Annotated in this window: 46 protein-coding genes and 3 pseudogenes (1 of these 49 running past the window's edge); 22 read left to right on the top strand and 27 right to left on the bottom strand. The window is 60.0% G+C overall.

The annotated features are described in order from the left end of the window. On the bottom strand, positions 1-344 hold the start of the coding sequence (locus AC0L14_RS29615) for a thermonuclease family protein (RefSeq protein WP_473751610.1). The gene continues 409 nt to the left of window position 1, outside the view; 344 of the gene's 753 nt are visible here — the first part of the coding sequence; it begins with the start codon at positions 342-344; its stop codon lies off the left edge, out of view. Between the two features lie 1,525 nt (positions 345-1,869). Here AC0L14_RS29615 and AC0L14_RS29610 point away from each other — a divergent pair. Together AC0L14_RS29610 and AC0L14_RS29605 are read left to right on the top strand one after the other, a co-directional pair. Beyond that, positions 1,870-4,362, top strand: coding sequence for a DEAD/DEAH box helicase (locus AC0L14_RS29610; protein ID WP_473751609.1), 2,493 nt, complete (start codon positions 1,870-1,872; stop codon positions 4,360-4,362). A gap of 313 nt (positions 4,363-4,675) precedes the next feature. Further along, positions 4,676-4,797, top strand: a pseudogene (locus tag AC0L14_RS29605) (GMP synthase (glutamine-hydrolyzing)); the annotation flags it as partial. Positions 4,798-4,822: 25 nt separating this feature from the next. On the opposite strand, the gene AC0L14_RS29600 reads toward AC0L14_RS29605, so the two are convergent. After that, positions 4,823-5,698 carry a LysR family transcriptional regulator gene (locus tag AC0L14_RS29600; RefSeq protein ID WP_473751608.1) on the bottom strand — a complete coding sequence of 292 codons (876 nt, stop codon included), beginning with the start codon at positions 5,696-5,698 and terminating at the stop codon, positions 4,823-4,825. A 50-nt stretch (positions 5,699-5,748) separates the two neighbouring features. Between AC0L14_RS29600 and AC0L14_RS29595 the strand changes: the two genes are divergently transcribed. Together AC0L14_RS29595 and AC0L14_RS29590 are read left to right on the top strand one after the other, a co-directional pair. Then, complete coding sequence (locus tag AC0L14_RS29595; protein WP_473751607.1) at positions 5,749-6,822, top strand: alkene reductase; 1,074 nt, start codon at positions 5,749-5,751, stop codon at positions 6,820-6,822. Between the two features lie 230 nt (positions 6,823-7,052). Further along, a complete protein-coding gene (locus tag AC0L14_RS29590; protein ID WP_473529626.1) occupies positions 7,053-8,021 on the top strand; it encodes an SDR family oxidoreductase in 969 nt (322 codons plus the stop codon). 196 nt (positions 8,022-8,217) lie between these two features. On the opposite strand, the gene AC0L14_RS29585 is transcribed toward AC0L14_RS29590, so the two are convergent. From AC0L14_RS29585 to AC0L14_RS29565, 5 genes are all read right to left on the bottom strand, one after another. Further along, a complete protein-coding gene (locus tag AC0L14_RS29585) occupies positions 8,218-9,033 on the bottom strand; it encodes an oxidoreductase (protein WP_473751617.1) in 816 nt (271 codons plus the stop codon). Between the two features lie 217 nt (positions 9,034-9,250). Next, a complete protein-coding gene (locus AC0L14_RS29580) occupies positions 9,251-10,972 on the bottom strand; it encodes a hypothetical protein (protein ID WP_473751606.1) in 1,722 nt (573 codons plus the stop codon). A gap of 536 nt (positions 10,973-11,508) precedes the next feature. Continuing rightward, positions 11,509-11,898 carry a response regulator transcription factor gene (locus AC0L14_RS29575; protein ID WP_473751605.1) on the bottom strand — a complete coding sequence of 130 codons (390 nt, stop codon included), beginning with the start codon at positions 11,896-11,898 and terminating at the stop codon, positions 11,509-11,511. 78 nt (positions 11,899-11,976) lie between these two features. Then, positions 11,977-12,612: a response regulator transcription factor gene (locus AC0L14_RS29570; RefSeq protein ID WP_473529622.1), complete on the bottom strand. Its 636-nt coding sequence runs from the start codon at positions 12,610-12,612 to the stop codon at positions 11,977-11,979. Then, positions 12,609-14,720, bottom strand: coding sequence for an ATP-binding protein (locus tag AC0L14_RS29565; RefSeq protein ID WP_473529621.1), 2,112 nt, complete (start codon positions 14,718-14,720; stop codon positions 12,609-12,611). Before AC0L14_RS29565 ends, AC0L14_RS29570 begins: the two co-directional genes overlap by 4 nt. A 466-nt stretch (positions 14,721-15,186) precedes the next feature. Between AC0L14_RS29565 and AC0L14_RS29560 the strand changes: the two genes are divergently transcribed. The 5 genes and pseudogenes from AC0L14_RS29560 to AC0L14_RS29540 form a co-directional block, all read left to right on the top strand. Then, positions 15,187-15,498 carry a hypothetical protein gene (locus AC0L14_RS29560; protein WP_473751604.1) on the top strand — a complete coding sequence of 104 codons (312 nt, stop codon included), beginning with the start codon at positions 15,187-15,189 and terminating at the stop codon, positions 15,496-15,498. 244 nt (positions 15,499-15,742) lie between these two features. Next, positions 15,743-16,630 carry a porin family protein gene (locus tag AC0L14_RS29555; RefSeq protein WP_473751603.1) on the top strand — a complete coding sequence of 296 codons (888 nt, stop codon included), beginning with the start codon at positions 15,743-15,745 and terminating at the stop codon, positions 16,628-16,630. A gap of 172 nt (positions 16,631-16,802) precedes the next feature. Continuing rightward, complete coding sequence (locus AC0L14_RS29550) at positions 16,803-18,092, top strand: alpha/beta hydrolase (RefSeq protein WP_473751616.1); 1,290 nt, start codon at positions 16,803-16,805, stop codon at positions 18,090-18,092. Between the two features lie 106 nt (positions 18,093-18,198). Beyond that, entirely contained in the window at positions 18,199-19,200 is a 1,002-nt protein-coding gene (locus AC0L14_RS29545) for an Lnb N-terminal periplasmic domain-containing protein (RefSeq protein ID WP_473751602.1), read from the top strand. A gap of 8 nt (positions 19,201-19,208) precedes the next feature. After that, positions 19,209-19,304, top strand: a pseudogene (locus tag AC0L14_RS29540) (transposase); the annotation flags it as partial. A gap of 1 nt (position 19,305) precedes the next feature. On the opposite strand, the gene AC0L14_RS29535 reads toward AC0L14_RS29540, so the two are convergent. From AC0L14_RS29535 to AC0L14_RS29485, 11 genes and pseudogenes are all read right to left on the bottom strand, one after another. Next, the gene (locus AC0L14_RS29535) at positions 19,306-20,019 is read right to left on the bottom strand and encodes an LssY C-terminal domain-containing protein (protein ID WP_473751601.1); all 714 of its coding nucleotides are present in this window, start codon (positions 20,017-20,019) and stop codon (positions 19,306-19,308) included. A gap of 109 nt (positions 20,020-20,128) precedes the next feature. Beyond that, a complete protein-coding gene (locus tag AC0L14_RS29530; RefSeq protein ID WP_473489615.1) occupies positions 20,129-20,632 on the bottom strand; it encodes a two pore domain potassium channel family protein in 504 nt (167 codons plus the stop codon). A gap of 334 nt (positions 20,633-20,966) precedes the next feature. After that, complete coding sequence (locus tag AC0L14_RS29525) at positions 20,967-21,722, bottom strand: hypothetical protein (protein ID WP_473751600.1); 756 nt, start codon at positions 21,720-21,722, stop codon at positions 20,967-20,969. A gap of 114 nt (positions 21,723-21,836) precedes the next feature. After that, on the bottom strand, positions 21,837-22,409 hold the full coding sequence (locus tag AC0L14_RS29520; RefSeq protein ID WP_473529615.1) for an OmpA family protein: 573 nt from the start codon (positions 22,407-22,409) through the stop codon (positions 21,837-21,839). Positions 22,410-22,436: 27 nt separating this feature from the next. Continuing rightward, positions 22,437-22,865 carry a hypothetical protein gene (locus AC0L14_RS29515; RefSeq protein ID WP_473751598.1) on the bottom strand — a complete coding sequence of 143 codons (429 nt, stop codon included), beginning with the start codon at positions 22,863-22,865 and terminating at the stop codon, positions 22,437-22,439. Between the two features lie 135 nt (positions 22,866-23,000). After that, on the bottom strand, positions 23,001-23,384 hold the full coding sequence (locus AC0L14_RS29510; RefSeq protein WP_473751597.1) for a hypothetical protein: 384 nt from the start codon (positions 23,382-23,384) through the stop codon (positions 23,001-23,003). A gap of 56 nt (positions 23,385-23,440) precedes the next feature. Next, on the bottom strand, positions 23,441-25,066 hold the full coding sequence (locus AC0L14_RS29505; protein ID WP_473751595.1) for a DUF1254 domain-containing protein: 1,626 nt from the start codon (positions 25,064-25,066) through the stop codon (positions 23,441-23,443). 64 nt (positions 25,067-25,130) lie between these two features. Continuing rightward, on the bottom strand, positions 25,131-26,102 hold the full coding sequence (locus AC0L14_RS29500; protein WP_473529613.1) for an alpha/beta fold hydrolase: 972 nt from the start codon (positions 26,100-26,102) through the stop codon (positions 25,131-25,133). Between the two features lie 177 nt (positions 26,103-26,279). Beyond that, a complete protein-coding gene (locus tag AC0L14_RS29495) occupies positions 26,280-28,673 on the bottom strand; it encodes an arylsulfatase (protein WP_473529612.1) in 2,394 nt (797 codons plus the stop codon). Between the two features lie 115 nt (positions 28,674-28,788). Then, positions 28,789-29,316 carry a hypothetical protein gene (locus AC0L14_RS29490; protein WP_473751593.1) on the bottom strand — a complete coding sequence of 176 codons (528 nt, stop codon included), beginning with the start codon at positions 29,314-29,316 and terminating at the stop codon, positions 28,789-28,791. A gap of 135 nt (positions 29,317-29,451) precedes the next feature. Next, positions 29,452-30,257: pseudogene (locus AC0L14_RS29485) on the bottom strand (transporter). A gap of 1,332 nt (positions 30,258-31,589) precedes the next feature. On the opposite strand from AC0L14_RS29485, the gene AC0L14_RS29480 reads away from it, so the two are divergent. Continuing rightward, on the top strand, positions 31,590-31,865 hold the full coding sequence (locus AC0L14_RS29480; protein WP_473489620.1) for a hypothetical protein: 276 nt from the start codon (positions 31,590-31,592) through the stop codon (positions 31,863-31,865). Between the two features lie 692 nt (positions 31,866-32,557). Here the strand turns inward: AC0L14_RS29480 and AC0L14_RS29475 are convergent. Then, positions 32,558-33,085, bottom strand: coding sequence for a hypothetical protein (locus tag AC0L14_RS29475; RefSeq protein WP_473489621.1), 528 nt, complete (start codon positions 33,083-33,085; stop codon positions 32,558-32,560). 268 nt (positions 33,086-33,353) lie between these two features. Beyond that, a complete protein-coding gene (locus tag AC0L14_RS29470) occupies positions 33,354-33,632 on the bottom strand; it encodes a hypothetical protein (RefSeq protein ID WP_473751592.1) in 279 nt (92 codons plus the stop codon). Positions 33,633-33,680: 48 nt separating this feature from the next. On the opposite strand from AC0L14_RS29470, the gene AC0L14_RS29465 reads away from it, so the two are divergent. The 6 genes from AC0L14_RS29465 to AC0L14_RS29440 all read left to right on the top strand — a co-directional run bounded on the left by AC0L14_RS29465 (position 33,681) and on the right by AC0L14_RS29440 (position 40,974). Next, on the top strand, positions 33,681-33,953 hold the full coding sequence (locus tag AC0L14_RS29465) for a tetratricopeptide repeat protein (protein WP_473751615.1): 273 nt from the start codon (positions 33,681-33,683) through the stop codon (positions 33,951-33,953). A 186-nt stretch (positions 33,954-34,139) separates the two neighbouring features. Continuing rightward, on the top strand, positions 34,140-36,299 hold the full coding sequence (locus AC0L14_RS29460) for a mechanosensitive ion channel family protein (protein WP_473751591.1): 2,160 nt from the start codon (positions 34,140-34,142) through the stop codon (positions 36,297-36,299). Between the two features lie 493 nt (positions 36,300-36,792). Continuing rightward, complete coding sequence (locus AC0L14_RS29455) at positions 36,793-38,391, top strand: arylsulfatase (protein ID WP_473529607.1); 1,599 nt, start codon at positions 36,793-36,795, stop codon at positions 38,389-38,391. A gap of 93 nt (positions 38,392-38,484) precedes the next feature. Next, positions 38,485-39,474 carry a formylglycine-generating enzyme family protein gene (locus tag AC0L14_RS29450; RefSeq protein WP_473751590.1) on the top strand — a complete coding sequence of 330 codons (990 nt, stop codon included), beginning with the start codon at positions 38,485-38,487 and terminating at the stop codon, positions 39,472-39,474. A gap of 337 nt (positions 39,475-39,811) precedes the next feature. Then, complete coding sequence (locus AC0L14_RS29445; RefSeq protein ID WP_473489624.1) at positions 39,812-40,714, top strand: Vgb family protein; 903 nt, start codon at positions 39,812-39,814, stop codon at positions 40,712-40,714. A gap of 38 nt (positions 40,715-40,752) precedes the next feature. Continuing rightward, the gene (locus tag AC0L14_RS29440) at positions 40,753-40,974 is read left to right on the top strand and encodes a DUF5996 family protein (RefSeq protein ID WP_258116552.1); all 222 of its coding nucleotides are present in this window, start codon (positions 40,753-40,755) and stop codon (positions 40,972-40,974) included. A 1,224-nt stretch (positions 40,975-42,198) separates the two neighbouring features. Here the strand turns inward: AC0L14_RS29440 and AC0L14_RS29435 are convergent. The 7 genes from AC0L14_RS29435 to AC0L14_RS29405 form a co-directional block, all read right to left on the bottom strand. Next, positions 42,199-44,478, bottom strand: coding sequence for a multiheme c-type cytochrome (locus tag AC0L14_RS29435; protein ID WP_473529606.1), 2,280 nt, complete (start codon positions 44,476-44,478; stop codon positions 42,199-42,201). 96 nt (positions 44,479-44,574) lie between these two features. Continuing rightward, on the bottom strand, positions 44,575-45,141 hold the full coding sequence (locus AC0L14_RS29430; protein ID WP_473529605.1) for a hypothetical protein: 567 nt from the start codon (positions 45,139-45,141) through the stop codon (positions 44,575-44,577). 74 nt (positions 45,142-45,215) lie between these two features. Beyond that, entirely contained in the window at positions 45,216-45,461 is a 246-nt protein-coding gene (locus tag AC0L14_RS29425; RefSeq protein ID WP_473529604.1) for a hypothetical protein, read from the bottom strand. 26 nt (positions 45,462-45,487) lie between these two features. Continuing rightward, a complete protein-coding gene (locus tag AC0L14_RS29420) occupies positions 45,488-46,246 on the bottom strand; it encodes a hypothetical protein (protein ID WP_473751589.1) in 759 nt (252 codons plus the stop codon). Between the two features lie 51 nt (positions 46,247-46,297). Then, complete coding sequence (locus AC0L14_RS29415) at positions 46,298-47,308, bottom strand: HAD family hydrolase (RefSeq protein ID WP_473529602.1); 1,011 nt, start codon at positions 47,306-47,308, stop codon at positions 46,298-46,300. 111 nt (positions 47,309-47,419) lie between these two features. Beyond that, entirely contained in the window at positions 47,420-48,979 is a 1,560-nt protein-coding gene (locus tag AC0L14_RS29410; RefSeq protein ID WP_473529633.1) for an arylsulfatase, read from the bottom strand. 299 nt (positions 48,980-49,278) lie between these two features. Beyond that, positions 49,279-50,988, bottom strand: coding sequence for an arylsulfatase (locus AC0L14_RS29405; RefSeq protein ID WP_473529601.1), 1,710 nt, complete (start codon positions 50,986-50,988; stop codon positions 49,279-49,281). Positions 50,989-51,218: 230 nt separating this feature from the next. Between AC0L14_RS29405 and AC0L14_RS29400 the strand changes: the two genes are divergently transcribed. The 6 genes from AC0L14_RS29400 (at position 51,219) to AC0L14_RS29375 (ending at position 57,458) form a co-directional block, all read left to right on the top strand. After that, positions 51,219-53,102 (top strand): sensor histidine kinase, encoded by a 1,884-nt coding sequence (locus AC0L14_RS29400; protein ID WP_473529600.1) that lies wholly within the window; start codon positions 51,219-51,221, stop codon positions 53,100-53,102. A 6-nt stretch (positions 53,103-53,108) separates the two neighbouring features. Continuing rightward, positions 53,109-53,774 carry a response regulator transcription factor gene (locus tag AC0L14_RS29395; protein ID WP_473529599.1) on the top strand — a complete coding sequence of 222 codons (666 nt, stop codon included), beginning with the start codon at positions 53,109-53,111 and terminating at the stop codon, positions 53,772-53,774. A gap of 64 nt (positions 53,775-53,838) precedes the next feature. Further along, positions 53,839-54,222 carry a response regulator transcription factor gene (locus tag AC0L14_RS29390; protein WP_473751588.1) on the top strand — a complete coding sequence of 128 codons (384 nt, stop codon included), beginning with the start codon at positions 53,839-53,841 and terminating at the stop codon, positions 54,220-54,222. Between the two features lie 26 nt (positions 54,223-54,248). Then, positions 54,249-55,058: a transporter gene (locus tag AC0L14_RS29385; RefSeq protein ID WP_473529597.1), complete on the top strand. Its 810-nt coding sequence runs from the start codon at positions 54,249-54,251 to the stop codon at positions 55,056-55,058. A gap of 52 nt (positions 55,059-55,110) precedes the next feature. Beyond that, positions 55,111-56,451 (top strand): DUF3300 domain-containing protein, encoded by a 1,341-nt coding sequence (locus AC0L14_RS29380; RefSeq protein WP_473529596.1) that lies wholly within the window; start codon positions 55,111-55,113, stop codon positions 56,449-56,451. A gap of 29 nt (positions 56,452-56,480) precedes the next feature. Then, complete coding sequence (locus tag AC0L14_RS29375; RefSeq protein WP_473529632.1) at positions 56,481-57,458, top strand: DUF2950 domain-containing protein; 978 nt, start codon at positions 56,481-56,483, stop codon at positions 57,456-57,458. Positions 57,459-57,671 lie beyond the last annotated feature (213 nt).

The raw sequence follows: 57,671 nt of genomic DNA, 5'->3' as shown, positions 1-57,671 counted from the left end.
AGACGCCCGTACCGATCCCGGTCAACAAAGCTGCAATGCAGCGGTCGCGATGCTGCCAGGAACTTGTCTAAGGCTTGCGCAGCGCGGCGCCCGCATGGATAGTCAAAGCCCTTGGCGTCGTCGCAGTGCTGACGGCTCTCGGGCGCGTCGATGCCATTGAAACGAATCCTTTGGCCTGCAATCTCTACTGTGTCGCCATCTATCACGGAGGCGCGGCCTTCCATGGGGCCAGGCAATGGTTCTGTCCAGTTTGTTGTCGTGCTCTGGAGGCCGGCGGTGCTCTGGATCGCGAATTGGGTGACTGCGGCGGCAAGCGTGCCGACGCCGAGGAAGATCAGTCCCAAGAGCGGTCGCGGCAGCCGCCGTGACGGCATTCTTCTGCCGGCGCGCCTTCGCCACCGGTTAGCCTGATTGGCGCCTTGATAACGGTGGTCTTTTCCCACGCCCTCTCTCCCCTAGGAGAGAATGCGTCCATTGCGGAGCAGAGTCCAGATAATCGCATACCCGGGTCGATCGTCGATTCGGCGATGGCAAATCTACCTAGTGGAAGTCAATCTTTTTTGACGACTGCGAGGTGTGTCTTTGGAGACTGATGAGCGCAGGCGTGTCGATCTTCGACGCTATGCGCCTAGCGAGTTCCCGCAATTCGAAAAAGCCGTCAATGCTCATTAGGCTCAACGGTTGGCCTGACGAAGTGTCCCACCGCAAAGGTGCTTTGTCTTGCCTGTACGAAGATCCGTTCATCTCGCAAATGGCATCGTAAATCGCCTGTGCGATCGACATTTCGGCACGGATACGCTCTGCATCTTTTTGGCTATTCACGAGAAGTTTCCCCCAAACCCGCGCTCCCCCTTAGCCGGTTTCATTAGACCTCGCTAGATCAAGCGGATGTGACACGTCGGATAAAATCGATTGATATCGGGGGAGGGAGCACGCCGGGCTTTTTGGTCTTGGTCGTATTGTACGGCATGAAAAATCGGTTCACGCCAATGGCTGTTGGCGTCAGAAGTGTGGGATCGGCGTGACGTTGTTACTCAGAATGAGTCGTCCCGAATAGTTGAGGCTAGAATCGAAATTCGCGTGTTCCTATAGCGCGTGGTTGATCGGGAGGCATCGGCCACGAGCAGCAGATGAGGCATTGCGAGGCTTTGGTCGACCGACGGGATCGGCAGAGGGATGCGGCAAGACACCCATTTCCTGCCAGCCATTCCCCCGATACAGCCGCTCGTCTATCGACCTAGGGCTGTCGAGCATGAGCAAAGCCCGTCCTTGCCTTATGGTCTGAGAACTCCACTTTGACATCGCCGAATGGTAGCTCGTAAATAATACAGTCAAAAGTGTGCATACCGCGGCGGCGACCACATTGTTTCAGTCTTTTCAACAGCGTAAGAATCTGACGGTATTCTTGGCGGTACTCATTGGCTTGTTGATAAAATTTAATCAATCAAACGAATAGGTTATGGGCTTAATTGATGATTGAGTGGGAGTGAGGGGAGAGTGGCGCGCAGTAGGCTAGGCCACGACCGGGCAACCGAACCAGCAGAGTCTATCCAACGACTGGCCGCGACGGTCTTTTTGCGACGATGCTGATCGTTGAAGGCGCGTCTAAAGAAGGTCGAAAATCGATCGATCGATGCCGATAGTGGTTGAAACCGAGCAAGTCGCGGATCGCCGAAATTCGTCTTTGAATTCAAGAGCGCGAAATTTCTGACGCATCGCTGAGACGGTTCTTGGCTGCGCGCAGAAAAATTTGCGCTGAAAAGTCAGCATGTTACGAAAGCTGTGAATAATTGACTGGGAGTAGGGGGGAGTCGCCCGCATTCACGATTAACATCTGGTGAGAAATTTTTCTGAACGGATTATGCTTCGATGAAATCCAAGCGCCAACGCCTGAATTCCGCGATCAAGCCGAACAGGGAGCCTAAGCTCTCGCGCACCCACGCGCCTGCCGACCTTTCGCCGGTCGACTGGCAACGCGGCTTGCGCCGCCAGTTCGGACGCGAGCAGGACTTCGGACTTGAGAATCTGACCAGCGAGCCGTTTTTCTCCGAATTTCGGGTCAGCAATCCTGTTTCGAAGTCCAGCTACCGCGTGGCGATCCGAGGTTTGGGGCCGGGTGGCAATTTCTGTTCATGCCCCGATTATGCCACCAGCGAATTGGGAACCTGCAAGCACCTCGAATTCACACTTGCCCAGTTGAAGAAAAAGCGCGGCGCCAGGACAGCGTTTGCGCGCGGTTACCAGCCGGCATTTTCTGAGTTGTATCTACGCAATGAAGGCAAGCGCTGCGTGTATTTTCGCGCCGGAACGGACTGCCCGCCGGCGGTGGCCGAGGCCGCCGACGGGTTGTTCGATGCCGAACACAACGGGATGCTGCCGGACGAGCGGTTTGGCGAGTTGGAGCGCTTCATGACCGTGGTGTCGAAGTGCGGCCATGAGTTGCGGGCCTATGACGATGCGCTCGATTTTATCGCGGGAAGGCGCGATGCGGACCGGCGCACAGCAAAGCTCGAACAATTGTTCCAGCGCGGTGCCGCCGATCCCAAGCTGCTGGGACTTCTGAAGGTGCCGCTCTATCCCTATCAGGCCGAAGGTGCGCTGTTTGCGGTGCGAACCGGCCGGGCATTGATCGCCGACGATATGGGATTGGGCAAGACCATACAGGCAATTGCCGCAGCTGAAATACTGGCGCGACACTTTGGCGTCTCGAAAGTGCTGGTGGTCTGCCCGACCTCGCTCAAATACCAGTGGCAAAGCGAGATTATGCGTTTCTCGGGGCGGGAAGGTGAAAATGCGGCACGCGTGATCAACGGCGGTCGGGCGCAGCGGCAGATGGACTACGCCTTTGACGATTTCTGCAAGATCACAAATTATGAGAAACTCAAGCCCGATCTCGACCTGATCGCCGCATGGGGACCCGAACTGGTCATCGTCGATGAAGCGCAACGGGTCAAGAACTGGAACACAATTGCCGCGCGCGCATTGAAGCGCATCGATAGCTCCTATGCGATCGTGCTTACCGGGACGCCGTTGGAAAACAAGCTGGAGGAACTGGTGTCCATCGTCCAGTTTGTCGATCAGCACCGGCTGGGGCCGACCTGGAAGCTGCTGCACGAACATCAGGTCAAGGACGATACCGGGCGTGTTACCGGCTACACCGGGCTTGAGAAGGTCAGCCAAACGCTGGCGCCGGTCATGATCCGCCGGCGCAAATCCGAGGTGCTGCGGCAACTGCCCAGCCGGACCGACCAGAATCTGCTGATGCCGATGACCGAGATGCAAATGCTCTATCATCAGGAAAACGCTGACGTGGTGGCGAAAATCGTCCAGCGCTGGCGCAAGACCAGGTTTCTGTCGGACAAGGATCAGCGCCGGCTGACCTGTGCGCTACAGAACATGCGCATGTCGTGCAACAGCACCTATCTGCTGGACCAGGAAACCGATCATGGCGTCAAGGCCGACGAACTGGCGGCGCTGTTCGAGGATTTGTTCGCCGAGCCCGACGCCAAGGCGGTGGTGTTTTCGCAATGGACGCGGACCCACGAGATCGTCATCCGCCGCCTCGAAGCGCGTAAGCTGGGCTACGTCAGCTTCCACGGCGGCGTGCCGTCCGAGAAGCGGCCGGCATTGGTCGAGCGGTTTCGCGACGACCCCGCCTGCCGCGTGTTCCTGTCCACCGATGCCGGCAGCACGGGGCTCAATCTGCAGCATGCTTCGACCCTGGTGAACATGGACTTGCCGTGGAACCCGGCGATCCTCGAACAGCGCATCGCGCGCATTCATCGCATGGGTCAGAAACGGCCGGTGCGGGTCATCAATTTCGTGGCCAAGGGCACCATCGAGGAAGGCATGCTTTCGGTGCTGGCGTTCAAACGCTCTTTGTCGGCGGGAATTCTCGATGGTGCCAGCGGCGAGATTTCGCTCGGCGGTTCGCGTCTCAACCGCTTCATGAAGGACGTGGAAAATGTCACCGGGAGCATGGGTGAGGGCGAGGCCGTAACACCGGCCGAGGAAGTGAGGAACATCGCCGCTGCAGATGCGGCCGGTTCCGCGGAAGATGTAAATGCGGATGTAGACGCCGGAGCGGGCGAGACGGCGATTGCGCGAACTGATGCGGCCGGAGCACCGCCGAGCGTTACGGGTGCCGATCCCTGGCGCGCCTTGCTGCAGGTCGGCGCCCAGTTTGTCGCCGCGCTGGCGTCCGCCAACGATCCCAGCGCACCGGCGCATCCATGGATTGAGCGCGATCTCGCCACCGGCGCGCAAAGCCTCAAAATGCCGCTGCCGCCACCGGAAGCCGCGAGACAACTTGCCGATACGCTTTCTGCACTCGCGGACAGCTTGCGGGGGAAGATTGCATGACGAGCCGTGGCTGAGCGCATGATCGCTTCAATCGCGCAGTACTCTTCACCGCGTAGTCGAGTGCCGCTTCCTCGCAGGCTCATCTCAGCCGGAGATCGCGCACAAAGCCTCTGGGCCATTTTCGCCGCCGGGCACCCGGTCGTATGTCCAAATGGTGAGCATGCTGTTCCCGCGAATTAGTCACTGTCGGTCGCTCATTTGCCATTGCAACTGGAGCAAGATGAGATTCTCCGCCGCCGACCACGGGCTGATGCGCAGGGAAGAGGCATCAGGCGTGGTGGAGATGTTTCGCCAGCACTACAGTCTGCCGCTCATGACGGCGGATTTCTACCGCTACGGCATGGCGTTCCTGAGCGCCGCCGCCACCATCATCAACGAGGTGCGCGGCATCAACCGCTGACGTGCAAGCCGCCGGGCACAATCGAGTGGGAGTAGCGGGCAAACGGCGGCAATAGCATGTTCAAGCCTCCATCAACCTGGAAGACAGGAATTCGATGAAGCGCTGGGTCTTGGCTGGAATAAGGCGAGTTTCGGTGACGGCGTAAATGCTAACCGACGACCCCTGCCATTCGGGCAGGACGCGTCGGAGCCGGCCAGAGGCCAAGTCTTCGGCGACGATCTTCTCGGCAAGCAGGGCGATGCCCTGGTGGTTGACCGCCAGGGCGCGGATCATCCCGACGCTGTTGAGCGTGAAGCGGCCGCGAACGCCGACATCGACCTTGTTCATCTCCTGGTGCAAAGTCCAGGTCGGGCTCCGCGGCATGCAGATGCATTCATGCTCCGCCAGGTCCGCCGGTGTGGCGGGCTCGCCCGACGCTTCGATATAGCCAGGAGACGCATAGAGGTAGCGCGAATGCCGCCCGATCAGGCGAGCGATCAGACTGGAATCTTCCAGTCTGCCGATGCGGATCGCCACATCGAACGGCTCGGCCACCAAATCGACGCGGCGTGGGGTCAGGTCGAATTCGAACGTGATGCCGGGATAGTGCCGCGCGAAATCGCCGATGATCGGCGTGAGGTAAAAAGTAGCGAGGTCGACCGGGAGCGAAACCCGCAGGACGCCGCTGGGCTGCTCAAGCATCGCGCCGAGCTGTTCGTGCGCGAGCCGTGCCTCGTCGACGATTCGCTTGCTCCGTTCAAAATAAAGCTGGCCGGCCTCGGTGAGCTCGATCTTGCGCGTTGTGCGATGCAGCAGTCTCAAGCCGATCGCCTTCTCCAGCTCGCTGATACGTCGCGACAGAGTGGAGTTCGGCATGCCGAGAGCCTCCGCCGCCTTCCGAAAGCTCCTGGCTCTGGCCACCTCCACGAACAGCGCCATGTCGTTCAAATTGTTCAATTCTGCCAGGTTTATCCCGAGATCGGAATGGTGGACAAGGACTCCAACGAATGGAGAACCCGATGAATCCACTGTTCACCCCGGCCCGCATTGGCCGCTATACGCTTCCCAACCGGCTGGTCATGGCGCCCATGACCCGCAGCCGCGCAGCCTTCGACGGTACGCCGGGAGAGCTGGCTGCCGAATATTATGCCCAGCGCGCCGACATCGGCCTGATCGTCACCGAAGGCACTCAGCCCTCGGATGACGGCCAGGGCTATCTCACCACCCCGGGCATCTACACGCCCGCCCATGTCGCCGGCTGGCGGAAGATCATTTCCGCCGTGCACGCCAAAGGCGGCCACATCTTCATCCAGCTCATGCACGCCGGGCGCATGTCGCATCCCGACAACACGCCACATCACCGCCAGGGCGTCGCGCCGTCCGCAATCGCGCCGGGGACGGGCATGTTCACCGCGACCGGGCTGCAGGACATTCCCACGCCGCGCGCGCTGACGACCGAAGAAGTGCGCCGGACCGTCGCCGATTTCCGCCATGCGGCCCGCTCAGCGATCGAGGCCGGCGCCGACGGCATCGAGATTCACGGCGCAAACGCCTACCTCGTCCAGCAGTTCTTCGCGCCGAGCGCCAACGCCCGCACGGACGAATATGGCGGCTCCCTCGAGAACCGCGCCCGCCTCGCCATCGAGGTCGCAACGGCGATCGCCGAGGAGATCGGCGCGGACCGCACCGCGATCCGCCTGTCCCCGGGGACGACCATGTGGGGGATCGACGAAGGCGCCGAAGGGTCGGACCTCTACCGCCATCTTGTCGCCGAGCTCGACAAGCTCGGGCTCGCCTATGTGCATATCATGCACCAGGGCAACGAGCCGTTGCTGGCCGATATTCGCAAGCTCTGGCACCAATCGCTGATCCTCAGCCGGCCGGGTCGTCCGTGCGACCAGATCGGAGCCGACGTAGCTTCGGGGCTGGCCGATCTCGAAGCCTATGGCCAGATGGTCCTTGCCAATCCGGACTTCGTCGTGCGGCTGAAGGCCAATGCGGCGATGAACGAGGCAGACCAAAACACCTTCTTCGGCGGCAACGCGCGAGGCTACATCGATTACCCCGCCCTGAGCGCCTAGGGTACGCGGCCATACCCGTTGTCGAGCTCCAGTGTCCGTCGCCGCTCAGCATTGGCTCGTCGATGCCATGTCTCTCGTTGAGGCAGCGCCGCCCATCATCGAGACCTGGGCGCAAGATTGACTATCAGATCAGGCGGCGGAAGCCGGTGCCAAAATCGAAGCCCTGAACGGATGATCGATCAGGGCTGGGGGAGCTACGGACCGATATCAGTTAATGAGAGGAAATTAGGTTGGATCAATCACCGCGTCCTTCGACTGCCTCGGATAAGAAGGCACTTGCCGAGACCGCAAATTCAAGCGCGACGGGGAAGAAAAAGGTCCTGCTCGTTGGCGCCACAGGGTTCCTCGGAGCCAAGATTCTCCGCAACCTGGCGCATGCTGCGAATGCGACCGTCGTTGCGATGTCGCGTAAGGGCGCGCCCTCAAATGAGAGCGCCGACGTCGAATGGGTGCGCGGCGACATGATGGATCCAGCGTCATTGGATCGTGCGTTGCAGGGCGTGGACGTCGTCGTCAGCTCGGCTAACAGTTACATGCAGGGAAGCCTCGACACGGACTTTGAGGGCAACAAGAATCTTATTGAGACCGCAGCAAGAGCCAATGTTGGCCGATTTGTCTTTCTCAGCATCGTCAGCTGCGAGGCTGCGTCAGCAGTGCCGCATTTCCACGCCAAGAAAGTGGCCGAGGATCTGATCAAGGCCTCCGGTGTGCCATATGTATTTGTCCGCGCGCCCACATTTCTCGATCAAAGCTCAGACATCATTGCGAAGGGTGTGAAAGCTGGCCGGTTCCTGGCGATGGGCGATAAGACTACAAAATGGTCCTATGTTTTGACAGATGATCTGGCCTCATATCTTGCAAAAGCCGCGACGTTTCCTGGTAGTGAAATCAACAACCAAACGATCGATGTCGGCTGGCGCGATGGGCCCAAGAGCCAGCAAGAGGTCGCCGATCTCGTCTCCGAGGTTATAAAGAAACGCCTTAAGGTCCGGGTTGTGCCGTGGCTGGTTTTCCACTTGCTCGCACGCCCGGTAAAGCTGTTTTCCGAGCTTGGGTATGATCTGATTCAGATGTTCCTGTTCTTCAAAAAGGGCGTCTATGTTTCGCATATTTCGAAGCAAGAACACTTCTTTGGACCCGCCCCTACATCCCGAGATGCGATCACGCGATGGGCGAAAAGTCATCAGCTAATTTCCTGATGCATATGGACTGGCTCCCAATAGCAGCGAGACAGAATAATGATGTTGGAAACGGGTTCGTCCGCGCGCTCACGCGCGACAACCATGCTCTCGGATGAGGTGCTGGAACAGACACGTTCCTGGATTGATGCCGGGATCAACCAAGTGTCGGTCACATAATTGCTATGCTTGCCGACTGGCCGGATCGAGGCTGTGATCAGGCCGGCAGGCGGAACTGCTGGCGCAAGGCCTTGTCGAACATCCTCGCAGGCATGAAACGCCGCAGCAGGCTGATCTGCCGCGCGACCTTGCCGACGGTGTAGCGTTGCCGCTGGTGCGCGGCCGTGGCCGCCAGAAGCACTGCGTCCGCCACCTTCTCGGGAGTATCGGCCGTTAGCATAGCGTTCTTGATAAAGGCATGCACCCAAGCGCGCCCTGCGTCGTACTCCTTCATCATGGAATCCGGTTCCAGCGAGTTTTGGTCGAAGGTGCTTTGGACGTTGCCCGGCTCGATCAGCGAGACGCGGACGTTGAAGGCGCGGATTTCGTGGTCGAGCGACTCCGAATAGCCTTCGAGTGCGTGCTTGCTCGCCACGTAATGCGCCGAGTACGGTGCCGGCACGAATCCCAGCGCCGAACTGATGTTGACAATGCGGCCTTCTCCACGACGCCGCATCGAAGGCAACACGGCGTTGGTCATCCGCATGACACCGAACAGGTTGACATCGAACAGGCTCTGAACCTGAGCGACCGAGGACTCTTCGGCACCCCCAAACAGGCCCAAGCCGGCATTGTTGACGAGAACGTCGATACGCCCGGTGCTTGAGAGTACCGTCGAAACGAGCGAAGCCACAGAGGCTTCATCAGTTACGTCACAAGCCAGCATCGTGACCTGGCTCGGTCTCTTGCCACTCGCCTTGCGGCTAGTGCCGAAGACTGTGAAGCCGGCCCGTACTAAGGCCTCGGCACTCGCGTGACCAATGCCGAAGGAGGCTCCCGTTACGAGAGCGGTTTTTTTGGAATTTAAGTTCACCGCTGCCTCCAAAACTCTGGAGCTTCCACCAGCGGCCCACTATTGCATTACACTCAATTATAGAAATTATGATCGTAATGCAATAGCACGGGGCCAGCTTTCAGTGCCGATCGATACGGTTGCGCCGCGAAATGTTCATGATGCCCTCCACTGGCGCTACGGGTGGGCTTGCGTTGCGGCATCAGGCGGCGCGTTGCCGTGTCTTACGGGCAGAGTTTTACGTCTGCCCGCCTAAGTCCTTGAATGCGAGCCCGGCCTTTTTGAGCGAACCGAGGAAGAAATCGACGTCCTCTGGTCTAATGATCCGCATTGCGACCTCCTGCCGGAGGTTCTTGATCAAGCCTGGCGCGTTTTCTTCAAGCCAGACACGCTCGCGCCGGGCGTCCGCTTCATATCCGCCCTCGCCGAAAATCGCGGCCGCGATGGTGTGATAGTTCGCATTGCCGGGAACCGTCGCTTTCCTGATCCACATGGCCGCCTGCGGATAATCGCCGCGAAAATAGGCGCAAAGGGCAAGCGCGGTCTCGTAATAGGCTAAGGGACCCGGATTGCGTGTGCGAGCTTCCTCGACCAGCGGACAGCCGTCGTCCCAGCCTCCTGAAAGCGCCAGCCGATATCCGTATTCGCCCATCAGTTCGGTATCGTTGGGGTTGATGGTCAAGGCACGTTTGCCCACTAGCAGCGCCGCCTCGATCTCTTTGCTGAAATAGAGCGCGAACATTTCCGCCTGCAGGCCGCGGATGTTGAGCGGGTCCAGTTCCACGGCCCGCCTGGCCGCGGCAAGAGCGCGAGCGATCGAGGCCGACGTCGCGGCTTCGTTGGAAGGATAGAGGAATCGAATCTCGTCGATATAGGCCTGCGACAGCAGACCCCAGGCCGTGGCGTAGCCCGGGAAGCGCTCAACGGCCTTCTCCAGGCACGCACGCACCGCTGGAAGTGCCCTTTGATCGAGCTTTGCCCGGTATGCGTAGAAGGAAAGCGTGCAGGAATAGGCAGCCCAATCGTCGGGAGGATTCGAAACGTTGAGCGAGGCGTCCGCCTGATAGATCACGCCGTATGTCTGGGCCAGGCTTGTCGCCACTTTCTGTCCGATATTGGCCTCGGTCTCGAGAAGCGCGGCGACTTTCATCTCTCCATCATAACTGTCCGCCCACAGCACGGACCCGTCGGCGCGGTTGATAAACCTGACCCGAAGCCGGAAGGCATCCGCCGACAGGTGGACGCTTCCCGCAAGAACAAAGCGCGACGGCGCGACCGAATTTTCGGAAGACTGGACGACGATGACGTCCTTGAACTTAGAGAGTTGCCCGACAATTTCCTGTGTCAATCCGCCCGCAATCGCCCTGGAGGCTTCTGTTCCAGAAAGGTCGTCAAACGTCTCGACCAGCACTCGCGGAATCTCAGGCGAAGTCGGGCGGACGCCGCTCCTCGCCAATCCCAATGCCAGAACAGCCAATGCCGCGACGGTAGCCGCAAGAACCACCGTCAGCCATGATGCCTTTATCCATCGAGCAGGGGTCGGGACTTTCTCTGCCCACACAACCGGCAAGGCCGGCTCAATGGTCTCGGGGGTCGCTCGCACCGAGAACGTTGGAACGTAACCACCTTTCGGGATCGTGATGAGAATTGGATCGTCGTGTCCGGCAGTCAGATAGTATCGCTCGAGCCCGCGCCGGAGGTGGCCAGCCTCGATACGGACAATCGGATCCGTCTGCGGGTCGAAGGACATATCGCGGCCGAACACTTCGACTGCGATCGAATAGGCCTTGATACGATCACCGCGACCCGCCAGCGTCTCCTCCACCACATGGCTGAGGAAGCGGCGCTCGCGACCGGTTGCATCGAAGTCCGCGCTGTTGAGGATCCGGGCAAGCTGGGCACGACAAGCCTCTGGGGCGAGCCTATGCCCATTCCCTGCAGCTATTTCCGCCCGGATCATCTTGGTCCCCTCACATGACCTTGCCGGAGCCGCTGTGGTCGGCGACGGCCCACAAGATGGGAATCGGCTTCCGGCTCGATGACGGTTTGTCCCCAGGCGGCCGAGTCCGCAAGCGCCAGCCCGACGCAAAACCCAATGCCCAGCCGCAGCGGCCGAGTTCCCGTGCCGCAAGTCGCTCTTATTACGGCCACGCGAGCCTCCCTGTAAAAAGAACGCTTCCCGATCGAGGTATGACTAAAGTCTAGCGAGTTGAGCAGATACCGCTATTGGCCTTTGGGGAACCGCAGCCCTAGCGGGTGCATCTGTCCGAGGGCAAGGCACTGGAACGCCCGCTGCGATCAGCGCCAGGCCGAGGTAGCGCGGTGCCGCCTTGCCGGATCGACTCCCGCCCTGCGGATCCATTGGATGTCCCTTGGTTCGCCTCACGATCGGGAAGGCCATCCAGGAAGACTGGCCGCGCTAATTGACCTTTGGGAAGGAGGCAGAAACCTATTGCAGCCCAAAATGAGATCGCCCGAAAGGCCGGGAAACTAGTTTTAGTTTAAGTTGCCTGAGGACGACGCGAGCGCCGCCTGGATCGCACCGATCAGCAAGGCGGCAGGGAAGGGTTTTTGGAGATAGGCGCCGCAGCCCAAGCGAACGGCTTCCACCTCGATGGCACCGTCATCGACGGCGGTAATGAAAATGACAGGCAGCCAAGGATCGGAGCTCTGCAAGCGCCGCCTGAGCTCCAGTCCGGAAATCCCACCGAGCTGGATATCGAGCACGACGCACAAGATCGAGCTTGCCGGGTCGCGACCGAGAAAGGTTTCAGCCGATCCATAACCCTCAGTCGGAAATCCATGGGCGTTGAGCAGGCGCTCGACACTCCTCCGCATGCTGGGATCGTCCTCTACGACGGCTATCCTGCCTGGCAGGCTTTCCAAGGCGCGCCCCTTTCCCGTCTTGGCATCTGGGTAACCACATCCGGACGGTAGGCATAACCGGGCGCGTATGATACTGGCCTAAGGGGCAGAACCGCCTCTTTTTGGGGCGTTCAGGAGTCCCAGTCGCTCGGCGATCGACACCATCTCGGCCAGCGAATTCACTTTAAGCTTCTCCATGATCGCGTGCCTGTGGGCCTTCACCGTCCTTTCGGACGTGCCAAGTTCGAAAGCCACCTGCTTGTTGCGCTTACCGCGCACGACCATGTCGAAGACCTGAAACTCGCGCGGCGTCAGGCCGGCTGCGAGTGCATGAAGCTTGTCGATTCTATGATGCTCGGCGCAGCGTTTCTCGTTCTGCAGCAGCGCACGATTGATGGCCTCCAGCAGGTCCTTGGCCGAGACGGGCTTCTCCAGAAAATCCTCGGCACCCGCCTTGATGGCGCGAACAGTCGTGGCGATATCGCCGTGCCCGGTGAGGAAGACGGTCGGCAAAAGCGGCGCCTCTTGTGAAAGGCGGTCCTGCAGATCCGCGCCGCTCAGGCCGGGCATCTGCAGGTCGAGCAGTATGCAGCCTGGTTCCGCTGTCGGCAGGCGCGAAAGGATCTCTTCACCCGAACCGTAGGAAGCTACTCGAAACCCGGATGCCTCGACCAGCCGGCCGAGAGCCGTTCGAAACGACGCGTCGTCGTCGACAATGTGGATGACCGGTGTCATTGGATGCTCTGCGCCAGCGGCAGGTCGAAGCGAAAGACGGTGCCGCCCTCCGGGCGGTTGGCTGCCCAGATCCTGCCGCCATACGTCTCGATGATCGTCCGCGTGATGGACAGGCCTAGTCCGGTGCCTGCCGGCTTGGTGGTGTAGAAGGGATCGAAGACTGCGGCAAGCCGCTCATTGGGGATGCCGACGCCCGTATCCGAAATCGAGAGCTCGACCGTGGAGTTGTTGGTAATAGCGGTCTGGAATTCGAGTCTCCGCTCTGGCGAAGCCTTCTCATCCATCGCATCCATCGCATTCATCGCGAGATTGATGATGACCTGCTGGATGTGAACCCTGTCGGCGCGCACGGGCAGGTGCCTGGCCCCCCGAACCGAACGGACGGATACTTTCTGGCGTTCGGCTTCGGCGTGCAGGATGTTGATTGAACTGTCGAGAACCTCGTTGAGGTCGAAATCCTGCCAATCGATCTCGCCCCGCTTCTTGAGCATTTTGCGCAGGCGCTGAATGATGTCTCCCGCGCGCTGGTCATCGTCCTTTATGTCGGCGATGATCTGTTGGATGAGCTTGAGGTCGGGCTGATCGCTCTGAAGCAGTATCTCGGCCGCTTCCGCGTTGCTGCGTATCGCGCCGAGCGGCTGGTTGAGTTCATGCGCGATCGACGCGGACAGGGCGCCCGCCGTTGCGGACTGGTTGAGATGGACGACCTCGAGCAGGCGATGACTCGACTGGATTTCAGCTGCATGCCGGCGGCGACGCTCGTAGAACAGTCCGAGGATCGCCAGGCTCTGCGCCAGCAAGGCCAAGCCGACGAGGGTGATCTGCCATCGATACGTCTCCCAAAGCGTCGGCGTATAGTGAAGGATATTGGCGTCGTCCCGGAGGCTGGCCTTGTCCAAACCCCAGCGTTCTAGTTGACGCCAGTCGAGGACCGGAAAGTTGGTCGCATAGACAATCTGCGGAGCGGATTCGTCACCGGAAATACGTTCAATGACCTTGGCCGCAATGTCTTCGCCGATGGACCGATACGTCCCCATGTTGCCGCCCACTATTCCCAGGCCGACATACGAACTCAGCAGACCGTAGCTCGGCGCACCGGAAACCGCCGCGATTTTCGCGGCGGCATCGCGGGGGCGATACTTCGTGCCGCTGGCATCCTCGAAAATCGTAAGGATGAGCAGGATGGTCTGTGCCGTCAACTCTGTTTCGGCCATCATCGATTCGAGCGTGAGGCCGGAGAGATACTCAACGGGCAGATCGTGATATCTGTCGCCTAGGATCTGCCGGGCATTGTCCTGCCAGGATCGACCGAATTCAGCCGATCCAGACACCACCACGATCCGTCGAGCGTCGGGCTGCAGGCCGATTGCGAGATCGGTCGTCTTCGCGATGTCGTAAGCGCTGACCACCCCTTTCATGTCCGGCCGGGGAGAAAGTCGCTTCAGCGACCTCTCGCTCAGGTCTCCAAAGATGATGGCGGCGGTCGGGGCAATGGGGCTACGATGATCCAATATGAAGCGCAAAGCTTCAGGGCCGACCGCGACAACCACGTGAAGAGGAATGCTTTCGAATTTTGCGTGCAAACCATCAGCCAAACGTCGCAGATGGTCCGGTGTAGAAAAACGGCCGCTATCCAGGAATTCCGTATAGATCTCCAGCTTCGTCGTCGCCAGCTTTCCGAGGCCCTTTGCCAGTCCGTCGGCGATCTCGATGGCAGATGTCATCGTGCTGCTATCCTGGTGCAGGATCAAAATACGGTGGACGGCCGGGTCGGCGCTCGCAGTCGCAATGGTCAGGCTCGCTTGAAACGCAAGAATGGCGGCCGCTGACAGGACGTTTCGGGTCGATCGTCCGTTGTAACTTCTGATAAGGGCCGTTTTGGAGACCGCCGACGCAAGTCGACCTAAGCAGCGGATTGCTCGTACGGTCAGCCTGAGGATCCCCGGCGGGTTGCAGGTTTGTGAGGCAAAGAACGCGATCACGAGAGGAAGCAAGGAGCGGGCGTGCGACGGCAAGGCCAAGCAGGATAGAGCCAGCATCGTGCGCACCATGCGGAAACGCTCCTCTGCCAGCCCACCCCAGCCAATATTAGCAGCCGTCTGCGTCATGCGGACAGTAACCCAGGCAACCCCGTACTGGTGAAGATCAGGGCAAGGTGGGCACGAACTCTGGGGTGAGCTGATGCCCGCCCCCCGCGGCTGTGTCCGCCTGGATCACCTTGGTTCCCTCACCTGACGTTCTGGGGTGACTACTCCCAGTTATATTTCATTTTTCGCCGGTTACCCTCGCTGCGTAATTTACATCCGCGAGCCTGTTCTTGCAATACTCCCAGTATTCTGAACGGATAACGGTGGGATGACGGCGACGGTTCGCGGAATGCGCCGGCGGATGACAACGGATCAACAGGTAGGCGGCCTGACCGGCAAGCGCAATTTGATTTGCGATTTTATAAGCTTGGTTCCGACCGAGCTCGCGCTATGGATGTTCAGAAATTACCCTGTCACCCACGTAACTTACATTCCGCAGCCGCCTCCATGCGATAGGCTAGGGTGGTCTCGGGATACGAGTTGCGCCATGAGGATGGACGACGAACCGGCTGATAGACGAAGAGCGGTCTCGGCGGCAGTGCGTCGATTCCCGCAATTTGAATTGGCGATCCATCGGCTGATGGACCGAAGTGAAGGCTTTCACGATATGTGCGAGGAACTTGCAGAAGCGGAGCTCGCACTGTCGAGGATCGACAAGGTCCCGCCGGCATTGCGCGAGTCCAGACGAGCCGAATGGCAGGAACTGGTGGATCGGTTGGTTGGGGAAGTCGGAGCCGTGCTGCACACGGATGCGGCCCGGAAACCGCATGTCATTCCTTGGCCGCCACGCCAGAACTAAGCGGAGGCCGGCTTGGAATTTCTGTCTGGCAAGCGTAACCCAAAGCCTGTTCTTCTCGCGTTCCCAACCCACGGCGCCCCGACAGCGGACCGACGGCTTCGGATTCCGCACGGGAATGTCCCTGTTGTTCCCGGAGTAGGCCCAGAACTGTCCGTCCGTGACAGCCACGAACCAAATGTACCGTTGTCGATATGAAAGACGATTGGAATCCGATATCCATTAGCTGAGCAGCGCGAATGCATATATGTTGTCACTGCGATCTGCGCGAGACGATCGAATCGGACATGAAGTAAAAGACGGAATTAGAGGGGACTTCGATATGGGAATCATCCGAGCTCTGGTGTTGGCTTCGGCGGGAACAGCGGCAGCGCTGTTTGCGGTGCCGGCGATCGCTGCGGACGCTGCGACGCAACTTCCTGAAGCCGCACCCGTGCCTGCTGAAGCCGCACCGGCCTGGACCTTCACCGCAGAGCCCTATTTCTGGATGGCAGGCATAAAGGGCAGGGTCGGCGTCAGGGGCTTGTCGCCGGTAGATATCGACGTCGATTTCGGCCAGATTTTCGACCACATCGATTGGTCTCCCCCGCCGGTCATGCTTGCCGGTGAGGCGCGCAATGGCCGCTACGCTCTTTTCACCGACTTCATCTATCTGGGACTCGAGGCCGATGGCACGTCGCCCGGCCCGTTGGCTCTTTTTTCAGCCGAAGCGAACTTGAACACGGTGGTGTGGACCTTCGGCGGCTCCTATCGGGTCGTCGACAATGGCACCGCGACCTTGGACGTTCTGGCCGGCGGACGGCTCTGGTACCTAGATGCGGATTTGACCGTTACTGGCCCTCTCGCCACGAGGGAGGCCAGCGGCAGCAAGACCTGGGTCGACCCCGTGATTGGTGTGGCCGGCGATGTTGCTCTCGGTAACGGTTTCGGACTCCATGGCGAGGCGGATGTCGGTGGCTTCGGCCTTGGCGCCGACATCGATTGGCAAGTGCAGGGCACGCTTCAATACCGGTACAGTGATTCGGTCACGCTGGAAGCGGGCTATCGCTACCTTGCCGTAGACTACGAGGACGACGGATTTGTGTTTGACATAGCAATGCAGGGACCAATCATCGGCGCCAGATTTCGGTTCTGATCGGATCTGCGCCGGCGATTTTTAAATAGATCACGGTCGCGTGTCTGAGGTTCGCGCTAGCAGTGCAGTGCTGATCGTTTTCACTCCCGGTTGCGGGGGCGGCTTTCGCGACCCGAGGTCGCTTTGGGACGACTTCGAACGGGAGAAGAGTTTGGGAAACTGTTTCGTGGGTCTGTCCACAGTCAGACGTATCAGCAACGTTTTGTTGGCGTCGGCGTTGGTTGGCCTGCTGTGGGGGTGCGCGTCCCGTCCGACGAATGTGCTGCTGCCCGTGGCCGATACCTCTCCTTCCTCAAGCAAGGTGGAGATGCTGGTCACAACGACACGCAGTCGTTCCTCCAATCCGGCACAAATGTATACGGGCGAGCGCGGACTGGCCCCCTCGTTCGCGGAGATTACGGTGTCGATCCCTCCGGCATCGGTCCGCAAGGTTGGAGAGGTCGCATGGCCCAAGAAGCTGCCATCAAACCCGGCGACTGATTTCGCAGTCGTGCAGGCCCAGGAATTGACGCTCCAGACAGCGAAGGGGTGGCTTAGCGCCTCCGTCAGGAAGAGCCCGGATCACAGCGTCCTCGTCTTCATTCACGGATTCAACAATCGCTTTGAAGACTCGGTCTATCGTTTTGCGCAGATCGCAAAGGACACCGGCACGCAGAGCGTTCCGATCCTGGTCACATGGCCCTCCCGAGGCAGTGCGCTGGCCTATGGCTACGATCGTGAAAGCACCAACTACACGCGAAATGCGCTTGAGCTGCTGTTCCAATATCTTGCACGCGATTCTGAAATAAAGGAAGTTTCGATCCTCGCCCATTCGATGGGCAACTGGCTTGCGTTGGAAGGCTTGCGCCAGATGGCCATCCGCAATGGCGGCCTTCCGGCGAAGTTCAAAAACGTCATGCTGGCCGCGCCTGACGTCGATGTCGACGTGTTTCGCACTCAGATTGCCGACATGGGCAAACAGCACCCGCAGTTCACCCTCTTTGTCTCGCAGGACGATCGCGCGCTGAAAGTTTCGCGACGGGTCTGGGGCGATATCCCCCGGCTCGGATCGATTGATCCGGAACAAGCTCCATACAAGGAAGAACTCGCCACCAACAACATAACCGTCATCGATCTGACCAAAGTCAAATCCGGAGATCCTTTGCATCACGGCAAGTTCGCGGAGTCACCGCAGATCGTGCAACTGATCGGGGCGCGTATGGCCGGCGGCCAGACGTTGACCGACAACAGGATAGGCCTCGGCGACACGATCATCCACGCAACGACCGGTGCGGCGGCAGCGGCCGGCAGCGCGGCAGGGCTGGTGATTGCGGCACCTGTTGCGGCGGTCGATCAAAACAGCAGGGAAAATCTTGGCAATCACATCAGCGCCTTGACGGGTTCCCAGACCAGCCAGAAATCGAACCCTAGCAGTAAGGATTGCGCTGCCTCCTCTCCGACTAGGAAAGACTGCAAGAAATAATCATTCGTCGAAGCCAAAGCGGCAGCACTGAAGCCGATGACGGGGAGAGTCAACCGCATCCGCAGGAACGTTGCCGCGGTCCTGTCTGGGCTGAAAGGGGGAATGATTGCACCGCATCACTCGGATCTCGCTTGCCATCATCCTTTCGCTAGCCGTCGCAATCCTGACTGCCTGGGCCGGACTTGCCATGTGGTATCGTCTGCCTGCGGCTGAGCTTGGACGGGCTGTGGCCGGCGTCCTTTTCATCTTGTTCGGCCTCGCCACTATCATCGCGCTGTTCAGCCGGTTTCGCATCAGGGCGCTTGTCCTGTTTGCAGTTGCGTTTGCTGTGGTTCTGGTTTGGTGGAGCACCATCAGGCCTTTCGATCACGCGGACTGGGCGCCCGACGTCGCCCGTCAGGTGACCGGCACCCGCGACGGGAACCTGTTGACGCTGACTGATGTGCGCGACTTCGAATGGCGTAGCGCTACTGATTTCACCGAACGCTGGACAACGCGGACCTACGACCTCTCCAACCTTCAGACGGTCGACCTCTTCATGTCTTATTGGTCCGGGACCAAAATCGCCCATGTCATCATAAGCTTCGGCTTTGCAGGAGGTGACTATCTTGCCTGGTCGATTGAGGTGCGACGCCAGGGAGGCGGCAAGTTTTCTCCCATGGCAGACCTGTTCAAGAGCAATCCGCTGGTCATTATTGCGGCTGACGAGCGAGACGTCGTCGGCGTCAGGTCAAACATTCGGGGAGAGGATGTCCAAATCTATCGGCTAAAAGTGTCACCGGAAGCGGCCCGGGCGCTCTTGCTGGAATACGTCTTGGACGCAAATGCACTTTCCACGACTCCAGAATTCTATAATTCCATCACGACGAACTGCACGACCACGATCGTCAAGATGATGCGAGCGGTCGGTGACGTGGTCCCCCTTGACTGGCGCCTCATCGTTAACGGCTACCTTCCCGAATATGCGTATGCACAGGGTGCACTCGACACCCGCTTGCCATTGTCAGACTTAAGAGCGTTAGCCCACATAGACGAGCGCGCACGAAAGTCAGGCCTGTCGCCGGATTTTTCGAGATTGATCCGTGTTGGCGTACCGTCTCCGCCCTAAGTGCGCAAGCTCACAAGGTGGCCGGCGTTCGCGAGATCATCGAGGCGGCCGGCGCATGCCTACGCTATCTTCCGCCCTACTCGCCGGACCTCAATCCGATCGAGTCTAAATAGGCGAACGTCCTTTCAGCATACCAACGAGAGCCTTCCCGTCAGTATAATACGGATCCCCGCCGCCGTTGCGGCCGTCTTTGGTGGCGCCAATTCCTGAAATCTCGTAACTGGAGGAAAGCTGTCCGGCTGCCGTCAGGTCGCTGATGACCAGATCGCGTTCCGCGTCGACATCGGGGCCTATGTGGTGGGTGATTTGGCCGGTGTCATGGCTAAATCCGACGCCGCGATCGAAACTGGCCGAACCCAGCCAAAGCGGACGGCCGTCGCTGCCCAACTTCTTGGTCAGCCAGAAACGGACATGATTGCGCTGGTCCGCGCTGTCTCCGACCGGTTTTTCGAAAGCCAGGTCTTGCTTCCTTCCCTCAAAAAGCAAGGCGCTGACAGGAGCATCCAGATCGGGTCGGTGGAGCACGACGCTGAGACCGATATCGATGGAAGAACGGAGCGTGATGGGGTCGGCAGGGCCCCAGTCAGCTGCCACGAATGCACGAATGACCTCTTCCTTTGTTCCGACGAGCCCGACGTTGATCGGATCGCCCGGGATATCCTGCTCGGTATGCGTGAGCATGCTGCCGAAGTCCGATACCCGTGAGGCATCTCGAAACACCCAGATTTCCGGCACGACGAAATAGGCGATGAGCAAATAGACGATCGCTACACCAAGTACAACGGTGGTGGCAGTCCGTATATTGGTTCGACGCCACATGGGCATTCTATCCTCTATTTTGCTCCGGGCTGCGGTGGTGCGGCAGCACCTCGCCAATTCCTACGCTGCCGGTCACGGAGAGGGCGGCGCTGCGCCCACTGACCTGTAGTCATGGTTCTGGCTCAGTCCCTTCAGGAGGCCCGCGATCCCTCAAATCCTTGGCCCGCACTTTGTCGAGTTTGCCAAAATCGGTCATGATGCTTACCAGGGCGCTCCCCGTCCAACCGAATGTGAACAACCCCGACATCGCTATGATCGGTCCGACCAAACGCCATCGATCAGGCAAACTAATGCTGCCCTCGCCGAGCGTCGTATAGCTCTCCAGGACGTAGTAGTAGCTGTCACGCATTGACGGAATTGATCCGGCCAAAAATATAGGGATGGCCCAGAGGAGCGTTTCGGCGAAATGCAATGCTGCCAGAGACCCTATCGTGATGGCGAGCAACAGGTTGAGGCGCCAATATGCCGTGGTTTCATTCACCTGAACCCAAGACTCGCTGAAGCGCTGATGGATTGTCCGAATTCCCGCGCCGTGGACGAAAATAATGACAATCATTATCAACGTGCCGAAAACAATTTCCAAAACCGGCCTGGGAGATGCCCCTTCGTCCATCGAGTTGTCTTTCTAGCCTAATGAATGCGAGTTCGATTGTTTGAAGGAAGCACTCTCGTGGGGATTTGGCCGTAGTTGCCAGTGCGGCCAGCACAATCGGGAGTGCGAGCGGGCTGCATCAGGCTCCACCTCCTGTCTGCGGTTCGGTTGCATGTCGTCGGCCTGACTTAGAAGGCGCCATCACCCGGACCTTTACGTGTGTCGAACCAGAAACTTGCATTCTCCGTAATTCGATGAATCCGGCAACCCGCGAGACGAACCAGACGGATGCCATGTCGGGGGTGTCGCGCGACCGGTTCGGCTGCATCGGATTGCGAGACGGCCGCGCTCGCCCTCAATAGCACGGCGGGTAAGGGTAATAACCACAGTAGGGCGGATATGCGTATGGGGCGGCGGCACCGACGGCAGCGCCAAGAGCGGCTCCGGCAACTGCGGCCCCCGCCACAGCGCCAGCACCATACCAAGCTCCACGATAGACAGGAGCATGCCAGTATGCGCCACCGTGATAACCGTATCCGCCACCATGCCAGACCGCGCCGCCGTAGCCGCCCACATGGGCGAATCCGCCACCGCCCGGTCCGCGAAACGCGAAGGCGTCAATGAAAAGTGCCGCAGGCCCGCTCGCATTGTTGAGACTGCCTTCCAGAACGGCAACGTCGAACGTCAGCGTGTTCCCCTCAAGTTTCGGAGCCTTGAGCGTAACCACGGCATCATCCACCTCCGAGCCGTCTCCCCCAAGAACTGAGACCGTTGCGTTCGGCGGGTCGACGGCGAAGCTGTCCTTGCCCTCATCCCACTGCATAATGAACTGCTCGGTCGCAACATGACCGGCGGCCCGCACCGGCCGATCGGCAAAGACGATTGAGTTTTTCGAAACGCCGGTCAGGACGAGCTTGCCGCCGTCGAGCGTGGCGCCCTGCGCATTGATGACGGCGAGCGACGGAATCGGTCCTGTCGCCGTAGCCGCGCCGATGGTCTTCTCCAGCGGGACATGCGGCTTCTTGGTTGTATCCTGGGCGACGGCTCCGGTGGTTGCCAACCCCAGGCCTCCGACAAAGAGCATCAGACGTGCGGCGTGATTGAATGTCATGGCAAATCTCCTCAGATGTTAGCCGCCTTCGGCGGACCTGATGTCACTGCACAGGACGCCAACGCCCAGTATGAACGAGAGTAGCTGCACAGCACCTCCTGATCCCGAGCGCAGCTACTTGACCAACCCAATATTGAGCAATTGAACCCGACGGTTGTCCGCTGCCTTCGGATTGGCGGGGTCGACCGGCATCTCTGATCCCACTCCGATTGAGAACAAGCGATTCGGTGCCACCGAAAAGGTCGTCCCCAGCGCTTCCGCAATGGCTTCAGCGCGCCGTGCGCTGAGGTCAAGGTTGCGCTTGGCATCGCCGGTGGCATTGGTGTGCCCAACGACGAGAAATTTGTAGCGGAGCAGCAGCGGATGATGGAGCGCGTCGGCGATCAAGCCAAGCGTCCTATAAGACCCGGGTTCGATTGCGACGGAGTTGTTCTCGAAGTTGATCTCGACAAAGAACTGCGGGAGGGTCGCCAGTTGGCTCCAGTGGGGCAGACTGGCAATCCCCTTGCCCGGATTGGCAGCCAATTCTTGCGCAAGCATCGCCACGTCGACGGCTGATGCGGCTTCGGCGACCTGTCCTAAGGTGTTGACGAGTTGATGTTCACTCAACTGCTGAGCCCCGGCGTCGCCGGCAGCGGCCAGTAGAACGGTCAGCGCCAAGGTATTGCGAAATCGACGAATAGACATTTTCTTTTCTCCCGGTCTCAACATGGGTCACCGCCATCCAGCATCGGTGATGGCCTGACTGCATTTCGCGCCGACGATACGCGTCGCCTTCAGGAGACATCCAAGAATGTGCGCCTTGCCCGGGACCACGCCTCTGCACGCCCGGGCCGCATCACGCGCACAGATCTTGTCGACGCTTGCCTGCGCCGCCAGTCGTAGCTGGATCGAGGCGATCACGTCGGCCATGGTCGAGGTGCAGGCCGGTGAGACGTTCGCCTGATGCTGCGCAAGGCAGTTCTGGATTCGCCCATTGCCGAGATTGAGGCCTTTGCAGAATTTCTTGACGTCGGCGCCGCACTCCTTGGCAAGCAATGTTGCGGCGTCGGCATAGCTGATGGTTTGCGTCCGCCCGACCCCGGTTTGGACAAGAACGGCAATCAGGACCGTTCCGCTAAGAACGCTCAGTCTCTTGGCCATGCGTCACTCCCATCTCTGGTTGCTGTCGTTCAAAAATTTCGCCTAACCGCAGACATCAGCTCACGGCGTCGGTTGGCGCATTCCCAATGAACGTTGGCCCATTACTTGACCGGACGGAACGTAACTAACTGTATGCTACGGGCAGAATTGCAGTCGTTCCTCGAGGGCGAGGCGGGCGCACGAAATGGACAGGCTCTGAGTGGTATCACCGAGTCCGAATGTGTCGCCGTCAGGCGGCGGCAGATAATCCCGATAGGCGATCGGCAGGATGGTGCGCGAAATCATGTTCCAGTCTTCGCTGATGGAAATCGGAATGACTGGCTGAACGTTCGTCGTAAAGCCGTCATCGTCGGCGCCGGCGCCGACATCGAAGTTCATCTGAAACGGAACGCTGATAAGGCTCGCGATAGGATTGGAGAGCTGCTTCGCCAGTTCGTCGGCGTCTTGAGCGAACGACTCGCCTGTGTAGGCGATCAAGCACGCAAACGCGGCCAGTGCAGCGGCAAGACGGTCGGTCATCGATTCCCTCCCGAAAAGGAGCATGCGGCGGCTTGCGCCGCCGCATGCTCCATTCATCATTTCACCAGTTCGATCTCGCTCGGGCGCCACTCCTTCGTGAAGAACGGCTCCAGCGGGCTGTAGAGGCGCAGGAGCGTAAACCAGCCTTTCTTCGGGTCGGTCTGTATCCAGTTTCCGCGCGGCACGCCGTCGGGCTGGGTCGGGCCGAAGTAGATGGTCGTGGAGCCGTCTGCCGCTGCCTCGGCTGCAGGCGATGGATAGCTTTGGCTGCCGGCGCGCGGGTAACCCTGCGGTGTGTCGAGCATTGAGCGGGTCATGTTGTCGTAGAGCGTGAACGACCAGAAGTTCGCTTCCGGAATGCCCTTCGGCAGCGTCACCTTGTAGGTCTTGGCGCCGTCAAAGAAGTTCTTGTCGGCATCCGTCATGGCAAACAGATATTGCGACCCGATACCGGTCAGACGCATAGCCATGCCAGGCGTGATGCCGGTGACGCCGTAGAAGAAATTGGTGCGCGCATCCATGGTGCGGTAGCCGGTGGCTGGATAGGGCTTGACGCCTTCGGGCGTTATTTCAGGGATCGGTGTCTCGAACTCGTAGCCGGTCTGGAACAAATAATTCATCCAGGATGAATCGGGATAGTAGAACCAGCTCGGATCGCGTGTATTCATGAACAAGGTGCGCGAGGTTGCGTTGGCGACCGCGAGCCCTTCGGTCATGATCTTCTTCATGCGCTCGTCGGGCGCGAAGGGCTTGCCCTTGACGATGCCGATCGCCGCGATCGGACCCATCAGCTCCGGGTCGAGCGAGGTGGCCGGTTCGTTCTGCACGACCTCGTTGAGCATTTCGTAAAAGCTCCAGTCGTTGGGCGGAAGCGTGTTCATCACCTTGCCGCTTCCGTTGTGAAAGACGGTTGGCGGAGGCGGAGCGACTTTCCCGAGCTTGACTTTCCCGGCCAGGAAGTCGGCGACTGGAGTGCCGACACCGCCGACTTCGAAAGGATAGACCTTGGTGAACTTCTTGATCACTTCGACCGCCGGCTTGGGATCGTTATTTTCCAGGAACGACCGGCCGAACCACACGATGGAATTGGTGCGCGCGTGCGCGACGAAGAACCCGCCTTGCGGCAGCGGTCCCGTGTAGTCCGGCCCCACGATCAGATACTTGCCGCCCTCGCCGCGGTCGGGTCCGGGCGCGCCCACGTCGATCACCCAGCGGAACCAGGCATCCTGCACAGCGCCAAGAAACTTGGGCGGAGTCTCCAGCACAACAGGTCCCTTGCTGAGATCGAGGGTGCCCATCACGTAGATCGTGTCGGCATTCGCGGTCAGGAACAGCGACTTGGCATCCATCAACTGTTCGAAAACAATGACCTCGTTGTCCTTGACGCCAACGCTTTGCAGACCCTTGCGGAAGCCCTGAATGCTGACGCCCCGCATGTTGTCCATGAAGGCGCGGTAGGCGTAGGTGAAGTCGAGGTTGTCGTAGAGCCTCTCTGCGGTTGCCTTGCTCGGCACGCCGTCCTTGAACTCGAAGTTGCCGATATTGGTCTCGACTCTGTCCGGCGTGACGAGTGACGGCGGGATTTCGGCCGCCTGGCTGTTGGCCTGAATGCTACCAGCGAGGAAGGTGGATGCGGCGAGGAGCACCATCAATCCGGGGCGCCTGCTGTGTATCGGTTTCATTGCTTAGTCCCTTTCTCCAGTTCACAGGTTTTTGGTTACGCTCGCTCCAAGCCGACAGAGCGGGTTACGGCTTGCCAAGCTGGCGGATGAAATCGATCATGTGGGACGCAGCTATCTCAGGCTGTTCCAGAGGCATGAGATGGGCCGCCGCAGGCACGTTGATCAGCGTCGCGCGATCACCCAGCTCCTTCTGGAGCGCCTCGCCGTTTTCAGGAGGCGCGATCTGATCCTCCGCACCCTGTAGGATCAAATACTTGGTCTGCCCCGGAGGCGCCCACCAGGCCTCAAGCGGCGTGGATTCGGCAGCCTGCTTTTCGATCGGCCCCGCTTCGGGAGCACGAGACGGCTTGAACAGCGCCCAGATTCGCTCGGAATCGTCCGGGTTGGAAACAAAATACGGCATGATCGCCAGCACTTCGGAATCGCTGGACGCCGGGTTGAGCAAAATGGCCAACGCGTGGCCGGCGGCCGGCTTGGGTTGTACCTTCCCGCCCGCCGCCAGCAGGATGACACTTCGCGTCAGCTCAGGATGAGATGCGGCCAACATGCGGGCAACACGGTTGCCGAAGTCGTTGCCTGCCACATTGACCGGCCCCAGCTTCAGGGCCTGAATAACCCCCGCGACATCGTCCGCAAGCGTCTGGAGCGTGATGCCGGTGCTTGAACCAGTACTGTTGCCTGAGCCTCGGAAGTCGATACCGATGACACGGTAGCCAGCCTTGGCAAGGGCCTCCGCCAGACCATCCAGATAGCCGACGGTAAGGGTTGCGCCCGGTAGCAAGACGATCGCCTCGCCTTCGCCTCGGCTGACGTACTCGATGCTGGAGTCGGCGAGCTTGACGATACCGGTCTCGACGGTCTGTGCGTGCGTGATTGTTGGGGATGTCAGCAGCACGAGGGCGGCGGCAACCACTATCGCGCCGATCAAGTTTGTTTCAACCCAAGGGGTCGGTCGCGCCTTCAGCGACAGCGCGAAGGGCAGTTGCGATGATCGAGTGAAAAGTCGACGTGAGTGCCGAAACAGTGAGACGTTCATTTCGGAAGTCCCTTTGGCGATTGCGACACGATCTTCCTTTGTCCGTCCGGCCGGATGATCAGCTGAAACCGAGATGCGAGGTCGATGTGTCCACGGGCCGCGCCATACGCGCGGCCGGCCGATAGCGGCGGCAAAGTTCGGCGGCCCCGATCACGCTCAGGGCCGCCGATGTCCGCCTCAGTTCAATTGCACCGTCAACTTGTCGATCGTTCCGGTGAACTCGAACGGCACGCGATAGTCCTTGTCCTCGACGCCGGTGCGGGTATCGACGCCGACATCGAATGTCTCGTCCCACGGCATCAGGGCAGGCACCGTATGGGGGATTTTCTGGCTGGCGACCTCCTTGCCGTCCACCTTCAGGACGCCGCTGCCGCCGCTGGCCATGTTGTGACTGTCTGACGTGAAGTCGAAGACGATGGTGTGCTTGCCCGGCGTCAGCGCGTCAGGGCCCTCCCAGCGGAATCGCTGCAGGTCCATGAAATTGTAGAGAAACACCGGCTTGCCCTTGAGCAGATAGAGGCCGTAGCCGGCAAATTTGCCGCCCGTCGTGACGAGCATGCCGTCGGCGCCGTTTGCGGGAACCTCGATATCCGCGGTGATGGTGTAGGACTTGTTCACGACGTTGGGCGCGTCTCCGCCGGGCAGGCCCGAGATCACGCCAGCATAGGTGAACACCTTCCGTCCGGCGGTCGCGCTTGGCCGGGGTGTCTCGAGGCGCTCGAGGATCGAGTTGTCGAGCGGGAACACGTCGTATTTCGCGGCTTCGAGCAGGAACAGTTGCTGCATTTCGCTCAGCTTGTCGGGATTGGTCGCCGCGAGGTCGTTTGCCTGGGAGAAGTCGTCGGTGAGATTGTAGAGTTCCCATTTATAGCCGTTGACGACTTCCGGCATCGCGGCCTTCCCCATCAGCCAGGGTGCGGCTGGTGGGGTTGTGCATGCATACCAGCCCTCGTGGTAGATGCCTCGGTTGCCGAACATTTCGAAGTACTGCGTCTGTCGAGCGGAAGGAGCTTCGGCGTTAGCCTTGTCCCAGGTATAGGCCATGCTCACCCCTTCGATCGGCTTCTGGGCAACACCATTGACCATCACCGGCGCCGGAATGCCCGCGGCTTCGAGGATCGTCGGCACGATGTCGATGACATGGTGGAACTGGTTGCGGACGCCGCCGGCATCCTTGATGCGGGCCGGCCACGCCATCGCCATGCCCTGCCGCGTGCCGCCGAAATGCGAGGCGACCTGCTTGGTCCATTTAAACGGCGTGTCGAAAGCCCATGACCAGGCCACCGACATATGCGGGTAGGTCTGGTCGGAACCCCACGCGTCATAGAACTTCATCTGCTCGGCAACCGGGACTGTCAGGCCCTCGATGGTGATCAGTTCACTCGGCGTGCCGAGCGTGCTCCCTTCCGCGCTCGTGCCATTGTCGCCCTCGATGTAGATGATGAGGGTGTTGTCGAGTTTGCCGACGTCCTCCACCGCCTGGATTACCCGACCGATCTCGTTGTCGGAGTAGGCCACGTAGGCGGCGAATACCTCGGCTTGCCGGGCGAAGAGCTTCTTGCTCTCGGGGTCGAGCGTATCCCATTTCGGCAGGTCGTCCGGCCAGGCGGTCAGCAGCGTATTCTGCGGGATGACGCCGAGACGCTTCTGGTTGGCGAATATCTCGTCACGCATGGCGTTCCAGCCGTTGTCAAACTTGCCCTTGAACTTCTCAATCCATTCGGGCGTCGGATGATGCGGTGCGTGCGTGGCGCCGGGAACATAGTAGACAAAGAACGGCTTGTCGGGCGCTGTCGCGTTCAACTGCTTGATGTGGTTGATCGCGTTGTCGGCCTCGTCGGTGATCAGGTTGTAGCCGGGCTTGTCAACCCAAGGGAAAATCTGCGTGTGGTCCTGGAAGAGATAGGGCTGCCACTGGTTGGTGTCGCCACCCATGAAGCCATAAAAATAGTCGAAACCCATGCCGGACGGCCATTGGTCGAAAGGCCCGGAGCTGCTGTACTGGAAAGACGGCGTATTGTGGTTCTTGCCGAACCAGGACGTCGCATAGCCGTTCTGCTTCAGGATCGTGCCGATCGTGGCGTTCTCCACACCAAGGATGGAGTCGTAGCCCGGATAGCCGGTGGCCTGCTCGGAAATGACACCGAAGCCGCTCGAATGATGATTGCGTCCGGTAATCAGCGCTGCCCGTGTCGGCGAGCAGAGCGCCGTGGAGTTGAACTGCGTGTAGCGGAGTCCCGACTGCGCGATCCGGTCGAGCGCCGGTGTCGGGACGACGCCGCCGAAAGTGCCTGAGACTCCATACCCGGCATCGTCGGTCATGATCAGAAGGACGTTCGGCGCGCCCTTGGGCGGCACGATTTGCGGCGGCCAATAGGGCTTCGAGTCCTTGGCGCTGAGATTGATCTCACCGCCGAACGCGTCCGGCGGATTGGGAAGGTACCTCCCGTCGACAGTCGTCGTGGCGCTGGGCGAGCCCGGCGTACCGGTGATGGTCTGCGCGTGGATTGGCGCAATGTAGAACCCACTTGAGATCAGAAATGACGTTAGCAACAACGTGCGAGATTTCATGACAAGCCTCCTGCCTTTCACTTGATGTGATTGGATCTTCCGCGATTGTGTCTTGGCTATTTCCGCTGCGTCGGCGAACAGCGGGCTCTCGGCTCCGTTGCCCGCGGTTAGTCCCCTAATACAGGACAGCACGTCGATAGGTGCGGCGCGCCACGCCGGCATAGGAGACGGGGGTCAAAGGCATGCCGATGATGTCGATGAAGACAGAGACGTCGGAACCTTTGTCAGGCATGTCGCCGCTGACGATTTTCACCGTATACGAGAGGTCGCTGCCGTTCAAAACCGGTTCTTCCAAGACGACCACGACCTGTTTCAACTGGCCTCCCTCGAGAATCGACAGGTCGGCGTTCGGTGGATCGGACAGGAAGCTGTCCTTGCCCTTGCTCCAGAACGGTATGAAGGCCGCCGTTTTCATGTTCCCGGCAACGCGCTCCGGACGGTCCGAGAAGAACAGCGTCGAGCTGCCGACATCCATCAGCGTCAGTTTGTTCGTCGCCTTGTCATAGGTCATCGCGTCGGCGGTCTGGACGAACAGAAAATCGGCCATGTCTTCGGCCGCTTGTGCGCCCCGAGCCTTCAGCGAGGCAGCCGTCGCGGCGAAAGCCGAGGCGGCCAGAAGAAGATTCCGTCTTGTCGTGAGCATGTCGTACTCCTTGTCCGGTCCACGTGTGTGAATTACCTTACTCAACGGCATGGTTGGCGCGTTTTCATTTGGGCGGAAACGTAAGTAACGGTAAAATACAGGCTATTCTGAAGTATCGAGCAGGCCTGCCATGGGTCATTTTTTCGGGAACAAAAGCGTGATTCCGGTGCGAAACCCAAACCCGTCGGGACCGCTGTCGGGGCTTTCAGCCCAATAGCGGACGCCGGCGAAGAGGCTGATTGGCTGCTTGTCAACGACGACCAGCTTCGCGATCTGGAAGTTGATTGGAACCGACCATTCCTCGGCCTCCCAATTGTAGCTGCTCTCCGTGTTTAGCGTGAACGTCCAGGCATCCTTCGTCGTGTAGGAGACGAAGGGCTGCAGAAAGGTCGAACTGATGTCGCTGCGGTCGCTGTCGCCGGCGAACGACCAGATGTGGTTGGCCAGCATCCCGACCGTCCATCCGTGGCTCTGCTTCAGCACGACTGCGGTCGGGCCAGCGCCCCATTTGCCGCCGCCGAGCAGGTCGTCGGTCGCGGTAGGAACCAGAAACACCGGGCCGACGCCCCAGACGATGCCGGACTCGGTCGGTTGGGACGGCGAGGGGTTATGTCGCCGAGGCCGAATTGCTCGCCCGACGGGCCGGCTATGTCGTTCTGCCAGATCACCGGCGCGATCGTGCGCGAGATCATATTCCAGTTGGCATTCAGCGAGACGGGGATGACCGGCTGGATGTTGACGTAGGCCTTCTCGCCGTCGTTCGGGTAGCCGCTGTCGTAATTGGATTGGAACGGCACGCTGATCAGCGAGGCGATCGGGTTCGAAAGCTTTTTGGCGAGGTCCTGCGTGTCGTCCTGGGCAGACGCCGCGCCGCTGAACAACAACGCCGGAAAGAACAAGGCAGTAACTTGCAGAACCCGAGTGGCAGATCGAATATCCATTGCCCCTCCATATCGGTGGGAAATAGTGTCGGGTGTCACCGAACGCCCGGTGCTTGCCATGCTGCGCAGATATTAAATTCAACTGCTGGACCGGGGCTCCGCCGCCCTGAGTGCTAGCCAACCGTTGCTGGCGTAGAGTAGGGCAGCCTATACTCCACAGGGCAAGTAGCGGGTGTGTAACTTACGTGGGCAACTGGTAGTCCGAACGGCAGCAATCGTCCTCTCAGGAGGATGCAACCTGACCATGTAAAGGTCGGCAACGGGTGCATAGTGTTGAAAATTGGCGCTGCCCTTCACAGGTGAAGACCAATGGGGCCTCATGATGCTTCTGGAAAGGGCCGGCGATACGTTTCCTACAAGATCACTTGTGCCATGCGGTTTTTACCATTGCGGCGACGCCAGGCGAACGGAGAAGAGCCTGCATATGCTCTGCCAGATCGTGCTCACCGCGCGCCTCCGATCTTCGGAAGATATCGGGCCTTGGCCCGGCGATCACCTTCCCTGACCGCAGGATAGCGCATACAGCCAGCCGCGCCATTTCCTCAGTCCGGCTGGCTCTGTCGTGGTCGCGGTTACTGCCGTCCATTTCGTGGATTGCCTTGCCGAACGCCGTGTACCCTGCCTTGTGCGCCTTTTATGGGCGTTCATGCCGACCGCGCTCGCTGCGGGATGTTCAGCAAATACCCCGTCACCCCACGTAACTTACATTCCGCTACCGCCTCCATACGATTATGCTGCTGCGGTCCCGGGAAAACACGAATTGCGCCATGAGGATGGAAGACGAACCGCCTGATGGAGCAGCGGCGCTTCGGAAACTGCGTGCTGCGTGCCAAGGAGAGCGCAATGAATAGCCGTCCAAGATCGTTGTGGATTCGATCCCTCGCCACACGCGTTCTCTTATCGGTTGGTCTCGGAGGTTCTATTGCGACCGCCACAGCCCAAGACCCGAGCGCTGACGTAAGGATCGTTGGCGACCAGGTGCGAAGCCAGGGCTTTCCTTGCGACAATCCAAGCTCGGCTGAGCGTATCGAAGCGGAGTCCGCCCCCAATCACACTGTCTACCTGCTCAAGTGCGAGGGCGTGACTTACCGGGTGGTTCTGATTCCAGATCAAGCAGCTCAAGTGACCGAAGCTAAGTAAACCCGCCCCTAGCGGCGCGCTCCTGCATGGATCGGTACTGCCATCAAAGGCTGACTGTCTCGGTCCCGCCTGCAATTCCACCTGTAGGATACAGTTAGTTACGTTCCCTAAAGCAAAGCAATCGGCCAAGGTGACGCGTTCCTGCATGGATCGCTGCTTGGACGAATTTAAAAGCAACCAGGAGAAATGATCATGAACCTCAAGATGCTTTGCACGGGCGCGATGGCGCTTTCGATGATGACCGGCGCCGCACTTGCCGAGCACGGCGGCGCCCTCGATGAGCCGACGACAATGGCGCCCTTCTACACCGCTGCCGACATGAAGACCTTAAAATCGGAAGCCGACTTCAAGGACGCTTGGACGGGGTTGAAAGACGAGGATCGCGCCAAGATAACGCAGGAATGCGGCGGCATAGCCAGTGATGACCAGGGGCATGGCGCCTTCTGCACGATGGTTGGCCACCAGTAAACGCAGCCGGAAGTCGGAGATGGCGGGCAGCGTTGCCTGCCATTTTTCCATGACCGGATCTTTTCCCTCAGCGCTCATGAGATTACTGGCGGGGGCGTTCATTCGGGTGACATTGCGGCTAATTAAACGACGCTTTCAGATCGACCCCCAAAACTTCCGCTAAAGCGCCTATACTGGACACTCCCGAGCCTCTCTGGCCGCGCGTCCTCATGGATGGAGCGCTTGTTGGCATTCTGATTTACAACACGGCGGTATCAATTCTCCCCGTCTACGCGGGTGCAGGTCCTAAAGATGACCGGCGTCATGCTTTGGTCCGCGGCTGGATTTCACGCGCTTCTTGCCGTCTGGAGTTGTCTGCTTCTACGTGGCGTTCCGAGCGAACTCCGCCGACAAATCGGTGACAACTGAGGGGTCCTTGAAAAAGGGCAACGTCACGTTGCTTGTGGCATATCGCGTGATATTGCTGCGATGCATGGTATTCCATCTGCGCATTGCTGAAAAGTCCGCGACTAAGTCAAGTAGGGCGCTTGCCGCGACCGCGCCCGGCGGGCCACGGTGCTCCGCGCCACCCAAGAAATACACCGCGCCCGGTGCCCAATTAGGCGTCGGGTGAAACAGAATGGCCAATTCTGTTTCACCCGCCAACCGCGCGTTCCGGACCCATGAAAGGAAAATGACTGGTCAGAGCGGGGTCACTGCGTGAGGCACTTGAGGCCCATTGCCATTGCCTTGTAAGTCCCCTTCAGATCGACGACAAAGGCCCCCTTGGTTTCCGGAAACACGATCATTTCATATTGCTTCGCCACGTCGCGCTTGAAATTCGGGTCGTCGGTCAAGATGTAGCCGCCAGAGTATCCGCCCTTGAGGTCGCCGCTCATGCTGGTAGCCACACCCTCGTAGAGACGGCCACCGATGGAGACGAAGATTTCCGACTTGGTCCCGTTCTGAAGGCCGATATCCTGCTTCGTGAACACGCCAAGATACCCGACCTCCTGATTTGCGGTAACGCCCATTTGCACCGAATTTGGGCCATTTGAGTGCACGATCAAGCAATCTCCGCGGGTTTGATTGGCATAGACGGTCCAGCCCTCGACGTCGTGCCCGTATCGGACAAGCACGTCGCTGGCCTTGGGAAGGGGGCTTTGATCTTGTGCGTAGGCTGCCATCGCAGACGAAAGTGCTACTGACGTTGCCGCGATGAGTGTCGTGAATTTTCGCATTGATATTCCCCTTGTGTGCAGGATTGTTTCTGGCTAAAGGCGCCCCATTTCGATTGCTCAGAGGCTGCTGTCCTCTTGCGGGGCGAGGCGATATTACGCGCTGTGAGTGACCTTGGCCGATCGGCTGACGTGAGGGAACGTAAATAACTGTAACCTACGGGCTAATACTGGCCAGCGCCTGCGGACCGTTCGGTCCTCGACGCCATCGACAAATGGCGGTTGGCACACATAGAACGCCGCTTAATCTCTTGCCATCCGACTATGTTCGTCAGAACGTCCGCAACGACGGCATGATGTCCGGTTTGACCCCGTTGCGGCCGTTCCTGAGAGATAGCCGGCGAACGACTATCAAGCGATAGCCATTGCCCTTTGGTCGGATATCGGTTTTGGCACGGCCCGAATTCCGTTCTCTCGGAATGCGTTGTGGACCGCCTTCAGTGCCGCCCGGTGGATCGCGGATTGCCTGCCCGGTTTCGCCGTAAACTTTGCCTGAATGACCATGCCGGGAAGGGGAAGCATCAACCTGATGACCGAGATTGCCGGCCAAGCGGCGGCGCGCGGAGACGATGCAGGCGCCATTGAATGATATCGGAGGATACTTGACGCTGACGGTTCCCAGCGTAACGCGCTCGCCGGGCTTGGAGTTTCGGCGTTGCGGCTCGGAGACTATGACCTGGCAATTGAAGTCACGGCAAAGCTGCTCAGCCATGAACCCGCCAACGCTCAGGCCTATGCGGTCATCGCCATCGCTTACTACGCAAAAGGCGACTATGATCGGGCAAAGGAGAACGCCGCCAAGGCCCGTGACATAGACCCTTCCATCCGCTCGGCGGATGAACTCGACCGGCATGCTGGGCGGCCGAGCTGACTGACGGGGAGGTCAGCGGGCTACTCGAGGGACGAAATCGCGAGATCCAGCTCGCCAAGCATGCCTCAAAGCATGAAGGAAAGTGGAGCTTTGGTGATAATGTGGTTCGAAGGATTGGTTGTTATTTGGGAGCCTGCTCGGTGACTGGGTAGATCAGTCGAGATCGGATTTTCGCGGGAGGGCAGCATGAGAGCGATCGAGATATCCCGGCAAAAGTCGCCATTTTTGGCGGTGTGCGTCATGGCCGCGCTGGCATTGGTGTGGTTGGCGGCAATGGGCAGCGCCTCGATGGCGCAGGCGCAGCAAACTTCGACCGTGCCGGTGGCGGATGAAAAATTTCAGGCGTTCATCAAGATGCTTGATGATCCCGACATCCGCGCGCGGCTGGACGCCATGGCAGTGCCCCCTGCGGACAAACCAGGTGCGCCAGCCGCCTCGCAGATGGCGGTCTTGGACAGCCTCATTCGCAGCCATCTCGTTGCGTTGCGTAACGCGGTTCCGCGCATCCCGGGCGAGGCCGCAAACGCCGTCCGAATTGTGAGGTCAGAAATCAACAACCGTGGATTCGCCACCATACTTGTTCTCTTCGCAGCCTTGCTGGCGCTTGGCTTCGGAGCGGAGTGGCTATTCAAGCGTGCGGTGGGCGGAGTGAAGCAGCCTGGCTCGGGCCAGGCAGCCGGTGCAAGCGCCGCACGCGAGGCCAATCGTGCCGCCCGATTACTCGCGGAACTGGCGCCGCTCGTCGTGTTTTCCCTCGTCAGCGCTGGGGTTTTCCTGGCCTTCGATTGGCCCGCCTTGCTGCGCGTTGTCATCCTGACCTATCTGGTCGCATTCATCGTCGCGCGGGTGGTGATGGCCATCGGCAGGATCCTGCTTGCACCGAATGGCAGCGCCATTCCGGCGGGACAGGAGAAACCGCTCCGGCTTGTTCCGGCGAGCGATGCCGAAGCCCATTTCTGGTATCGCCGGCTGGCCGTTTTCACCGGCTATCTGATGGCCGGATGGGCGACCGTCAGCCTGCTTCCGCACCTGGGCTTTTCGCCGGATGCAACGCGTTTGATCGCCTATCTGCTGGGCATCGGGCTTCTGGTCCTCGCCGTCGAGATGGTCTGGCGGCGTCCAGGCGGCCCAGCGACCACACAGCGCATAAGCACGAGGGAATGGCTCCTTACCATCTACCTGGTTCTCCTCTGGGGGCTCTGGGTCGCCGAGCTCAACGGCGCGCTATGGCTCGGCATCTATGCCTTGCTATTGTCAAAGGCGTTGACCATCGCCGGCCATGTGGCAGAGGCGCTGGTGGTCCGGCCGGACAATGCCACCTCGGCGAATTCCGTTCGCACAGTGCTGATCAACCGCGGCGTTCGCGCGCTGGTGATCCTGCTCGCGGTGCTGTGGCTGAGCCTGGTCTGGCGCCTGGACCCAGGTGTAATGGCAGAAGGTAATACCGCGATAAACCGCATCGTGCGCGGCCTGTTCCACGGTGTCCTGATCTTGCTGGTTGCCGATCTCATCTGGCAACTGGCGAAAGCCTATATCGGCCGGACGCTGGAACTGGCCGCGGTCGACGACACAATCACGCCGGCTGAGGCGGCACGCCGGAGCCGGCTCAGGACCTTGCTGCCGATCTTCCGCAACATCCTGGCTGTGCTGCTTGCTACTGTGGCCGTTCTCATGGTGCTTTCGGGGCTCGGCGTGCAGATCGCTCCGTTGATCGCCGGCGCGGGAATCTTCGGGGTTGCCATCGGCTTCGGCTCGCAGACCCTGGTCAAGGATGTGCTCAGCGGCGTCTTCTACATGCTCGACGATGCCTTCCGGGTCGGTGAGTACATCGAGAGCGGCAGCTACAAGGGAACCGTCGAATCCTTCAGCCTACGCTCGGTGAAGCTGCGCCATCATCGCGGCCCGGTGTTCACGGTTCCGTTCGGCGACCTTGGCGCGGTGCAGAACATGAGCCGCGACTGGGTGATCGACAAGTTCAGGATCCGGGTGTCGTTCGACACCGACATCAGGAAGGTGAAGAAGCTCTTGAAGGGTATCGGCGCGGAATTGCTTGCTGATCCTGAACTGGCGCCGGAGATCATCGAGACGGTGAAGATGAAGGGCGTCGAGCAGTTCGGCGACTTCGGCATTGAGCTGAGCTTCGCCTTCATGACCAAGCCCGGTCACCAATTCGGCGTCAGGCGCAAGGCCTACACCATGATCCAGCAGGCGTTCGCAGAGAACGGCATCCATTTTGCCCAGCCCACGGTCCAGGTGGGAACCGATGAGAAGCAGGCGGCCATGGCTGCGGCTAATGTGATATCGCTTGCCCAGCAGAAAGCAGCCCAGACTGTACAGGGTGAATAGAAAGCGGCGATCATCGAGTCGACGTCGAGAAGCAATGGTTGAAGCAACGACGTCGGTTGATCTGTTGACTCTTGTAAATGTGCGACTCTGGCGGACCAAGATGTTCACGCACGGACCGCTCAGTGTGAACGCGCCTGGCTCGAAAAAAACGAGCCGGATTTGGTGAAGAACACGCAGCAAGCGGTCTCGTTGCGGTTTGCCCGTTCGCAGAACGTGGCGTTCTTCCTTGGCTCATTGAGGAAAGCCGGACTCACCCTCAAGGACCGACTTTTACGCCGGCCGCGCGGATTCTGCCCGTAGGTTACCGTTAATTACCTTCCGCCCCGAGTGGCAATCGGCAAACCTCAGGAAGGACGATTTTGAAGAAGGCATGGCTGAAGCGTCCTGCCACGAGTTTCGTCGCGTCGATAGAACGCGGAGCATGTTTTTCTCGCCAGGGAACCGAAAACTCGGCTCATCTTGGAAAAGCGGTACAACCAAAGGAGAACGTGAGATGAGTGACAAGCAAGCGAATCCAGTCCGACAACCGAACCGGCGCGACATTTTGTTGGCAGGAGGTTCTGTACTCGCCATTTCGGCCGTCAGTACCGCGATAAGCACGAGTGCAAATGCCCAAGCCGCCAAGAAGCCCAACATCCTGATCATCTGGGGCGACGATGTCGGCTTCTGGAACGTCAGCGCCTACAATCAGGGCATGATGGGCTACAAGACCCCGAACATCGACAGCATCGCCAGGGAAGGCGCGCTGTTCACCGACTGGTATGGCCAGCAGAGCTGCACCGCCGGACGCTCATGCTTCATCACCGGCCAGGTCGGCTTCCGCACCGGGCTGCTCAAGGTCGGCCTGCCGGGTGCGAAGGAAGGCTTGCAGGCGCGGGACGTGACGATCGCCGAATTGCTCAAGCCGCAAGGTTACATGACCGGCCAGTTCGGCAAGAACCATCTCGGCGACCTCGATGAGCACCTGCCCACCGCGCACGGCTTCGACGAGTTCTTTGGCTCACTCTACCACCTCAACGCCGAGGAGGAGTTCGAGAACCCCGACTACTTCAAGGACCCGGAGATACAGAAGAAATTCGGCACGCGTGGCGTTCTCCACACGTTTGCGAATCCGGACGGCACGCAGAGGATCGAGAGCACCGGGCCGCTGGGCAAGAAGCGGATGGAGACCATAGACGCGGAAGTCACGGACAAGGCGCTCGACTTCATGCAACGGGCCAAGGATGCGGACAAGCCGTTCTTCCTCTGGTGGAATTCCACCCGCATGCATATATTCACGCATCTCAAGCCGGAGAGCGAAGGCAAGACCGGGCTCGGCATCTATGCCGACGGGATGGTGGAACACGACGGCCAGGTTGGCCAGGTGCTCGCCAAGCTCAAGGAGCTCGGCCTCGACGAAAATACCATCGTCATGTACTCGACCGATAACGGCGCCGAGAAGTTTACGTGGCCAGACGGCGGCACGTCGCCCTTCCGCGGTGAGAAGAACACTAACTGGGAAGGCGGCTACCGGGTGCCTTGCGCCATCCGCTGGCCCGGCGTCATCAAGCCGGGCACCGTACTCAACGACGTCTTCGCCCACGAGGACATGCTGCCCACGCTGCTGGCCGCCGCCGGGGTTCCCGACGTCAAGGAGCAGTTGCTAAAAGGCATGAAGGTCGGCGACAAGACCTTCAAGGTGCATCTGGACGGCTACAACATCACCGACGCGCTCGCCGGCAAGTCACCTAGTCCACGCCACGAGTTCTTCTACTTCAATGACGACGGCTCGCTCGTCGGGCTGCGCTACGACAACTGGAAAATCGTCTTCGCCGAACAGAAGGCGCACAGCTTCGATGTCTGGCAGGAGCCATTCGTGCCGCTGCGCCTTCCCAAGATCTTCAATCTTCGTTCCGATCCGTTCGAGATCGCCGACCACGAGGGCATGGACTACGAACGCTGGAGGATCGACCGCACCTTTCTGCTCGTGCCGGCGCAGCAATATGTCGGGAATTTCCTCGCCACGTTCAAGGAGTTCCCACCAAGCCAGAAGGGGGGCAGCTTCGGTATTGATGATGCCCTGGCGGCGCTATCGGCGGGCAGCGCCAACTAGAGTTGTAGCGTCCGAGAAAAATATGTAGGAAACAAGCCGCACCCGTTGTGTCGATGGGTGCGGCCATGCGGCTGAGAAATCTCGCAACGAACCATGACAAGCCTAGCCGAAACCGGACCAACACAGGGGGGCTCTGCGTCCGCCGATGCACCCCACGCCAACATGGTGTGGATTCCGGGCGGTACGTTTCTGATGGGTTCCGACAAGCATTACCCAGAGGAGGCGCCAACCCACAGGGTGACGGTCGATGGCTTCTGGATGGATGCCTGCGCGGTCACCAATCGCGAGTTTGCCCGATTCGTCGATGCGACCGGCTACGTCACGGCGGCTGAGCGCCCGGCGAACCCCGACGATTATCCTGGAGCGCTGCCGGACATGCTCGCTCCATCCTCAGTTGTCTTCAGCAAGGCCAAACAGCGTGTCGATCTTCGCGATCACTACAATTGGTGGGTCTATGTGCGCGGCGCCAACTGGCGCCATCCGCTCGGGCCGGCGAGTTCGATCAAGCGGCTGGCCGACCATCCGGTCGTGCATGTGAACTTTGACGATGCCGAAGCCTACGCATCGTGGGCGGGCAAGGAATTGCCCACCGAGGCCGAGTGGGAATTCGCGGCGCGTGGCGGGCTCGACGCGGCCGAATTTGTCTGGGGCGATGAAATGGCGCCCGATGGCCGACACATGGCCAATACCTGGCAAGGCGAGTTCCCATGGCAGAATCTCTGCGAGGACGGCTACGAGGGGACGTCACCCGTCGCCTCCTTTGCCGCCAACGGCTACGGCCTCTACGACATGGCTGGCAATGTCTGGCAGTGGACCACGGACTGGTACCAGGAACACGGCAAGATCGACAGCCCGTGCTGCACGGTTGACAACCCCCGCGGTGCCAACCGGGAGGACAGCCTCGATCCACGGCAGCCGCAGATCAGAATCCCGCGCAAGGTGATGAAAGGCGGATCGCATCTTTGCGCGCCCAACTATTGCCGGCGCTACCGCCCGGCCGCGCGGATGGCGCAGCCGATCGATACGTCGACGTGCCATTTAGGTTTCCGCTGCATTGCACGCAGAACAATGGACCGACAATGATCCACTGAACGGCCGTGAAAGCCGTCTCGATCATGAGATAGTCAGGAACCGATGACATGAGGGTTTTGGCAGCAACGGCAAGCGTGGTGAAAATCCAGGACAGAATGCCACGATGCGGAGAGCGCACCCAGCAAGATCCGCGTGCACCTGCTTGTTGCTCTCATCTCGCTCCAAGTGTACCCTGACGATTGCGGACGGCGTTTAAAGCCATCCTTCTATGAGACACGAAGGGGGTAAACGGGACGTAAGACCGCGCTTTTGGCTGTAGCGCTTTCCAGTGGCGACTGTCAGGACCAGATAGACGGCCGTTACCGTCCATTGTGAACGGAGGTCCACTATGCCCAAGAAGGAGCAACTCGCTGCGGACACGGACAACGATACCTTTCTGTTCGTTAGCAGCACCAACACGAAGAGCGTCATGGCATACGACGGCGAGACCGGCGCCTTTCTGAAAAAGTTCGCCAACGGTGGCGGCCTCATCGAACCCGAAGGCATCGCCTTCGGTCCCGACGGCAACCTGTACGTCGCCAGCCGCAGCGATGAAGTGCTTCGTTACGACGGGGAGAAAGGCAACTTCCTTGATGTCTTCGCCAGCGGCCACGGCCTCGTCGACCCGGCCGGCATCGCATTTGGCGGACCAGACAACGACCTTTTCATCGCCGCGGGCCTCACCGACGACGGCCTCGGCAACCAGATCCTCCGCTTCGACGGCGACACCGGCGTCTTCGAGGCCGTCGTCGATCCTGCCAACGCGGCCGGGCTCGACGACCCGGAAGCGCTGGTCTTCGGACCGGATGGCCTGCTCTATGTTGCCAGCACTCCGGAATCAGGACCCGGCGAGGTCCTTCGCTACGACCCAGCGACGAACTCGTTCGTCGACAAGTTCGTCCCCAGTTCGGAGAGCAACATCTTGGATCCGACCGGCATGGTCTTCGGCCCCGACGGCGACTTGTTTCTCAGCAGCGCCGCGACGAGCGAGGTCATGCGCTACGACGGCACGACCGGCGACTTCGAAGGTGTCTTCATCACCGCCGGCAGCGGCGGCCTCAATGAGGCCGAGGGCATGGCGTTCAACTCGAACGGCAACCTCTTGGTCGCAAGCGAGCTGGGCCACTCGGTGCTGGAGTATGACGGCACCACCGGCGCATTCGTCGGCGAGTTCGTCGTTGCGGGCAGCGGCCACCTTTCGGAGCCGACATTCATCACCTTCGGACCCCCTGAATCGGACTTTTTCGTTTGAGGATTCCAGTGTCAAAAGATCGACCGTCCTAGAGTCGTTTGCAGGAATCGGAACCAGGCGAGCCCGCGGGCTTTGGCGACACGCCGTTGCGCACGCCTGAGGCCCTCTACGACAAGGGCCTTGGGCAGTTCATCCTGCCTTGCGACGCGGTTCGTCGGTCGCCCAACCCGGACGAGTTCCTCCTGGGTTTTCTTCAGGAAACCTATGAAGCGGCCGCCAATCTCGGGAAGTGGGATCGGCAAACGCTTGAGCGGCATTAGGTGTAGCCGGACCGGGCAAGGCGCAGCCCCCTGCGCAACGCGAATGACGAGGTCGACGTCGCCGGTGTGAGCGTCGGCACCTGTGCGCAAGCTAATAGGTCCGCCGTGGTCAGGTCTTGAATCTGATTGGCCGACAGGGAAGGCGTCGATCACGCGCAGCTTTTGCTGCAGTGCATGAGTCCGGAGCTGGCCCATCGCGTCGTCTTGCTGCGCCGCGGAATTTGGTCGGTATCGGGGCATAGCGGGCATCGATCAAGCACCAGTTATGAGTACGCGTCCTAGGACAGCAAGGCCGCGAAAGCGAGACGTATTAAGCAATTCCATGGGTGTTTTGCAGTTTTCATAACAGCAACTTGTTGATTCGGTTAGCTTTTCGATGACTCGGTCTGATTTTCACATTTTCTTACACATTCCTGGCATGTGTAAAAAATATCTAAACTAAATCAAGAACTTATAGATACACGCAGGGGACTTAAAAGTTTTTGCTGGTTAGCGGTTTCTCACTTGTGGCGGCAAGATTTTACGCTTCCGCGCCGAAGGCGACGCCCAGTTGCGCAGCGCCGCCCCGATGGGCGGTCATCATGTGCCAGCGCCCACAAGCACCCGGTCCGTTTTCTTGGAGCCGGATCGAGAGCACCGGAGCGCGGGTCTCGTCCATGAAGTGCTTGGTCGAGCACTTCGGCGAGGGCTGACCCGACAACCATCACCGCAACCGCATTCTCAGGCGCAGGAAGGACCACATTTCCGCAGCGTTCGGTAATCTTGTTCCACTGTCACGACCGGACTTTCCTGCACGATCCGTGCCTTGACCCAATTCGTCCATTGAGATGCCTCTCCCGTCTGCCCCTCCACGTTGTGAGAACCTCCGACGTAGCCTCCATGGACAAACTCCCTTCGATATTCCATGGAAGGTCGATCACAGATCACTGCAGACGGGACAACGTGGAGGCAGAACACCGGTTACCGCAGAACGTGACAAATACTGCAAAAAAGGCCCAGCCTAAGGCTTGCCGAGACAGACAGGGAGGATCGAAGCATGACGGGCAATGATATGTTGAAGGTCGGCGCTGGCGCTGCTGCTTGCCGGGTTTGGCTCGGCACATCCTGTCTTTGCACAAGAACAGGTCGCGGCGGCTGACGGCAGAAAAGGCGGAGCTTATGCTCATTGAACAGCAAAGTTAGGCCAATAGCTGCCGCTAGCTGAATATCTGCAAGCGTTCCCACTCATCGGCTAGCGCGCAATTGCACGATCAAGTCGGCAAGTTGCGCGTTGTCCGGTTGCTGCCGGGCAAGTTCTTCAGCCAGTCTCAGCGTTTCGGGGTAGCGCCGCAACTTAAGCCCAAATTGAATGGCGGTGCCGAGCAGGTTCGGATCGGCGGAGCCGTTGGTGACCGATTCGCCAAGCATTTGGAATGCATCGCCTGTGCGACCGACCGAGTCGAGAGCTATCGCTAGCGTGGTCCTGTATTGAACATTGGCTGGAGCAAGCCGCACCGAAGCCTCCAACTCGCTTATTGCGCCAGTCATGTTTTTCGCGCGAACCAGCGACAGGGCGTGACCGTATCGGAGCAGCGGATCTTCGGGCGAAACCCTAATGGCCTCAGCGTAGGTGCTTTCCGACTTCTCGTTCTGGCCGGTCGCCCTGTAAAGTTCGGCCAGATTGGCGTGCGCTCCGGCGAGGCTGCTGTCGAGCGAGATCGCGCGACGCAGCGCAGCCTCCGCGTTATCCGCTTGACGCTGGCCCATCAGGAACAGCCCGTACGCGTTCTGTGCTTCTGCCATATCGGCATTGGCCTGCACAAACGCGCGAAGATCTTCCACCGCAGCATCAAAGTTGCGACGTTGATCGCCGAGCAGATCGGTCGTCGGCGCATTGCCGAGCGCCGTCACGGCGGCCACCCGGACTGCACGCGTCTCATCGGCGAGCAGCCTGCCAACGGCGCTGAACCGTTGTTCAGGCGGAAGATTGGCCGCAGCCTGTGCAGCGCCCAGCCGGACGAGCGGGTCGGAGCTCGCTGCTGCGGTTCTCACGTCGGTGATGATGGTCTCGCCGCCGAGGCGGCCCATCTCCGCGATCGCGCTGCCCTTGATGATGCCCGGCTGTTCCCGGTCGGCAACGAGCGCACGCAAAGCCTCGATTGCCGCCGAATCGTTTTGGGCAGCACCCGCGAAAGCATGGGCGATAGTTGGGCGTTCGCGCCAGCCCGTGCCGTACCATTTGTCCATCGTTTTCGCCGCCCACTCGTTCGTCTCGGCTGCATGGCATGTCGTGCAGGCGTTGGGCGTGCCGTAGGCGGTCGAGAGGTCGGGCCGTGGAATGACGAACGAATGGTCGCGCCGCGGATCGACCTTCATGTAGGTGCGCTCCGGCATGTGGCAGTTGGCGCAAAGGGCGCCGGCGGAACCTGCCGGATGGCGTGTATGTGCGAGCCTATCGAAACTGCCGCTCGGGTCGAAGCCTGCGAATCGTTCCGGCTTGGTCTCGGTGTGGCACTGGGTACATATGGCGTTGCCCTCCGCCTTCAGGGTCGCTTCGTGCTGTCTGTGGCAGTCGAGGCAAACGACGCCGGCTCTCGCCATCTTGCTCTGCTGGAACGAGCCGTATTCGAAAACCTCGTCGAGGATTTGCCCATCGGGAAAGTAGAGGTCGGGGCGCAGCAGATCAGGCGAGAAATGCTCGAGAAAAACCTTGCCCGGCCTATAGCCGTTAAGAAGTTTGGTGCGCCGCGTGTGGCAACCCAGGCAGACATTCTGATCGACCGGGATCAGACCGGAATTGGCGACCGACTGGGAACCGCCCGCCTCAGCCCATTCCACATGTTTCGCGCCGCCGCCGTGGCACGATTGGCAGCCGATGCTCGTTGCGACATAGGTCGATTTGTACTCGCCGGTCTCCGGCTGAAAATTCGCCTGCGGATCGGTGGAGTGGCAGTCGATGCAGGTCCGGTTCCAGCGGTAGAAGGGGCCAGTCCAGTGATAGGTCGTGCCGGGGTTCGCGGGCTTGCCTGTGCCGAGCCAGAACCATTCCCGTTTGTTCGTATCCCAGGCGATATCGAGCGCCTGCAGCCGGCCGCCGCCGATATCGAGGAGATATTGCTGCAGCGGTTCGTAGGCGAAGGTGTATTTGACTGGGAATTCGGCCTGGCTGCCGTCGGCCCCTTCGGTCCGGACGAAGTACTGCCCTCCCCGCTTGAGGAACGTCGTCAGGACGCCGTCATGCTCGAAGCTGGCGCCGCCGAAATTCGCGCGCACCGTGCTGTCGTCTGCCACGGCCATCGCCCTGGCATGGTTCGATTTGGCGAAGGCGGCCGCCTGATCCGCGTGACAGGAGGCGCATCTTTTTTCGTCGACGAACCCGTCGTGGATGGAGATCTGCGGGTCGGATGTGGGACCGCCTGTCTCTGCGGCCAGACAAGCTTCGGGCGTAGCCAACGCGAGCAGCGAGCCCAGCGCTGCTATTGCCAGATTGGCGGCAACTCGGCCAAGCAAGCTACGGCCATTCATGATGGGCTCATGATGGGCTTGCTCGCGGTTGGCATGAGCACGCTGTAATCCCAATCGCCAGCTAGGACGGTGACGGGCAGGCACTCGAACGAGCGTTTAAAAAGAATGGGCATAGCCTAGTTCGAAGCCAACGGTATCCGGATTCCAATCCTTCCAGTTATACTGGACCTTGCTCGAAACTGAATTGTGCTCGTCCAGTTTGAAAGTGAAGCCGGTCGCAAGCTGTGGTGTCAGGTAGTCGTCTGCGCTATCGAATGCATCGCGATACCGAAAAGCTACCGCATTCCAGGTCACCGTTTCATTGAGCTTCAGATCGGCGCCCGTGCGGAGCACGTAGTAGGCGATATCGTCGCCGGTTCCTGATACCTGCAATCGCTCGCCGATGCCCATGCTGCCGATCACGGAGAGCGCATCGTTCAAGTGGACGCGGTAACCTATAGTGGTTTCGAGGTTGGCGGTGGCCGAGTCGCTGAAGGCCGTATTGGAATACTGGACCGAGGCGCCCAGGACGATTCCCACGTCGAATGCGTGTGAGGCGCTGACCTCGACCTTGGCGCTTTGCGGAACGCTCAGGTCCTGTTCCTGCCGGTCGGACGTCACCGATATTCCCAGGGACGTGCTTTCTGCCATCGCGTCGGATGTTGCGCCCAACACTGCCAGCACCGTCAAAATCCTGATAGTTCTCGCCTCCCGAGGATGCTCAACGACAAGCGGGACGCGCATTCGAGCATGTTGGTTCACGTTACGCTCGCACTCAGTTTGCCACGCCCAAATTGATGAGCTGCACACGCCTGTTCACCGCAATTGCGGATCTCGTTGTTGCCGAGATTGAGGCCCCTGCAATATTTCTTGATGTCTGCGCCGCAGTCTTTGGCAAGTACCGTGATGGCGTCGCCATAGCTGATCGTTTGCGCTCGCCCAGGGCCGGCGAGCGCAAAGGAGGCCATCAGGATCAGACCGCTGAAAATCATCTTGTAAACCATGCTCAGCGTCCTTGTTGCAGATTGTCTCAATAGCACGGCGGGTAAGGATAATATCCGCAGTACGGCGGATATGCGTATGGGGCGGCAGCGGCACCGACGGCAGCGCCAAGAGCAGCTCCGGCAACTGCGGCCCCCGCCACAGCGCCAGCACCATACCAAGCTCCACGATAGACAGGAGCATGCCAGTATGCGCCACCGTGATAACCGTATCCGCCACCATGCCAGACCGCGCCGCCGTAGCCGCCCACATGGGCGAATCCGCCACCGCCCGGTCCGCGAAACGCGAAGGCGTCAATGAAAAGTGCCGCAGGCCCGCTCGCATTGTTGAGACTGCCTTCCAGAACGGCAACGTCGAACGTCAGCGTGTTCCCCTCAAGTTTCGGAGCCTTGAGCGTAACCACGGCATCATCCACCTCCGAGCCGTCTCCCCCAAGAACTGAGACCGTTGCGTTCGGCGGGTCGACGGCGAAGCTGTCCTTGCCCTCATCCCACTGCATAATGAACTGCTCGGTCGCAACATGACCGGCGGCCCGCACCGGCCGATCGGCAAAGACGATTGAGTTTTTCGAAACGCCGGTCAGGACGAGCTTGCCGCCGTCGAGCGTGGCGCCCTGCGAATTGATGACGGCGAGCGACGGAATCGGTCCTGTCGCCGTAGCCTGGCCAATCGTCTTTTGCAGTGGCACGTGCGGCTTCTCTGCGGAATCCTGTGCCATTGCGCCGGCAGTCGCCAAAGCCAGGCCGCCTGCGAGGGCTATGGTGGTCATGATGCGATTGACGTTCATAGAATTATCCTCTCGTTTAAGTGGCGGAATCCAAGCGTTCACACGCTGGCTCTAGTTTCCCGGAAAGATCTGCTTCCAGTCGGCCTTCATGTCGACGATCGTCCATTTGTTGATGGCGGCGGCGTCGAGAGCCAGGTCGAGATGGCCGAACTCGCTTTTCCGGTCGTAGGCATATTCGCGCTCTGCGTCGGTGTGATGAACGATCAAGCCGAACTGCAGACCGTCGGCGAGAGTCGTCCATTGCAGCATTTCAAGATCGCCGTCCGAATTGCCGAACGCGGCAATAGGCTTGCGGCCGATATGCTCCTGAATGCCGACCGGCTTGCCGGCCTTGTCGTCGATGAAGTTGACCTCGGGCAATCGAAACAGCGTCGGCGCGCCGTCCTTCATCGCGAACTTCGTCTTGATCGAAGAGCCGACCACCTGTTCCGGCGGAACGCCGTAAACCTTTTCCGTCCAGGGGCGCATGAACTCGATGCCGCCGCCAGACACGATGAAGGTTTTGAACCCGTTGGCCCGCAGATAGGCGAGAAGTTCGAGCATCGGCTGGTAGACCAACTCGGTATAAGGCTTCTTGAAGCGTGGATCGCGCGCGTTGGCGATCCAGTCGGTCACGATTGTCTGGAATTGCGTGACGGTCATGCCGGCGTGGGTCGCCATGATGAGTTCCACCAGGCCCTTTTCACCGGCTGCTGCGAGCGCCTTCATGTCGCCTTCGAGCACGGCCTGAAACGGCTGGGTGGTCGCCCATTCGGGATGACTTGGCGCCTCGGCTTTTACACGGTCGAGCGCGAAGGCGAGTTGCACATACATCGGATGTTCGACCCACAGCGTGCCGTCATTGTCGAACACCGCGATGCGTTCGGGCTCCGGCACGAAGTCGGGCGAACCCTCCTTGCTCACCTTCTCGACGAACTCGACGATCGCAGCCTTCGGCGCGGTGTCGTTCCAGGACGGCAAGGGATCGGACTGGGCGAGGGCGGCCGCGGGAGCGACGAGCAAAGCGGCGGCCGCGAGAATGGCACGACGGGTCAGTCTGAGAAGATCATGCTTCACGAACATATCGCGCTCCTTTCTTGTAAATCTCGATTCGTATCGGGGTCTACGACGACCGGCTCGTGGCCGTGGAACCGGCGGGCGCCCCTTGCGAGCCGCCCGCCGCGAGTCATCCCGTTACTTGGTCATTGCTGCCCTTGCCGCCTCGATCTGCGCCTTGACAGCGTCGAGGTTGAAGCTCGCGCCCTTCTGCATGGGCGGGAACTCAAGGGCCGTCTGGGCCAGCTTGCCCACTTCCTGCTGAACAAACACGAAGCGCCAGAACTGGTACATAAACCATTCGTTGAAGTACCCTTGTGCGCCGTCCAGCGTTCCGTTTGCCGGAGTGCCCAGGCGTTCGAAGGGATCGAGGCGAAGGTTCGTGATCGACGGTGCGTCGACATGGTCCTTGGCTCCGAGCCAACCGTTCGGTTGCTCGATGAAGCGGTATTTGTAGTCATCGATGCGCACCGCGCCGAGTGTGCTTTCACCGAAGTAGAAGATCTCGTGGCGAGCCGACGGGCCCTTGCCGGTCAGCAGGTCCATCTGGTTGTAGCCGTCGAGATAGTTCTTGTAGGTGCGGTCGCCGATCTGCTTTCCCGCCAGCAGTTCGGCCTTGATGTTGGGGTTGCCTGCGGCGGCCACGAAGGTCGGCAGCCAGTCGAGCCCGGACATGATGCCGTTCTCCACCTTGCCTGCTGCGATCTTGCCCGGCCAGCGAATGAAGGCCGGCACACGGAAGCCGCCTTCGTAGATCGTGCCCTTCTGCCCCCGGTACGGCGTGTTGCCGCCATCAGGCCATGTGAAGGTCTCGGTGCCATTGTCGGTGGTGAACATGACGATGGTGTTGTCATCAACGCCAAGGTCCTTGAGCTTCTGCATCACCAGGCCGACGTCATCGTCGAGCTGAGCCATGCCGGCTTCCTGCAGCGACCAGCCGTTCTCCGAGTTGCGCAATGCCTCATACTTGGGCGAAAGATGGGTGATAACGTGCATGCGCGTGGGATTGAGCCACAAGAAGAAAGGCTTGTTGTCGGCCTTGGCTTTCTCCACGAACTTCAAGGCTTTGTCGCGGATCTCGTCGTCCACTGTTTCCATGCGTTCGGGATAAAGAGTGCCGGCGTCTTCGATCTTCTGCTTGCCGACCTTGCCCCAGCGTGGGTCGACGGTCGCGTCGTCGGTCGTCGTCGCCCAAGTGTGGAGCATGTTGCGCGGCCCCACCTTGTCAAGCAGGTCCTGCGGATAGTTCGGGTGTGCAGGGTCTTCCATGGCGTCGAGGTGATAGAGGTAACCGAAGAACTCGTCGAAGCCGTGGACGGTCGGCAGGAACTCGTTCAAATCGCCAAGGTGGTTCTTTCCGAACTGGCCGGTGGTGTAGCCCATGTCCTTCAGGGCAGTCGCGAGAGTCATCGCTTCGGCCGGCAGGCCGGTTGTGGCGCCCGCCTGACCGACGGTGGTCATACCGGTGCGAATCGGAAGCTCGCCGGTGATAAAGTTCGCCCGGCCAGCCGTGCAGCTCGCCTCGGCATAGTAGTCGGTGAAGAGCATGCCCTCGGCGGCGATCTTGTCGAGGTTGGGCGTGCGGCCCGCCATCACGCCGCGGTGATAGGCGCCGATGTTCCACATGCCGATGTCGTCGCCCATGATGACGACGATGTTCGGTTTTTGCGCGTCCTGCGCATAGGCAACCGATGCCATACCGCCGCAAAGCGCAATTGCGGTCACCCAGGTTGCGATGCCGTAACTCGGAATTCCAGGTCTCATGTTCAGCTCCTCCTGCTGGAAATCTCGCCAACCGCCCGAATTGGAACGATTCCGCGCCCGTGCGCCCCTCGCTTGATCAGTCAGCACACAAGGCTGACGCGACGGTAAATCCGAGCAACGCTTGATGATATTGTCCTTTGGGGAAGTCGATCGGACCGTGCGCCTGTTGGGTGGCGCGCAGCCGGGCTCACGCACGACCGGACGCCCTGGGGCGTCCGGCATTGGCGGGTGCGTCAGTCGTGACCTGTCTTCATGCTCCGGACTTGCGCCATCACTTGCTCCAGATTGTAGCTTGCAGGGTCCTGGAGCGGCGGGAAGGCGATGTAGGTCTCGAGATGCTTCAGCCACAACTGCTGGCCGATGGGCAGGATGTTCCAGTCATAGACGTAGGCGGTGGACGGTGACGCGATGGAGCCGCCCATACCGAAAAGTGTCTTGATCTGCTGTCCGACCGAGGTCTCGAACGGATCGCGCTTGATGTTGACGACCTGGGTCCAGGCAAAGGGCATTACACCGTTTATGAACCCGGCTGGGTCATCCGAAACCATCGCGAAGTACATCTTCCAGTTCTTGTAGCGGACCGCCGACGGCTCCTTGCCGGAATAGTACAAGAAAGAGTCGCGCGCAGACGGCGCCTTGCCTTCCAGGAAGTCACGCTGATCGATCCCGTCGAGTGTGGTCTTGACGACATTCGGATACGTGCCTGCCTCGATCTGTTTCTTCAGCTCGTCGCCCTTGGGGCCGCCGGCGATGTTCACCAACGTCGGCAGCCAGTCGAGCGCGGAGAAGAGGTCGTTCTTGACCGTGCCGGGCTCGATATGCCCCGGCCAGCGCACAACCAGCGGAGCACGCATGCCGCCTTCCCAGGTGCTGAGCTTGCCACCCTTGAACGGGGTGGTGCCGCCATCCGGGAAGGTGATCGTCTCGGCTCCGTTGTCGGTGGTGAAGACGACGATGGTGTTGTCGAGCTGGCCCATGTCTTCCAGCTTCTTCAGGACGACGCCGATGTTGTCGTCCATCTGCTTCATGCCGGCTTCGTTCATGCCCCAGTCCTTGCCGCCGGGCTCGCCGATCATATTGAGATACTTGTCCGGCAACACCGTCGTGATGTGCATGCGGGCCGGGTTGTACCAGACGAAGAACGGCTTGTTGGTCGTCTTCGGGTCGTTTCGGTCGAGGAAGTCGACGACCTTGGCGGAGATTTCCTCGTCGATGGTCTTTGACCGCTCCAGCGTCAGCGGGCCCTCGTCCTTGCAGGACTGATTTGCCGGGGATCCGTCGGAGGATGTGCACGCGAGCATTGGACGCGGTGGCGTCAGGCAGGTCGTGGTCTTCGGATCGACAGCGCCCGGAACCTCGGCCAGGCCGGGGATCGGTGTATTCATGCAGGGCGGCGCGATCCCCTGCTCGGTTGGGCTCTTGTTGATGTCAGGGAAGCTCACGCCCTGCATGGCGTCGAGGTGATAGAGGTAGCCCCAAAATTCCTGGAACCCGTGTGCGGTCGGCAGGGATTCGGTGGTATCTCCGAGATGGTTCTTGCCGAACTCACCTGTCGAGTAGCCGAGATCATTCAGGAACCTGGCGAGGTGGGGCGTGCCGGCCCGCAGGTAGGACGGGCTTCCGGGAATCTCCGGCAGGACCATGCCGACGCGCACCGGCTGCATGCCGGTGATGAAGGCGGTACGCCCCGCAGTGCAGCTCTGCTCGGCATAGTAGGTCATGAATTTCGCACCTCCCTGGCCGATGCGATCGATGTTGGGCGTTTCGCCGACCATCAGGCCCTGATGATAGATGCTGGGCTGCATCCAGCCGATATCATCGCCCATGATGAACAGGATGTTGGGCTTTTGCGCATCCTGGGCCTGTGCCGGCGCATGCGCGCCCCAAAGGACCGTCGCAGCGGTCAGTATCCCAATGCTGCAGTCAAGGATTCTACGACTCATTTCCCTCTCCTCTGGTTGCTTACGGATAGTTGCCTCGCCACCGCCCACGGCACGATTTCGAGCCTGAACGACCTCCCGTCACCAGTCGGAGCGCTCAAGCTCACGCTACGGTAGCCCTAGCTAACACATGGTGATATTGTCCTTTGGGGAAGTTGTTCAGGTGCAGATGCGGTAACGCTGCCCGATCTACTTTCCCAGCTAAAAGCTTGGCTTGTGAGGGGGTATCCATCATGCTGTGCGATCCGCCTGTTCGGTCGCGCCGACGCGCCAAGAACGCGGTCAGGTTCCTTGTTGCAATTTTGATTGCGATTTTTCTGGACGGCGGCTCTGCAGCAGCTGAGGTCGTCGGCCGGTCTCCGCGTGTGCTCATCCTCCATCCGTATGACGAGCGACTGCCCGCAAGCTCGATTGCCGGGGAGAACGCCAGAAATCGGCTTATCGAGGCGACGTCCGGCAATGTCGATCTCTTCTCGGAGTTCCTGGATCTCTCGAGGTTTCCCGAGGAAGCCCATATCGACCGCATGGCGCGGTATATGTCCGAGAAATACGTCGATCATCGCCCGGACGTTGTGATCGCGCTCGGCGAATCGGCAACCCGTTTCATCGTCAATAACCGTGAGGCGATCGCGCCCGACGCAAAGATCGTGTTCTGCGGCTTCGGGCGTGACAGTGCTTCGAAACTCAACTTGCCGGCAGATGTCGTCGGGGCTTTCAGCGAATTCGATATTGCCAAGACGCTCGAATTGGCCCGCGCCCTCCAGCCCGACGCCGAAAATCTTTTCATCATTGGTGGTTCGGCAGCTTTCGATCGCACTTGGCTTGACAGCGCTAGAACCGACCTCGCAGTCGCTTCAAAAGATTACGCAACCACCTACTTGGAAGGTTATTCGATCGATGAATTCGTGGAGCGTGCCTCCCACTTCCCACCGGACAGTATTGTCCTGTTCCTCACCATTCTTGCCGATAGTACAGGCCGCAACTTCCTGCCCAAAGACGCTTTAGGAATAGTGGCGGCGAAGGCCAGTGCGCCGATTTATGGACCCTATGACACCTACGTTGGTCAAGGTGTCGTAGGCGGAAACTCGGTAACCTTCGACTCCTTGGGAAACGCGGTCGCCGGCTTGGCTTTGGATGCACTCGCGGGAAAGCCGATCACAGACATCGAAGTGCCGCAAACATTCTTTGCCGACGCAAGGCAGCTAAAGCGATGGGGCCTGTCGGAAAGCGCGCTTCCTGCAGAGACCGCGTTGAGTTTCAGAGAACCTACGCTTTGGGAGCAGCATGGCGATTTGGTCGCGGGAGCCATTGCCCTGGTCGCCTTACAGGCCCTGATCATCACTGGGCTGCTCTTCGAGCGACGCCGGCGTTTCGCCGCCGAAGGTGAATCCAGCCTGCGTCTCCTTGAGCTGGTCCACATGAATCAGTCTGCAACCGCAGGCGCATTGTCGGCATCGATCGCTCACGAACTCAACCAGCCGCTGGGCGCCATTCTCAGCAATGCCGAGGCAGCGGAGATGATACTCAAGGGAAAGACGCCTGATCTGGATCTCATCCAGCAGATTTTGGCTGACATCAGGGACGACGACCAGCGAGCAGGCGATATTATTCTTCGCCTTCGGGGTATGCTGAAGAAAAGGAGTGCGATCGACTGGCAGGAGTTTGACCTCAATGAGGTCGTCGACGGCGCCATTTGTATCTTGCGCGCTGAAGCCGCGAAGAAACAAGTGGCCGTAAGCGCCGAGCAATCCACGGGCAGACTGCCGGTTCGCGCCGACAAGGTTCATCTGCAGCAGGTCATCCTGAATCTTGCGACCAATGCAATGGACGCGATGGTCGAATCGGTAACAGCGAACCGCAAGCTTGTGTTTCAGACGGCGTTACAGGGCGATGCCAGGGTCGAGATGTCGATTTCAGACACCGGCAGGGGCATCCCAAAAGACCATCTCGATAGTATCTTCGCAGCATTCTACACGACAAAGCCAACCGGAACCGGGCTGGGGCTCTCCATCGCTCGCGCGATCGTGGAAACTTACGGTGGAAAGATCTGGGCGGACAATCGCGTCGGCGGCGGCGCGGTGTTCCGCTTCGTCCTGCCGCTCGCGGAGGCCACTTGAACGCCTATGGAACCATTCATTCACATTATCGATGACGACGCATCGTTTCGAACGGCGCTCGGACGTCTCGTCGAAACCTATGGTTTTCGGGTTAGCGGCTACCAGTCGGGCGAGGATTTCCTGGCGCAGCTGCCGGAATCGGAAGCCGGCTGCATCCTTCTTGATCTGCGCATGCCAGGGCTCAGCGGTCCGGAGCTGCAGGAAAGGCTCGTACTGGCGGTCCCGCTGCTACCCATCGTCTTCTTGACGGGCCAAGGCACGATTGCCGCGAGTGTTCAGGCAATGAAGGCAGGTGCCGATGATTTTCTGGAGAAACCCATTTCGTCCCAAATCTTACGTGAGGCGATCGAGCGCGCGCTCGCCAAGAATGAAAAACGGCGCGCCGGACACGATCAGATTCAGGCGCTCCAGACCAAAGTGTTCAGCCTAACGCCACGCGAAATCCAGGTTTTCGATCTGGTCGTTCGCGGCAGGCGTAACAAGCAGGTTGCATACGACCTGAACACCTCCGAGCGCACGGTCAAGGCGCATCGGCACAGCGTCATGGAAAAGTTGGGCGTTACGTCCCTCGCCGAGATGGTATCGATCGCGGAGAGGCTGGGGGCCGTTCGGGCAGCGCAAACAGGCTCAAATCCAACATTCGGTGCTTCCCCAAAGGCCAATATCCAGTGACGTTAACTCGGCTCACAATCTCTCCGTTGATACTCGCACGCGTCGCCCCTTCGAGGAGCCAAATGTGGAAAGCCCGCCACGAACAGTGGCTGTCGTGGAAGACGATCCGAGCGTGCGGAGAAGCATTGAACGGTTGCTAAACGCGCACGGTCACCAAACGCATGGATACGCGTCGGCAGAGACGTTTCTTGGATCCGATTTCGCCGGCACGATCGGTTGCCTGGTGCTCGACATTCATCTTGGCAACATGTCCGGAATCCAGCTGCGGCGTTGGCTTCGCGATTTGGGCTTTAGCTTGCCGATTATCTTCATCACCGCCGTTGACGACGAAGCGCTTGAAGCGGAGGCGCGTGACGCGGGCTGCGTGGCCTATCTTCACAAGCCTTTCGCCGCCAGGTTTTTGCTGTTAGCTATCGATGACGCCTTGTCGGGATTGTCTGCCAAATAACTGATGTCGCTTCGGGGGGTGCTGATATGAAAGCAATTCAAACTATTCAGGCGGGCATCGTGCTGACCGCCACATTTGGCTTTTGCGGTTCGGCCGCAGCCCAGGACGACAGCCAGGACCTTGCCAAGAAGCTTTCGAATCCGATCGCGTCGCTGATCAGCGTACCCTTGCAGTTCAACTACGACGAAGGGTTCGGGCCGAATGACGGGCAGAAGGCCGTACTCAACATCCAGCCGGTCGTTCCGATCTCGCTGAGCGACGACTGGAACATGATCTCCCGCACCATCCTGCCGGTGATCTGGCAGAACGACATCGCCGGCCCCTCGGGCGAGCAGTCCGGTCTCGGCGACATCACCCAGAGCCTGTTCTTCTCGCCGAAGAACCCGGGACCGTCGGGCATCGTCTGGGGCGTCGGTCCGGCGTTTCTCGTCCCAACCGCCACCGACGATCTGCTCGGCGGCGGCAAATGGGGTGCCGGTCCCACCGCCGTGGTGCTGAAACAGATGGGCGGGTGGACGGTCGGCGCGCTGACCAACCACATCTGGTCCTTCGCCGGCGACGGTGACCGCTCCGACATCAGCTCCACCTTCCTGCAACCTTTCGTTTCCTACACGACCAAGGACGCCTGGACCTTCGGCGTCAACACAGAAAGCACCTACAATTGGGAAACGGAAGAGTGGTCGGTTCCGATCAATTTCACGGTGGCAAAGCTCGTCAAGTTCGGCAAGCAACCGGTCAGCTTCACCGCCGGTGTCCGCTACTGGGCCGAGAGCCCCGACAACGGGCCTGACGGCCTCGGATTCCGCGGCGTGGTGACGTTCCTGTTTCCGAAATAGCCGCCCGGCACAAAGGCCTGCCGGGACAACGACAAGCAGGGAGGATAGAAGCATGACGGGCAATGATATGTTGAAGATCGGCGCTGCGGCGCTGGCGCTGCTGCTTGCCGGGTTTGGCTCGGCGCATCCTGTCTTTGCACAAGAACAGGTCGCGGCGGCTGACGCATCCGGCGATGCGGCGGCCTCGCCGGAGCCGTTGAGCGCGGACGAGATGGAGGTGCTGGTGGCGCGCATCGCGCTCTATCCGGACGAGCTGATCGCGGTGATCACTGCGGCTGCACTCTATCCGCTAGAGATCGTCGAGGCGGCGCGCTTCCTCGACCGGTACGAGAAAGACAAGAGCCTGAAACCCAAGGACAGCTGGGACGGCTCCGTGGTGTCGCTGCTCAATTACCCCGGCATCGTCAAGATGATGAGCGACGACCTCGAATGGACGCAGACGCTCGGCGACGCCATCGCCTACCAGCAGAAGGACGTGCTGGTTGCCATCCAGCAGCTGCGCGACGAGGCGGTCGCCAAGGGCGTCATCAAGACCGACGACAAGATCCAGGTGGTCAAGGAGAATGACAATTTCGTCATCAAGTCGGCGAGCCCCGAGGTGATCTACGTCCCGCAATATCCGCCGCAGATGTTTTATGAGCCGGATTACGTGTGGGAACCGATCCGCTATTATCCCGATCCTTACCCATATTATGTGTATCCGGGGGCGACATTCTTCGCCGGGGCGGTGACGGGCGCCATTTGGGCCGCCGCCGTCGACTGGGATGATTGGGGGGTGTGGGGCGGCCGCTGGAACGGCAACGACATCGACATCGATTGCAACAACTGCTTCAACAACCGCGACTTCAACGGCAAGATCAACTTCAACGACGTCGACTGGAAGAACATCGATCGCGACAAGATCAATATCGACCGCAACCAGTTCAACAAGTTCGACCAGACCAACATCAAGAACCGGATCGAGAAGAATAGCGACAACGCCATCCGCGACCGCGCCCGCGACATCAAGAAGAACGACAAACTCGCCAACAGGGTGCCGGGCAAGACGGCTGCAACGAGAGACATCCGCAAGAGCACGCTGGACGGGCTGAAGGCCAAGCCCGCCAACGTCACCCGCCCCGCCAAGCCCGCCAACATCCAGAAACCTGCGGCCAGGCCTACCGCCAATCGCCCGGCGGCGAAGCCGGCCAAGGTGAACCGTCCGGCTGGCAAGCCAAAACCTGCGGCAAGGGTCGACAACCGGCCGAAGAAACCGTCGGGGCTTGGCAACGTCGATCGCGGCAAGGCGACCAAGGTCAGCTCCAACCGTGGCCACAAGTCGATGGGCGGCGGCCAGCGCGGCGGTGGCGGCCACAAGCAGATCAAGCGCGGCGGCGGCGGACGCGGGCGTTAACGGAACGGGAGGACAGGATTATGACACAGATGTTCAGCACCACCCGTCACACGGGAGTTTTGCATAAGATCCTTCTCCGCTCTGTCTGCGCCGTGGCGCTTGCAGTGGGCATCGCTGTCTGGCAGCCAGCCGCCGCACAGGATGCGCCGGAGGCGCCGGAGATCACCGCCTTTGCGGCCGCCGCCGAGCCGCCTGTCTTCGATACGCCCGAGGCGGCGGTCGAAGCATTTAAGCAGGCCCTGAAAGACGCCGGCAACGGTGCGGTTGCGGCCCTTCTCGGCCTCGATGCGGAAAAGCTGAAGGCAGACGAGAACTCGGACGAGACGCTGGCGGCGATCAAGGAAGGTGTGGCCAGGCAGCTTGTCCTCGATGGCGAAGGCGACCGCCGCACGCTGCAGATCGGCGACAAGCTGTGGCCGCTGCCTTTTCCGATCGTCAAGGGCGAGGACGGCAAGTGGGCTTTCGACACCTATGCCGGGCTCGAAGAGATCGTGAACCGCCGCGTCGGCGAGAACGAGCTCACCGCGATCGAGACGATGCGCGCCTATGTCGACGCGCAGGAGGACTATGCATCGCAGGACCGCGATGAGGATGGCGTGGAGGAGTTCGCGCAGAAACTGATAAGCTCGGAAGGCGCGACCGACGGGCTCTACTGGCCGACCGACGACATCAACGGCGAGAGCCCGGCCGGTGACGCTGTTAGTGAGGCCGAGCTCGAGGACGCGGCCAAGGGCGAAGGCTATTTCGGCTACAAGTACAAGATCCTGACCGGCCAGGGCGACCATATCGCCGGCGGCGCCTACGACTACGTCATCAACGGCAACATGATCGCCGGCTTCGGCCTCATTGCCTGGCCTGCCAAATACGGCGAAACCGGCGTGAAAACCTTCGCAGTCAACCAGCACGGCGTCGTCTACGAGACCGACCTCGGCCCAACCACCGAGCAGATCGTCAAATACATCGACCGCTTCAACCCGGACGATACCTGGCAGGTCGTGGCCGACTGAGAGAAAAGCGTTCTAGTTGTCTGCGGACGTGTTACATCGTGCTGTTTTGGATCGGTCACGGGGGCGGCGTCGAACGGCGTTCCCAGCAGGATTGGCGAGGGAGGAGAGGGGCTCGCATCATGCCAGAAACTGCGTCGTCGTCCGTGAAGAAAGCGATTTTCGCGTCAACCTTGAAAGTGATCTGCGTTGGAGCGCTTTGTCCCAACTGAGGGG

It is taken from the genome of Mesorhizobium sp. WSM4841 (assembly GCF_055811515.1).
The sequence above is the reverse complement of the archived record's forward strand: the minus strand, read 5'-3'. Positions and strand labels throughout refer to the sequence as shown.

Coding starts and splice junctions, on each gene's coding strand:
- AC0L14_RS29610 (WP_473751609.1), top strand. CDS start 1,870: ATGAAATCCAAGCGCCAACGCCTGAATTCCGCGATCAAGCCGAACAGG.
- AC0L14_RS29595 (WP_473751607.1), top strand. CDS start 5,749: ATGGAGAACCCGATGAATCCACTGTTCACCCCGGCCCGCATTGGCCGC.
- AC0L14_RS29580 (WP_473751606.1), bottom strand. CDS start 10,972: ATGATCCGGGCGGAAATAGCTGCAGGGAATGGGCATAGGCTCGCCCCA.
- AC0L14_RS29570 (WP_473529622.1), bottom strand. CDS start 12,612: ATGACACCGGTCATCCACATTGTCGACGACGACGCGTCGTTTCGAACG.
- AC0L14_RS29565 (WP_473529621.1), bottom strand. CDS start 14,720: ATGACGCAGACGGCTGCTAATATTGGCTGGGGTGGGCTGGCAGAGGAG.
- AC0L14_RS29560 (WP_473751604.1), top strand. CDS start 15,187: ATGAGGATGGACGACGAACCGGCTGATAGACGAAGAGCGGTCTCGGCG.
- AC0L14_RS29555 (WP_473751603.1), top strand. CDS start 15,743: ATGTTGTCACTGCGATCTGCGCGAGACGATCGAATCGGACATGAAGTA.
- AC0L14_RS29535 (WP_473751601.1), bottom strand. CDS start 20,019: ATGTGGCGTCGAACCAATATACGGACTGCCACCACCGTTGTACTTGGT.
- AC0L14_RS29530 (WP_473489615.1), bottom strand. CDS start 20,632: ATGGACGAAGGGGCATCTCCCAGGCCGGTTTTGGAAATTGTTTTCGGC.
- AC0L14_RS29525 (WP_473751600.1), bottom strand. CDS start 21,722: ATGACATTCAATCACGCCGCACGTCTGATGCTCTTTGTCGGAGGCCTG.
- AC0L14_RS29520 (WP_473529615.1), bottom strand. CDS start 22,409: ATGTCTATTCGTCGATTTCGCAATACCTTGGCGCTGACCGTTCTACTG.
- AC0L14_RS29515 (WP_473751598.1), bottom strand. CDS start 22,865: ATGGCCAAGAGACTGAGCGTTCTTAGCGGAACGGTCCTGATTGCCGTT.
- AC0L14_RS29510 (WP_473751597.1), bottom strand. CDS start 23,384: ATGACCGACCGTCTTGCCGCTGCACTGGCCGCGTTTGCGTGCTTGATC.
- AC0L14_RS29505 (WP_473751595.1), bottom strand. CDS start 25,066: ATGAAACCGATACACAGCAGGCGCCCCGGATTGATGGTGCTCCTCGCC.
- AC0L14_RS29500 (WP_473529613.1), bottom strand. CDS start 26,102: ATGAACGTCTCACTGTTTCGGCACTCACGTCGACTTTTCACTCGATCA.
- AC0L14_RS29495 (WP_473529612.1), bottom strand. CDS start 28,673: ATGAAATCTCGCACGTTGTTGCTAACGTCATTTCTGATCTCAAGTGGG.
- AC0L14_RS29490 (WP_473751593.1), bottom strand. CDS start 29,316: ATGCTCACGACAAGACGGAATCTTCTTCTGGCCGCCTCGGCTTTCGCC.
- AC0L14_RS29480 (WP_473489620.1), top strand. CDS start 31,590: ATGAACCTCAAGATGCTTTGCACGGGCGCGATGGCGCTTTCGATGATG.
- AC0L14_RS29475 (WP_473489621.1), bottom strand. CDS start 33,085: ATGCGAAAATTCACGACACTCATCGCGGCAACGTCAGTAGCACTTTCG.
- AC0L14_RS29460 (WP_473751591.1), top strand. CDS start 34,140: ATGAGAGCGATCGAGATATCCCGGCAAAAGTCGCCATTTTTGGCGGTG.
- AC0L14_RS29455 (WP_473529607.1), top strand. CDS start 36,793: ATGAGTGACAAGCAAGCGAATCCAGTCCGACAACCGAACCGGCGCGAC.
- AC0L14_RS29450 (WP_473751590.1), top strand. CDS start 38,485: ATGACAAGCCTAGCCGAAACCGGACCAACACAGGGGGGCTCTGCGTCC.
- AC0L14_RS29445 (WP_473489624.1), top strand. CDS start 39,812: ATGCCCAAGAAGGAGCAACTCGCTGCGGACACGGACAACGATACCTTT.
- AC0L14_RS29435 (WP_473529606.1), bottom strand. CDS start 44,478: ATGAATGGCCGTAGCTTGCTTGGCCGAGTTGCCGCCAATCTGGCAATA.
- AC0L14_RS29425 (WP_473529604.1), bottom strand. CDS start 45,461: ATGGTTTACAAGATGATTTTCAGCGGTCTGATCCTGATGGCCTCCTTT.
- AC0L14_RS29420 (WP_473751589.1), bottom strand. CDS start 46,246: ATGAACGTCAATCGCATCATGACCACCATAGCCCTCGCAGGCGGCCTG.
- AC0L14_RS29415 (WP_473529602.1), bottom strand. CDS start 47,308: ATGTTCGTGAAGCATGATCTTCTCAGACTGACCCGTCGTGCCATTCTC.
- AC0L14_RS29410 (WP_473529633.1), bottom strand. CDS start 48,979: ATGGCATCGGTTGCCTATGCGCAGGACGCGCAAAAACCGAACATCGTC.
- AC0L14_RS29405 (WP_473529601.1), bottom strand. CDS start 50,988: ATGAGTCGTAGAATCCTTGACTGCAGCATTGGGATACTGACCGCTGCG.
- AC0L14_RS29400 (WP_473529600.1), top strand. CDS start 51,219: ATGCTGTGCGATCCGCCTGTTCGGTCGCGCCGACGCGCCAAGAACGCG.
- AC0L14_RS29395 (WP_473529599.1), top strand. CDS start 53,109: ATGGAACCATTCATTCACATTATCGATGACGACGCATCGTTTCGAACG.
- AC0L14_RS29385 (WP_473529597.1), top strand. CDS start 54,249: ATGAAAGCAATTCAAACTATTCAGGCGGGCATCGTGCTGACCGCCACA.
- AC0L14_RS29380 (WP_473529596.1), top strand. CDS start 55,111: ATGACGGGCAATGATATGTTGAAGATCGGCGCTGCGGCGCTGGCGCTG.
- AC0L14_RS29375 (WP_473529632.1), top strand. CDS start 56,481: ATGTTCAGCACCACCCGTCACACGGGAGTTTTGCATAAGATCCTTCTC.